The organism is Nitrospirillum pindoramense, from assembly GCF_007827955.1.
GTDB classification, from domain to species: Bacteria; Pseudomonadota; Alphaproteobacteria; order Azospirillales; family Azospirillaceae; genus Nitrospirillum; species Nitrospirillum amazonense_B.
Map to the genome: position 1 here is coordinate 1 of NZ_VITR01000018.1, position 55369 is coordinate 55369.

Below are 55369 nucleotides of genomic sequence, written 5' to 3' on the forward strand. Positions count from 1 at the left end.
GAATGTCTCCGCCACGCATCCCATCCTCCTCATCGTCATGAGGAAGCGAATCACGACAGGAACTCAGACGAAAGGGTTTTTCCGCATCCTGCTAATGCAGCGTGGGCGGCCGGCCGTGCAGATCCTCATGGCCGCTGGCGTCCTCGAACGCGGCGATGGAGGAGATGGGCGTGGCCTGGTGGTGGATCATGCGCCAGCCGCCCACCGACCGGGCGAACAGGTTGGTGACCACCAGGGCAGTGCTGGCCACGAACTCCTCGCACACCACCCAGCCGATGTCGCCGCGGACCATGGCCTGCGCGCCCTGGTGGCGCACGTCCGGGGACCGGGAGTTGCCCAGCAGGTCGCGCCAGCTGCGCATGACCTGTTCCCAGCCCGACAGCGCCGGCCAGCCGGGATGGACGCAACGCACGTCCCCGTCCTGGGCCCACAGCGCCTCCATCCCGGCCACGTCGCGCTCCGCGACGGCCTGGTAGAAGCGTCGGTTGGCGGCGAGCACCGCCTGGACATCCGCATCGCCCTGGGGATCGACGTCACCGTCCGCCGCGTCGGTTTGCGGCGCCTGGGATGACAGCGTTTGCGTTTTCACCATTCCCTCCCGTTCCCCGGCCTTCTGGCCGATCCTGTTTTGGCGACCCCCGTGGGCCGGCCCACCGATTGTTGAACCTGGGTTCAGGATAGCGCGCCTGGGCTGTCATGGGCGCGAATCGGCGGTTCGGTCACGGAATTGTGCCCGGCCGCCTCACTGGCTTTGAAAGGGAACGGGGCGGTGGGTTGCCCCACCGCCCCGTGCGCGACCGTCACGTGGTGACCTTAAGCTCACTCCGCCGGGGCGGTGGAGGCCTCGGCGCCGCCGCCCTTGGGCAGGGCGTTCAGGGTGCTGAGGAACAGGGCGGCGATGTAGGGGAAGGACTGGACCACCAGCATGGTTGCCCAGACATAGGCGTCGCGGTTGTCGCTGCCCTTCAGCAGGGCGATGGCGGCGGCGGCCAGCCACAGGCCCAGCATCAGCGCCACCTCTTCCCGCGCATGCAGGAAGCCCTGGATCAGGGCCGGCTGGTCCTCGCACTTCGGCGTGCGCACGAAGGGGCGGCCGCTGGTGAACAGGCCCACCCAGACGGCGCGGCCCACGGTGTGGGTCAGCGCCATGCCGGCGATGGCCGCCCCCAGCTTGTCGATGAAGCGGCACTTCACCCGCTCCCCATACAGCCACAGGCCGCACAGCACCTTGAAGAAGAAGACGCTGAGGGTGGGCAGGATGAAGACGGTGGGCGGAAACTCGATCCACTGCGGCAGCAGCAGCAGGCCCAGCGACCAGATGATGCCGCCGATGACGAAGCCCATGTGGGCGGCGTCGGCGAACCAGGGCAGCCAGCCGGTGATGAAGTGGTACTTCTGCCCGGCGGTCAGCTTGGTGCCGCCCGGCATCATCTCGCGCCAGTGGCGCTTCAGGATCTGCACGGCGCCGTAGGCCCAGCGGAAGCGCTGGGTCTTGTAGCCGGCGAAGCTGTCGGGGACCAGGCCCTGGCCGAAGCTGTCGGGCATGTAGACAGCCTCCAGCTTCTCCTCGAACAGGCGCAGGCCCAGCTCCGAATCCTCGCAGATGCACCATTCGGCCCAGCGGCCCACGCCGTCCAGGGCGCTCTTGCGCACCAGGGTCATGGTGCCGTGCTGGATGATGGCGTTGCGCTCATTCCGCTGGATCATGCCGATGTGGAAAAAGCCCTGGTATTCCCAATTGATCATCGACTTGAAGGCGTCGTCGGACCAGTCGCGGTAATCCTGCGGCGACTGGACGAAGCCCACTTCCGGCCGCTTGAAATAGGGGATGGTGGCCGACAGCCAGTCGGGCGTGACCTGGTAGTCGCTGTCGATGACGCCCACCACCTCCACATCCGGGGCGGTGACCGACAGGCCGAAGTTCAGGGCGCCGCCCTTGAAGCCCGGCCAGCGCGGCAGATGGAAGAAGCGGAAGCGCGGCCCCAGCTTGGCGCAGTATTCCTCCAGCGGACGCCACACCGCCTCGTCCTTGGTGTTGTTGTCGATCACCAGGACTTCGAAGTTGGGGTAGTCCATGGCCGCCAGCGCGTCCAGCGTCTCGATCACCATGTGCGCCGGCTCGTTGTAGCAGGGCACATGGATGGAAACCTTGGGCGTGTAGTCGCCCAGCGGCTCACGCACCGGCGTGTAGCGCCGCTTCCAGCGCTGGGTCCACACCACCTCTGTCAGTTCCAGGCCGTCGATCAACATGACGGCGAACAGGATCAACTGGGCGAAGATCAGTACCATGAAGGCGGTGAAGGACAGGGTGCCCATGCCCACGGTCAGGGCCTGGGTGCCTGTCCACACCAGGACGGAGGCCACCGTCTGGATCAGAAAGCCGTAGAACAGCTGGCCGCGCCATTTCAGGTCGTCGCGGGCCAGCACGAAGAAGAACATGGGGAAGAAGGCCAGGGCGGTGGCGATGGCGCACAGCACCCGCCACGACGGCACCTCCAGGATGCCGCCCACCATGGGGAACTTCTGGTGGCGATGGGCGTCCCAGATGCCCCAGGCCGTTTCCGCCGTGCCGCCCAGCGTGCGCTTCCACGGCTGGTCGAAGGCCTCCATGATGTAGAAGTCCAGGCGCTGCTGGCCGGCGATGTTCAGGAAGCTGCGGATGTACTTGGCCTCGTTCACCAGCCCGGCCTCGGCCGCCCCGCGATAGGCGCCGTCGGACGGCCAGCCGGTCTCGCCGATCAGGATGTGCTTGTTGGGGAAGCGCTCCTGCACCTGGCGGTAGGCCGCCATGGCGTCCTCCACCGCGCGGTCCACCGACACCTTGTTCCAGTAGGGCAACAGGTGGATGGTGATGAAGTCGCAGGCGTCGGCCAGTTCCGGATGGTCCAGCCAGACGTAGGACGGCTCCGCCGTGGACACCGGCACGTTCACCTGGCGCTTCACGCGCTGGATGTAGTCGATTAGCTGGGCGACGCTGAAATCGTCGCGGAACAGCACCTCGTTGCCGACCATGACCCGCTTCACGTTGGCGTTGGCGCGGGCGACGCGCACCAGACCGGCCAGTTCAGCCTCGTTGGCGGCCATGTCCTTGGACAGCCAGGCGCCCTGGGTGATGGTCAGATTGGGGTAGCGTTCCAGCGCGATGGGCGCCACCTGGTCGATGCCGTTGCCGACCTGATAGGTGCGGATGGACTGCACATGCGGCGCCACCACGTCCAGGTCGCGCTTGATGTCGTCGGCGGTGGGGCTGTCCCCGTTCTGCGGGCTTTGGTTGGCCTGGAAAGGCACGAAGGCCACGCCGGCGATGGTGCCGGCCCAGGGACGCTCGCTGGCCGGGCGGTTGACGATCGCCCACGCGCCGATGTTGCCCAGCACGAGAAGAAGCAGGACCGCCCAGGCGGATTTCTGCATCCTCAAAATCTTACGCATTGTGAACGACCCCTGCCCCTGGAACGGAATGATGATGAACGGGACGACGATGAAAAAGGAATAGGTACGCGCACGGCTGAGCGGGCGGCCCCGCAAACTAATGAATTATCGGGCGGGTTCCCAGCCCCAAGGCCCCACCATGGCGCCCCACCGTGACGCCCCCATCATGACGGAAGCGAAACCATCCAATGACACGACTATGGGGCAATTTTATGGAGGCCGGGCGCCCCCAGGCCATTTTCACCCCCATGGTCGTCCCTTCCGTGCCCTCATCCCCGTGACCCGCCCGCCCTTCCTGGGGTGAACCCCTTGGACGGACGGCATTGGACAGTAGTACATAGCCATCCCACCGAGGGCGTCCAGCGGTATTGCGGGCGCCGTCCGTCGCCGAATCCCGGCGCCAGCCTTGAAGGGATCGCCTGTGCCAATGACCAGCGCCGCCGACTTCGTCCTGCACCCCCGTCTGGCCGCCGACACCGTGGCCGTGGGCGACCTGCCGCTCAGCCGCGTGCTGCTGTCCCGCAACGCCTGCTGGCCCTGGTTGATCCTGGTTCCCCGCCGGGCCGGTGCCGTCGAGATCCATCGGCTGGAGACGGCCGACCAGGTCCAGCTTATGGCGGAGATCACCCTGGCATCGCGCGTCATGGAGGCGGCCTTCAGCCCGGATAAGCTGAACGTCGCCGCCATCGGCAACCTGGTGCCGCAACTGCATGTCCATGTGGTCGCCCGCACACGGGGGGACGCCGCCTGGCCGGGACCCGTCTGGGGCTCGGGGTTCGAGCAGGCCTATGGCCCCGATGGCGCCGAGGCGTTGGCCCTCAGGCTGGCGGCTGATCTGGGCCTCTGATCCGGCCGTATTCATCCCGTATGAAAAGCTGAAATTGTCGGAGAGTGCGCCATGATCATCGTCCATCACCTGAACCATTCCCGCTCGCAGCGCGTGCTGTGGGCGCTGGAGGAACTGGAACTGCCTTACCAGGTGGTGCGGTATGAGCGCGATCCGGCCACGCAATTGGCCCCCCCGGCCTTGAAGGTCATCCATCGCCTGGGCAAGTCGCCGGTGATCGAGGACGATGGCCTGGTGTTGGCCGAATCGGGCGCCATCATCGAGTATCTTGTGCGCACCCATGGCAATGGACGCCTGGCGCCGCCGGCGGAGGACCGGGCCGCCCAGGCGCGCTACAGCCACTGGATGCACTACGCCGAGGGCTCCGCCATGCTGCCCATCCTGTTGAAGCTCTACACCAGCCGCCTGGGCGACGGTGCCGCCCCCCTGCAGCCCCGCATCGCGTCAGAGATGGCCAACCACCTGGGTTACATGAACGCGGAACTGGCCCAGGCCCCCTGGTTCCTGGGGGAGACCTTCACCGCCGCCGACATCCAGATGAGCTTCCCCATCGAGACGGCCCTCACGGCGCCGGACGCGGCGGAGCGCTTCCCCCACCTGGCCGACTTCCTGGCCCGTGTCCAGTCCCGCCCGGCCTACCGCGCGGCGGTGGAGAAGGGCGGTCCCTACCGCTATGACCGCGGCGCCTGAAGACGCGCCCGCAGCCACTCGGCCAGCGGCGCCCACACCTGCGCCGGCGCGCCGGCGCTGACCACCATGCCGATGTGGCCCAATGGGGGCTCCAGCCGGTCGCCGCCGGGTATGGCGTCGATCAGGGCGCGGGCGGCGCCCGGCGGCACGATGCGGTCGCGCGCGGGGATGATGGCCAGCGTGGGCAGGCGGATGGCGCCCGGCGCCATGACTTGGCCCGCCATCCGCCAGTTGCCCTGGGCGGGGTCGTTACGGCCGTACCAGCCCCCCAGGCATTCCCGCGCGACGGCGGCGGCCAGGGGCACCCCGTCGTTCAGCCAGTCCTCCAGCGCCACGAAGTCCTGGGCGTCCTGGCTTTCCGGGGCCAGGGTGGCGTAGCGGCTGAACTTGCGCAGCGCCAGCAGCGGGTCCAGCCCGACGAACAGGAACTGGATCATGTCCACCGGCAGTTCGCCCAGCCAGGTCAGCGCCGGTTCGACCAGGGGCAGGACGGCGGCGGTGCGCAGCGCCGCGGCCGGATCGTCGGCATGGAAATCCCAGGGCGCCGCCAGCAGCACCAAGGCGGACAGCGCCTCGGGCCGCAGCACGGCGGCGGCGGCGGCCAGCGTGCCGCCCATGCAATATCCCACCAGGGCAGGCGCCTGGCCCATCAGGTCGCGCGTCGCGTCCACGGCGCGGGCCAGCCGGCCGGCGACATAGTCGCTGAGGCCGAACCCTCGCTCCGTGGCCCCCACCGAGCCCCAGTCCAGCAGCAGGGGGCGGAACCCTCCCTGCGCATCGCTCACTTGCGCCAGCCATCGCACCAGACTCTTGCGCGCCGACAGGTCCAGGATATAGCCGCGGTTGACCAGTGAAGGCACGAACAGCAGCACGGGCCCCTTCGCCCCGGGTCGGCTGTAATCCAGCAGGCGGCTGTTGCCTTCCGTCCATATCGGTGGCGGGTCGAGGACGTCGCGCTGGTAGGGGGCGCGGCGATAACGTTCCAGGCCGCTCAGGAACGTGTCGAGTCGGCGTCGGGTTTCGCGCTCAACCGCTGTTTTCAGCGCCTCCGGGTCGACGCCGGCGAGGTCGGCGCGCAGTTGGCGGCACCTCGGCTCCAGCTCCTTGCGCCAGATCGGCGAGCTGCCGTTCAAGAGCGGCAATCCGGCCTGCGAGTTCAGCAAGACGGCCATCGCCGCCGTCAGGTGCGCCGCCAGCGGCCGGGGACCCTGGCGGCGTTTCGGGGGCACCGTCGGTGCCGGGTCGTCCGACCGCTGGCCCGGGTCCGGTGTTGCTGTGCGTGCTGGCATATGGCCCCCAGGGGAAGGTGGCGGGGGTGAAGAAAGGCGCGCCCGACCAGGCGCCAGGCCCCGGATTCGCGCCACCGCCCGGCCAGGCGGCTTGGCCGAACGCGCGGACCAGGCGGGCGAACGCGTCTGTCATGTCTGGATCGGCGGACATAGCGGCCCATTGGTCCTGCCACAAGTCCAGGTAGCGGCGGGCCAGCGCGTCCAGGCTGGGCGGCTCCCCCTGGGGGGGGCCGGAGGCGGGGGCGCAGGGCGGGGGCGATGGGGCGTCAGGCTTGCGCGGCATGGGGGCAATCTACACCCGCGCCACCGGCTGGCAAAGCGGTGGCGGAAGGTCATACGCGCATTGTTCCTTAGTAGGATGCTTGCGTGTGCCGCACCGCATGGATTAGCTATGTGCAGTGCACCCGCGCAACGGGTGATAAACATCGCCGGGAAACGCCGCCTATGGTCGACAAAGAAGATCCCAAGCCCGCGCCGATCACGATCAAGAAGTACGCCAACCGGCGTCTTTACAACACCGCCACCAGTTCGTACGTGACCCTGGACCATCTATGCCAGATGGTGAAGGACGGGACCGACTTCGTTGTCTACGACGCCAAGTCGGGCGACGACATCACCCGGTCGGTGTTGACCCAGATCATCGTGGAAGAAGAGTCCAAGGGCGGACAGAACCTGCTGCCCATCGGCTTCCTGCGGCAGTTGATCAGCCTTTACGGCGACAACATGCAGTGGATGGTGCCGAAGTATCTCGAATACAGCATGCAGTCGTTCACCCGTAATCACGAAAAGATGCGGGATTACTTCCAGAACACCCTGGGTGGCATGTTCCCCTTCGGCTCGTTCGAGGAGGTGGGCAAGCAGAACATGGCCATGTTCGAGCGGGCGATGCGCATGTTCTCCCCCCTGGCCGGGGCCGACGCGGCCCGCCCTGAAATGGGCGAGGCGCCCAAGGCCAAGCCCGCCACCACCGGCGGGCAGTTCGATGAGCTGCAGAAGCGGCTGGACGAGCTGCAGCAGCAGCTGGTTTCCCTCACCGGCCTGACCCGCAAGCCGGACTGATCGGTCCCGCCTTCTGCCGATGTCGACAAAACCCCGGTCCCGCATCCTCGCGGCCGGGGTTTTTTGTGCTGAGCGCGCCCGGCGGACGCCGAGGTGAGGGGCTCAAAACACAGCCGGAAATTGCACCCGTCCGGTGTCCGGCGGTGGGGTGCGGGGTTGCGCCAACGGCATTTCACCGGGTGCCGGGCCGTGGGCTAAGGTTTGCGCCCTGGACGAAGGACCAAGGTGTCGGCGGCTGCTTGACGTGCACAGTCGTCTGAAAGCCCGGCCCCTGGTTCGTGGTGTGATCGTGCGGTTCCGGCTGGCCCGACCCGCATGGGCCACACCCTCACGCGAATGAATGGGGCTCACCCGCGGGGTGCCGCCCTTCTGAAGGAAGATGAGGAAAGACATGCCGCTGAACCGCAGGATTGTTCTGGCCTCGCGCCCCGAGGGGCTCCCGACGGAACAGAACTTCGGGATGGAACAAGCGTCCATCCCCGTGGCGGGCCCCGGCCAGATTCTGCTGAAGACGCGGTGGCTCTCTCTCGACCCCTACATGCGCGCCCGTATGAGCGCCGCCAAGTCCTATACCCCGCCCATCGAGGTCGGCGGCCTGATGGTGGGCGGCACCATCGGTGAGGTTGTGGAAAGCAACGTCCCCGGCTTCCAGGCCGGCGACCTCGTGCTGTCCAATTCCGGCTGGCAGGAATACGCCGTGGCCGGGCCGAAGTCGGTGCATAAGCTGGACACCGATGGCCTGCCGGTCACGACCGCCTTGGGTGTGCTGGGCATGCCGGGTCTGACCGCTTATGTCGGCCTGAACGACATCGGCCAGCCCAAGCCGGGTGAAACGGTGGTGGTGTCCGCCGCTGCCGGCGCCGTGGGCTCCGTCGTTGGCCAATTGGCCAAGTTGAAGGGCGCCCGCGCTGTCGGCATCGCCGGCGGGGCGGAGAAGTGCGCCTTCGTGGTGGATGAGCTGGGCTTCGACGCCTGCGTCGACTACAAGGCCGAGAACTTCAAGGAAGCGCTGGCCGCGGCGTGCGACAATGGCGTCGACGTCTATTTCGACAATGTTGGCGGCCGGGTGGCCGACGCGGTGTTCGACCTGCTGAACACCTTCGCCCGCGTGCCGCTGTGCGGCCGCATCGGCAACCTGAACGACACCGCGTTGCCGGCCGGCCCGGACCGGGTGCCGGCCCTGCTGTCGACCATCCTGACCCGCCGCCTGCACGTGCAGGGCTTCATTGTCTCCGATCACTGGCACCGCAACGACGCCTTCCTTGAAGAGGTCGGCGCCCTGGTGAAAAGCGGCCAGCTGCGCTATCGCGAGGACGTGACCGAGGGCTTGGAGAACGCCGTTCCCGCTTTCCTCGGCCTGCTGCAGGGCAAGAACCTGGGCAAGGCGCTGGTGAAGCTGTAAGCCGGCTCCGCCGCCGTCCTGAGAATCAAGCCCCCGCCCGGTGACCCCGACGCGGGGGCTTCGCCTTTCTTAAATCCTGATCTCCGCGCCCAGCACCTTCAGCAGCTGGGCCAGCCAGGCGGCATGGGCCGGCCAGGCGGGGGCGGTCACCAGCTTGCCGTCGGTGACGGCGCCGTCCACCGGGATGTCGGCGTACTCACCCCCGGCCAGGGTCACCTCCGGCCGGCAGGCGGGGTAGGCGGAGACCTTGCGGCCGGACAGCACGCCGGCGGCGGCCAGGATCTGCGGGCCGTGGCAGACGGCGGCGATGGCCTTGTCCTGCGCCGCGAACGCTTTCACCAGGGCGATCACCCGGCTGTCGAGGCGCAGGAATTCCGGCGCGCGGCCGCCGGGGATGACCAGGGCCACGTAGTCGTCGGCCTTCACGCTTTCAAAATCGGCGTTCAGCGTGAAGTCGTGGCCGCGCTTCTCGGTATAGGTCTGGTGACCCTCGAAATCATGGATGGCGGTGGCGATCTTGTCGCCCGGCCGCTTGCCCGGGGCCACGGCGTCGACCTGATAGCCCACCATGGACAGGGCCTGGAAGGGCACCATGGTCTCATAGTCCTCGGCGAAATCGCCGACGATCATCAGGATGCGTTTGGGGGCCATGGTGTTCCTCCATTCAGACCGTTCCAGGGATGCCCAGGATGCCGGTGGAGGGCGGAAACGCCTATGGGCCTTAAGGAGGTAGCGGCCGGCGTCGAAAGGTCAGGGGGTGGCGGTGCCCTCTCTCCCGGGGCGGGTATCCGGCAGATAGGGCGTGATTGCCCGGCTGGGGCAATAGTCCGGAACGTCGCTCCAATCCACGGGCGCGCCCAGAAGGTCTGCCAGCGTCGGCTCACCTGGTGTGGGGTTCCGGCTTGGGCTCTCAAGGTGGAGTATGCGTCCGTCAGCCATCTTGAGGGCGATGGCGATGTGGAAGGGGGCGCGACTGTTATTGTCGCAATGAGGAATGATAAGCCTCACCTGGTCCCTGGTGTAACGATGCGGGGCCGATAGATAGCTGGATTGGGCATAGATGCCGCCGTCGACCAGGCAGGTCCGTGTTCCGCTGAGGAAGAAGGCGACGGCGCCCAGGGGAAGCAGGCTCCACAGCACTTTACGGACCGTCTTGGAGCGAAGGACCTTTTCGTCCCGGTATTTGCGCGGGCGAGCCACGATCCACCCGGCCAGCCCAGCCATAAAGAACGCGACGGCCATATTCAGGAGAAAAAGTAGGCGCCCGATGAAGCTTGGGGCGGCGCAAAACCACGGGGAGTCCGGCGCCAGCGACATCTGCATCCATTCCCAGGCATAGCCCAAGCCAAGAAGACAGATGAGGAAGACAAGGATGCTGACAGCACCCCCCAGCAATTGCTGCCCAGTATCCTCGTTCAAGCGAACCTTTGAAGCCATTTATTCCACCGCCGCCGTCAGATCCGCCCATTCCTGGGCATGAAGGACATAAGGGGCGGCGCGGGGGAGTAAAGCGCTATCGGTCCGCCTGCCGGTTGACCACGGCGGTCACGGGCGCCAGGACGATGCCCCGGTCGCGCAGGCCAACGGCCCAGCGGGCGATGGCCTCCAGTGTCACGGGATAGGGCTGGGCGTAGCCGACGGCGACGCCGTTGAGCTTGGCCAGGCGCTCCAGTTCCGCCAACTGGGCGGCGACGCCGGCGTCGGATGGCGCCCGATCCACCTGCACGTCCGACACGGCGCGGGGCAGGCCCAACTCGGTGGCGATGCGGGTGGCCTGGCTGGCCGGGGTGGGCCAGCTATCGACATAGATCAGGCCCCGGCGTTGCACCTGGCGCAGCACGGTTTGCAGGCTGTCATGGCTGGCCAGGAACTTGGTTCCGGTCAGGTTGGTCAGGCCGACATAGCCGGTGACGCTGGCCATGGCCGTTTCCAGCCGGTCGACGTTCTTCTCATCCGGCAAGCTGGTCAGCAGGGTGCCGGGACCGGGATCGTTGCGGGGGAAGTCCTGCGGCTCCATGGGAACCTGCAGCAGCACCTCATGGCCATCGCCGCGCGCCTGATCCACCGCCTTCTGCAGGTTCGGCGCCCCGGCGGCGAAGGCCAGGGTGACAGCGGCGGGCATGCGGGCCAGCACCTTTTCCAGGGCGCTGGGCGACCAGCCCAGGTCGGCCATCACCAGCGCGATGCGCGGCCGCTTGTCATCCTGCGGGAAGGGGCGGCTGTAGGCCTGCCAGGGGGCGGGGCCCTTGGCAGGCATGCGTGGCAGATAGCCCGCCCGCGTCTTTTCCAGCAGGTCGTCGTTGTGGCTGGGCGCCAGCTTCACCGCCATGTCCATGGGGTCGGGTTCATGCGCGGCGGCGGCGGCTTTCGCGTCAGCCCCGTCCGCTGCCCCGCCCGTCGCCCCGGTGGCTGCCGGGGGTGCCGCCTCCACCGGGCGGGCGCCGCCCTCCGGCAGGGTGACGGCGATGTCGGGCAGGGTGGCTGCCTTGCGCCGGGCCGCGGCCGTCTCCTCACCGGTGGCGGCCAGCCAGGCCACCGTGCCGGCCACGACCAGTACGGTCAGGGCCACGGCCACGGCGAACACGTTCAGACGCCGCCGGGGTTTGTCGCCCTTGCCCCGCGCCATGACGCCCGCCTTGGCGGTTCCGGCACCGCGACCGGTGCGCTTGGGCACGCCCAGGCGCGCCGCCAGCACGTCGGCGGACGCATCCTCGTCCGCATCGGCCAGCAGCGCCTCGAAGGCGTCGTTGTCGTCGCCCTTCCCGCGTTTCGTCTTCTTTGCCGCCTTGGAAGGCTTGGCCTTGCGCGACACAAGGCTCTTCAGGCGGCTGGTTAGGGCGGCCAAGGGGTCCCCGTCGGTTGGCTAGGGCGTGTTGTGGTCAGTTCGTGGCCTTGGACTGTTGCAACAGCGACAGGCCGCGCAGCAGGTCCAGGGCGCGCGTCAGCTGATAATCCTGGGGCGTGGCGTCACCATTGGCGGCCGGCGGCACCGGGTTGCCCCCCGGCGCGTCCTGGCCCTTGGTGCCCGCCTTCGGGTCCTGCGTCTTGGAATCGACCTTGGCCTTGTCGGCGCCGGCACCCTTGTTGTCCAGGGCCTTCGCGTCGGGCGTCTTGCCATCCGGGGTCTTGCCGTCCGAGGTCTTGTCCTTGGCGTCATCGCCCGGCTTGGCCGGCTGCTTGGCGCCCGGGTCGGTGTTGCGCAGGGCGTGAGGCAGGTCGGCCTCGCGCCGGCGGATAAGACCGGCGGGTGCGCCCACCTCCTCCACCTTGGCCTGCTGCACCTCGATGTCCGGCGTGATGCCCAACTGCTGGATGGACCGGCCGGACGGCGTGTAATAGCGCGCCGTCGTCAGCTTCATGGCGTTGCCGCCGGGCATGGGCATGATGGTCTGGACCGAGCCCTTGCCGAAGCTCTGCGTGCCCATGAGGATGGCGCGCTTATGGTCCTGCAGCGCGCCGGCGACGATTTCCGAGGCGGAGGCGGAACCGCCGTTGATCAGCACCACCAGCGGCAGGCCGTGGATGGCGTCGCCGGGCTTGGCGTTGTAGCGCTCGCCCTGGTCGGGGCGGCGACCGCGGGTGGAGACGATCTCCCCCCGCTCCAGGAAGGTGTCGCTGACCGAGATGGCCTGGTCCAGCAGGCCGCCGGGGTTGTTGCGCAGGTCCAGCACATAGCCGATGACCTTGTCGCCCAGCTCCTTCTGGATGCCGGCCAGGGCTTTGTCCAGGCCGGACTGGGTCTGCTCGGTGAAGCCGGACAAGCGGATGTAGCCGACCTTGCCCTCCACCCGCCAGCGCACCGACTGCACCTTGATGACGGCGCGGGTCAGGGTGAAGTTCAGGGGCTGGGGCACGTTGTTGCGGTGGATGGTGACCTTGATGTCGGTGCCCGGGGCGCCGCGCATCTTCTCCACCGCCTCGTTCAGGCCCAGGCCCACGATGGCTTCGTCGTTCAGGTGGGTGATGTAGTCACCCGGCTGCACGCCGGCGCGGCTGGCCGGGGTGTCGTCGATGGGCGAGATCACCTTGACCACGCCGTTCTCTTCCGTGACCTCCAGGCCCAGACCACCGAACTCACCCTTGGTCTGGACCTGCATGTCCTCCCAATTCTTCTTGTTCATGAAGTTGGAGTGGGGGTCCAGCGAGGCCAGCATGCCGTTGATCGCGGCCTCGACCAGCTGATCGTCCGGCACTTCCTCGACATAGTCGGACTTCACCCGCTCGAACGCTTCGGTGAACAGTTCCAGCTGCTTGTAGGTTTCCGCCTTGATCGGCGGCTTCGCGTCCAGCGGCCGGGACAGGGGGCTTGCCAGATAGACCAGGGCCACGACAGCCACGGAGGTCAGCAGTTTCTTCATCTCACCCTTGTCCTTTACCCTCGGTGCCCGTAAAGCCGCGCAGGGGGTTGATCGGCTGACCACCCCGCCGCAACTCGAAGTACAATGTGGGGCTTCCGTCGCTGGCCATGGCGCCCATGGGCTCGCCGGTCAACACACGTTGTCCCACCCGCGTATCGATCCGACCCAATCCCGCGATCAGGCTATGATACCCATTGGGGTGCTCGACGATCAAGATAAGGCCATAGCCCTTGAACGGGCCGGCGAAAACCACCGAGCCTTCATACGGCGCCACGACGGGGGACCCGGCGCGGGCGCTGATGCGCACGCCGCGGCTGGTGGTCCCCACCGCATCCTGCTCGCCATAGCGTTGGGCCACCGGGCCGGCCACGGGCAGGGTCATGCCGCCCAGCGCCGTGCCGCCGGGCACGTCCTTGGGGGTGCGGCCCATGGCGGCCAGCCGCTCCTGCGCCTTTTTCTGCCGCGCCTCTTCCGCCTGCTGGCGCTTCTGCGCCTCCGCCTGGCGGGCCCGCTCGGCGGCGGCCTTGCGCTCCGCCTCCAGCTTTTCCATGAGGTCGCGCAGGTCGCCGGCTTGGGACGTCAACACGGCCATGTGGCCGGCCACATCCTGTAGTTCGGCGTCGTTGGCCTGCGACAGGGCTTCGCGGCGCGACACCAGGTCGCGCAGCTCGCCTTCGCGCTTTTCCAGCTCTTTTTTCGCCGTCAGCGCCTGGGCGCGCTTGTCCGCCAGTTTCTGGCGCAGGGCCGCCAGTTCCCGCAACTGCGCCGACAGCGCGTCCGCCCGCTTTTTCAGCTGGGGGATGGCTTCGCGCAGCAGCAGGGCGCTCTTAACCATCTCGCCCGGCGCCTCCGGCCGGGCCACCATGGCCTCCGGCGGCAGGCGGGACAGCCGTTGCAGGGCGCCCAGCAGGTCGGCCAGCGCCGCGCGGTCGGCGTCGATGCGGGCCATCTGTTCCTGCTCGTTGGCGGCTAGGCCCGCCAGCGATTGCTCCACGGCGCGCAGGGCGTCGTCCTGCCGGCGTTGGTCCTCCGCCACCGCCACCGACTTGGCGCGCAGGTCGGCCAGCCCCCGCTCCAGCGCGTCGTTCTTGGCGTCCAGCTCGGCCTTGCGCGCCTGGTCGGCCTTCAGATCCTTTTCCACCTTGTCCAGCTGGCGCTGGGCGTCCTGCGGCTTGGGTGGGCTTTGGGTCCCACTCGTCTGGGCGATCGGCGTCAGCACCACGGGTGGGGTGTGCTGGCCAGCCCCCGCCGCGCCCGGCGCCAGCAACGCCAGCGCCAGGGTCAGCAGGGGAAAGGGGGCCCTGGATGTGGTCACGGAGGGTGCGGTCACGGGCGGTGGTACCCGGTGGCCACGCTCACTCGGCCGCCGCGCGGGCGGCGTCACGTACCAGCAGGGACCGGCCGGTCATTTCCTCCGGCTGCGGCAGGTCCATCAGTTCCAGCAGGGTGGGGGCCACGTCGGCCAGCTTGCCCTGGTCCAGGCGCACCACATCGGCCGGCGCGTTCACCAGGATGGCGGGCACCAGGTCCAGGGTGTGGGCGGTGTGCGGGCCGCCCGTCTCCGGGTCCTTCATCAGCTCGCAATTGCCGTGGTCGGCGGTGATCAGCAGGGCGCCGCCCTGGCGCTTCACCGCTTCCTCCAGCCGGCCGATGCTGCGGTCCACCGCCTCCACCGCCTTCACCGCGGCGGCCAGGATGCCGGAATGGCCCACCATGTCGGGGTTGGCATAGTTCACCACCACCAGGTCGAAGGCGCCGCTGTCCACCGCCGCCACCAGCTTGTCCGTCAGCTCATCGGCCGACATCTCCGGCTGCAGGTCGTAGGTGGCGACCTTGGGCGAGGGGACCAGGATGCGCTCCTCCCCCTCGTAAACCTTCTCCTCGCCGCCGTTGAAGAAGAACGTGACGTGCGGATACTTTTCCGTCTCGGCGATGCGCAGCTGTTTCAGGCCCTTTTGCGAGACGATTTCGCCCAGGGTGTGGCGGATTTCCTTGGGCGGGAAGATGGCTGGCAGGACCTTGGCCAGCGCGGAGGAATATTCCACCATGCCCAGCTGCGCGGCGAACTTCACAGGCGTGCCGCGGTCGAAGCCGCTGAACTCCGGCTCCACCAGGGCGGACAGGATCTCGCGGGCGCGGTCGGCGCGGAAGTTGGCCATCAGCACGCCGTCGCCGTCCTTCATGCCAGCGTAATCGCCGATGATGGTGGGCAGGATGAACTCATCGTGCTTGCCGGTGTCATAGCTCTGCGTCACCGCCGCCTCGGCGCTGGCCGCCGTCTCGCCTTCAGCCGACACCAGGGCGCGGTAGGCCTTCTCCACCCGGTCCCAGCGCTTGTCGCGGTCCATGGCGTAATAGCGCCCGTCCACCGTGGCGATTTTGGCGCCGGGGGCACCTTTCAGGCCGGCCTCGATGGCGGCGAGTTGTTCCAGGGCGCTCTGCGGCGGCACGTCGCGGCCATCGGTGAAGGCGTGCAGGGCCACGGGAATGCCGGCCTGGGCCAGGGTCCGCGCCAGGGCGACCATGTGGTCCTGGTGGCTGTGCACGCCGCCGGGGGAGGCCAGGCCCAGGATATGGGCGGTGCCGCCGGACTTCTTCAGCGCGGCCTTGAACGCCGTCAGCGCCGCGTTGGTCTCGAACTCGCCCTGGGTGATGGCGCGGTCGATCATGGGCAAATCCTGGAACACGACGCGACCGGCGCCCAGGTTCATGTGCCCCACCTCGGAATTTCCCATCTGGCCGGCGGGCAGGCCCACATCCTCCTCGCTGGCGGACAGCAGGCCGTGCGGGCAGTCCTTCCACAGGCGGTCATAGTTGGGGGTGTTGCCCTGGGCGACGGCGTTGTCCGCCACCTCTTCCCGATAGCCCCAGCCGTCCATGATGCACAGCACCACGGGGCGGGGGGCTTTGCTGGTCTTGTCGGCGGCGGCCATGGCTGTCTGTTCCCTGATCCTGGTGGTGTGGGAGGTGCGAACCTATTGGGAAAATCGGAATTTCCGCGCCGGATGGCAAGCGGCGCGTCCGAAATTCCGACCCGATAAAGCGTTATAGGCCCCCCAGGGTTCTGCCGTCGCGCGTCTTACTTATGTCCGGCCTGCAAGGGGTGGGGACAGAAACGGTATGCCGGGCGCACCATCGCCCACCGCTTCTGTCGCCAGTCTCCAGAACTTCGGCCGTTTCGGCTGGCGCGTCCATGTCACCATCCAGGGTAACGAGACCGGGACAAGGTGGAGGACATCATGGATCAGCGGCTGAACGGCGACATGGGCGGGATCGCTTCCCCCGGAGCCATCGCCCTGGAAGACCGCTGGTGCGCCCACACCTACAAGCCGCTGCCCGTGGTCATCACCCGCGCCCAGGGCGCCTGGATTCACGATGATTCCGGTCGCCGCTACCTGGACATGATGAGCGCCTATTCCGCCGTTAATGTCGGCCATGGCCACCCCCGCATCCTCAAGGCGCTGACCGAGCAGGCGGCCAAGGTGGCCGTCGTGTCGCGCGCCTTCCACACCGACAGGCTGGGCCCCTTCCTGGAACGGCTGTGCGCGTTGACGGGGCTGGACGGCGCCTGCCCCATGAACAGCGGGGCGGAGGCGGTGGAGACGGCGGTGAAGGCCGCCCGACGCTGGGGCTATCGCCATCGCGCCATTCCCGCCAACCAGGCGGAGATCATCGTGGCCAGCGGCAATTTCCATGGCCGCACCACCACCATCATCAGCTTCTCCTCCGAGGAGGCTTATCGGGAGGGGTTCGGCCCCTACACGCCCGGCTTCCGCGTCGTGCCCTTCGGCGACCTGGACGCGCTGACGGCGGCCATCGGCCCCAATACGGCGGCCGTGCTGCTGGAACCCATCCAGGGGGAGGCCGGCATCGTCCTGCCGCCGGCCGGCTACCTCAAGGGCGTGCGCGCGGCCTGTGACCGCGCCGGCATCCTGATGATCCTGGATGAGATCCAGTCCGGCCTGGGTCGCACCGGCCGCTGGTTCGCCCACCACCATGAGGGCGTCGTTCCCGATGGCCTGTGCCTGGGCAAGGCGCTGGGCGGTGGCGTGCTGCCCGTTTCCGCCTTCGTCGCCCGCCGCGACGTCATCGACGTGTTCGACCCCGGCAGCCATGGCTCCACCTTCGGCGGCAACCCGCTGGCCGCCGCCGTGGGGCTGGAGGCCCTGGCGGTGATCGAGGAGGAAGGGCTGGTCCAGCGCAGCGCCGCGCTGGGCGCCCATCTCATGGACCGCCTGCGCGGCCTGAACAGCCCGCTCATCCGCGACATCCGCGGCCTTGGCCTGTGGGTGGGGCTGGAGATCGATCCCGCCCGCGCCACCGCCCGCCAGGTGGTGGAGGAGTGGATGCGCCGCGGCGTCCTGTCCAAGGAAACCCATGACACAGTGGTGCGCCTGGCACCGCCGCTGATGATCGCGCCGGAGGATCTGGACTGGGCGGTGGACCGCCTGGCCGAGACCCTTTCGACCTTCGCCTGACACCCAAACCACGAACAACATCTGGGGAACCCCACCCATGCCCGATACCAGCCTGACCGCCGCCGCTCGTGCCGGCGCCGCTACCGACGCCCTGCCCGGCGGCCGCATCCTGATGTGCGCCCCTGAGCATTTCGAGGTGAGCTACGCCATCAATCCCTGGATGCGGCCGGATCGCTGGCAGGAGGAGGGGGCGCTGCTGGGTGCCCGCTCATCCAGCGGCTGGGAACGGCTGGTGGACACCCTGCGCGGCCTGGGCGTGGAACTGGAATTCGCGGCACCTCAGCCCGGCCTGCCCGACATGGTGTTCACCGCCAACGCCGCCGTGGTGCTGGACGGCAAGGCCCTGGTCGCCACCTTCCGTCATCCCCAGCGCCAGGGCGAGACGCCGGTGTTCCGCCGCACCTTCGACGCGCTGAAGGACCGGGGCCTGCTGACCGAGGTGCATGACATGCCGGCGGGCGTGGTGCTGGAGGGGGCGGGTGACTGCGTGTGGGACCCCGTGCGCCGTACCTTCTGGCTGGGCTACGGCCAGCGCTCCGACAAGGCCGCCGCCCCGGTGGTGCGCGACCTGTTCGGTGTGGAGGTCGAGGCGCTGGAACTGGTGGACCCGCGTTTCTATCACATGGACACCTGCCTCTGCCCCCTGACGGGGGGTGAGGTGCTGTACTTCCCCGGCGCCTTCTCCGCCGAGGGCAACGCCCGCATCCTGGAGCGCTTCGGCGCCGAAAACCTGATCGTGGCGCCGGAGCCCGATGCCTGCACCCTGGCCGTCAACGCCGTGAACCTGGGCCGTGACATCGTGCTGGCCACTGCCAGCCCGGCCCTGCGCGGCATGCTGACGGAGCGTGGCTATCGCGTGCATGAGACGCCGGTCAGCGACTTCGGCCTGTCCGGCGGCTCGGCCTTCTGCCTGATCCTCAAACTCGACCGGGTGTCGAAGTAAGCCTTGGGGGGCGGGAGGTCTGGCGCTTAAGCTGATGCCCTATCTCCCGCCCTACCGGACCCCGCCTTGAAGCCGCGTAAGCTCGACGCCATCGACATCAAAATCCTGACGGAACTGCAGGCCGATGGCCGCATCACCAACCAGGCCCTGTCGGAACGGGTGGGCCTGTCCGCCCGCCCCTGCCTGGAACGGGTGCGCCGGCTGGAGCGTGAGGGCATCATCGTCCGCTATCAGGCCCAGGTGGACGTGCGCCGTATCCAGTCCTGCGTCTTCGTCCTGGCCCAGATCTCCCTGGAAAAACAAGGCCGCCAGCGCACCAGCGCCTTCGAGCGCCGCCTGCGCGAGGTGCCCGAGGTCATCGAGTGCTTCGAGGTCAGCGGCCCCTACGACTACATCGCCAAGCTGGTCTGCCGCGATTTGGAGACCTACCAGGAACTGACCGACAGCTGGATCGACGATGCCGAGATGGGGGTGGCACGCGTCGTCAGCAACGTCGTCCTGCGCCCCATCCGCGACTTCGGGACGTATCCGGTGTTCGAGGAAGAGGCTTGAGCGGTCTTGACCGGTAGGGCGTTGAGGCCCACATGATTACAACGTAATCACCTGTAATCGTCACGACTTTAGGGTGCCGACATGGCCAGCCAGAACTTCTCCATTCGGACCGAGCCCGCCATTCTGGCGGAGTTGGACAAGCTGGCCGCGGCGCAGAACCGGTCCCGCAATTTCGTGGTCAATGAGGCTATCGAGCGCTACCTCGCCGAAGAGCGTCAGTGGGCCACCCAAGTGCAGGCGGGACTGGCGGCGGCGGCGGTTGGCGACTTCGTCACGGATGCCGAGATGGATGCCTTGTTTGAAAAATTCGAGGCGGCGGCTGATCGATGAAGGTACGGTGGACTAGGCCGGCGACACGCAACCTGGTGGATATCCACGATTACCTGAGCCAGTTCAATTCGGCGGCCGCGCTCAAGCTGGTCAAGTTGCTCCGCGCGCAGGCGCAAGGGTTGGGTTCTCATCCTCAAAAAGGGCGCCCGGGCCGCATCAATGGTACGCGCGAGTTGGTCATTCCTGGCACGGATTTCATCATCGCTTACCAAATAGCGGAAACCTGCGTGGATATTCTGGCGGTTCGCCATACCGCCCGTGAATGGCCGGCCCGGTTGGATTGATAGCGGTCCCGGGCAGGGGCCGTTTCGCCATATGAGCCCATGAGGGAAACACCATGGAATATCGGCAACTTGGACGGTCGGGCCTGAAGGTTCCGGTCCTCAGTTTCGGCACCGGCACCTTCGGTGGGGCGGGTGAGTTCTTCAACCGCTGGGGCAGCACCGACGTGGCCGAGGCCACACGGCTGGTGGATTTGTGCCTGGAGGCGGGCGTCAATTTCTTCGACACCGCCGACGTCTATTCCCGGGGCGCGTCGGAGGAGATCCTGGGCCAAGCCGTCAAGGGCCGGCGGGATAAGGTGCTGATCTCCACCAAGGCCACCTTCACCATGGGGGATGGCCCCAACGACGTCGGCTCGTCGCGCTATCACCTGATCCGCGCCTGCGAGGCCAGCCTGAGGCGGCTGGGCACCGATCACATCGACCTTTATTTCATGCATGGCTTCGACGCCACCACCCCGGTGGATGAAACCCTGCGCGCCCTGGATGACCTGATTACCGCCGGCAAGATCGGCTACATCGGCGCCTCCAACTTCTCCGGCTGGCACCTGATGAAGGCGCTGGCGACGTCGGAGAAGTACGGCCTGGCCCGTTACGTCGCCTACCAGGGCTATTATTCCCTGGTGGGCCGCGACTATGAGTGGGAACTGATGCCCTTGGGCCTGGACCAGGGCGTGGGCTTGATGGTGTGGAGTCCCCTGGGCTGGGGCCGCCTGACCGGCAAGATCCGGCGCGGGCAGCCGGCGCAGGCCGGCCGCATCGCCAGCGGTGGCGCCGCCGGCGGGCCCAAGGTGGATGACGACTACCTCTACACCGTGGTCGAAGCCCTCGACGCGGTGGCGGCGGAGACAGGCAAGACAGTGCCGCAGGTGGCGCTGAACTGGCTGTTGGCCCGGCCCGGCGTGGCCAATCTGGTTATCGGTGCCCGCAACGAGGAACAGTTGAAGCAGAACCTGGGCGCCGTCGGCTGGTCGCTGACGCCGGACCAGGTGACGCGCCTGGAACAGGCCAGCCAGAAGGACCCGATCTACCCCTACTGGCACCAGAAGGACTTCAACCACCGCAATCCCAAGCCCACCACCTGGTAGGGCATACGATTTGGAGGGAAGGGGCCGCCTTCGGAGGCTGCCCCTTATTTCCAGCTTCTATTTCTGATCGACGCAGCTGGGATAGGGCGCCTGTTCTCCCGGGATGATCGGGCAGATCTTCACCGGGTTCAGGCGCGCGATCCGTTCTTTCCACTTGGCATCGTCGAAGGCCATCGGCTGGCTGGATGCCGCCTCCCGTTCCGCCCATTGAAGGGTGTAGTAGTCGTTGGCGCCTTTGATGCTGAAGATCACGGCTGACTCGCTGTGGTCGCCGCCGGGGGCGGTGCCGCAGCTGATCCAGGCGATAAAGGCCGGCTGGCCGCTGATGGTCAGGTTGGCCACTTCCTTGGCGGCGAATGTGGTGGGGCAGGCGTTCTTGAAGCGTCCGGCCAACATGGCGGCGAAGCCTTGGGGCGTGACGTTGGGATTGGCCCCCAGACCCTGGAAGCCGGTGATGGTGATCATCTGCGTCCACCGATCCAGGGTCTCGCCCTCCAGCACCATTTCCCTAATGTACTGATTGCCCTGGGTGTGTTCGCTGCCCAGCTGGAAACCGGCCGGGATGGAAAACATTACCAATTGGCTGAAGATGGGCGTGATGGACTTTACCGCGTGGCCCTGAGCGTTTGCCGTCTTTATCGCGTCTTGCAGGCTGTCCGCGGCATGGGCGGGGTCGAACAGGCAGGCGGCTAGGAAGCCGGCGGCGAGTATGGATTTTCTCATTATGCTCCCCCAGGGTGTTCTGCGTTCACGCGCTGGTAGCAGGCTATAGGCCTCTTGACGGGGCCGCAACCAGAGGCGGGTTCAGTCGGACGCCTTTGCCTCTCTGGTAGAGTTCTTACCACCCCACGGCCAGCGCCCCGGCGCCCAGGGCCAGGGCGCTGACCCCGCCGACCACCAGGCCCAGGCGGGCGCCCCCGACCCATGCCGCCATGGCGGCCTTGGTCACGGTGTTCACGGCGGTGACGATCAGCACGCCCTCCATGGCGACCTTCAGGGTCAGGCCGTGGCCGCCCAGATGGGCCATGGACAGGGTGACGGCGTCCACGTCGGCCACGCCCGACAGGGCGGCCATGACCAGCACGCCGGGGGCGCCCAAGGACTGCGCCAGCAACTGGCTGGCGAGGGCCACCGCCGCGATGAAAGCCGCCATCTTCAACGCCATGCCCACTTCCAGCGGGTTGGCGATGTTCAGCTTGGGCACATGGTAATGGCGGTTGCGGATGATCAGCACGGCGGCACCGCCCACCTGGCCCAGCGCGGCGCAGGCCAGCGGCGGCGCCAGCAGGCCCAGCAGGTCGGGGTTCAGCACCATGGCCAGCACCCCCACCCGGACCATCATGACGGCCCCGGCCAGCAGCACCCCCGCCCCCAGCAGGCGGGATGAGGTGGGATGCACCCGGCCCAGCCGCGCCAGCGTCAGCGTTGTGGCGGTTGAGGAGGCCAGGCCGCCGGCCAGCGCCGCCATCAATACCCCCAGCCGGTCACCCAGGGCGCGGACGGCGACATAGCCGCCGAAGGAGATGGCGGCGACCATGACTGCCAGCAGCCAGATGGAATGGGGGTTCAAGGCCCCCCACGGGTCCACCGGATGGTTGGGCAGGACGGGCAACAGCAGGAAGGACATGGCCAGCAAGGTCAGGATGGCCCGGACCTCATCACCACTCAGCGTCGCCACCCAGCGGTGCAGGGGATCGCGCAGCGCCAGCAGGCCGGTCATGGCCACGCCGGCGGCGATGGCGACACGCACGTCCGCCAGGATGGCCAGGGCGCCCAGCAGGAAGGTCACCAGCCCCGCCACCACCGAGGTGATGCTGAGATCGCGTTCCGGGTTGGGGTCGGTGTCGGCCCTGGCCTCCAGCCAGTGGAAGGCGGTGAAGGCGGCGGCATAGCCCAGGAACACCAGGCCCAGGATGTAGGGCTGCTGCGCTCCCGCCAGGGCGCCGGCGACGCCGCCCAGCAGGCCCGACAGGGCGAAGGTGCGCAGTCCCACCGCCCGCTGGTATTCCTGGCCGCTGCGGCTGTGCCACCCCCGTTCCAACCCCACCAGCAGGCCGATCGCCAAGGAAACCGCCAGGCGGCTGAGCAGGGTGGTGGGGTCCATCAAGGCGGTCCTGAGAGGGGTGGCGACCCGCCCAGTCGGCCCTAATCGTTCAGCCGGCGCATTGATCCACCGCAAGGGGTTGGGGTGCCGGCACCGGGGCCACCGGTACTGGGGCCATCGGTACTGGGGCGGGACTCACGGTCTGGGCGAAATGGGCCACCGTCTCGATGTAGGTGCCGCTCTTCATTTCGGCGGCGGTGATGGTCAGGCGCGCCTTGGGCGGCTTTCCCACCCAGGCCCCCAGCGCGTCCAGCGACTGCGGTCCGGCCGAACCGCCATGGGTCAGCAGCAGGGCGGTGTCCGGCAACTCCGCCCGTTCGCGCTGGACATAGGCGCGCAAGGGCGGGCAGGGCTGCCAGGCCCAGATCGGGCCGGCCAGGATCACCAGGTCATAGTCGCGTACGGCATGGACGGCGGGGGCGATCTCGACCAGCCGGCGCCGGCGGCTGTCCATCGCGGCGCGCCACCAGCCTAGGAAGCTGACGGTGTACCGGTCGCAGCGGATTTCCTCGATATCGGCACGCAGGTGCCGGGCCAATTCCTGCACCACGGCGCGCGTCGTGCCGGTCAGCGAATAACAGGCGATCAGCACGGCCATGCGTCCCCTCCCCCTCCGCGTGCCCTCATGGGCCCTGGGTGGGCGAAGACTGGCAGGATGCCCCGCCGCGGGCATTGACGCACCGCAAGCGTGTGGCCCTTACACCCGGTGGTAGGGATGTCCCGCCAGGATTTGCTGGGCGCGGTAAAGCTGTTCGGCCAGCATGCCGCGCACCATCATGTGCGGCCAGGTCATGGGGCCGAAGGCGATGAGCAGGGCGGCGCGGCGGCGCACTTCTTCAGCCAGGCCGTCGGCACCGCCGATGACGAAGGCGAGGTCGGCCACGCCGCCGTCGCGCCAGGTGCCGACCTGGCGGGCGAAGGCCTCGCTGGGCAGGGCCTTGCCGCGTTCGTCCAGGGCCACCAGGGTGGCGCCGGAAGGGATGGCTTCCAGCAGCAGCTGGGCCTCCAGCCGCTTCAGCTCATCCCCCTCCACCCGCTTGCGGCACTCAACCTCACGCAAGGCAAAGGGCCAGGTGATGCGGCCCTTGTACTCTTCGAACAGGTCGCGGGCGGGGCCCGGCCGGCTGCGGCCGACGGCGATCAGCCAAACGCGCATGGGCCCGATCCCGCTACCGTTCGATCACGATCAAACAGACAAAAAGTCGCCGGCCGGCGCACCGAACCCGGCGAAGTCGGGCGGCAGTTCCACGCCCCACATCTTTTCCAGATTGTAGAAGGCGCGGACCTCCGGACGGAACAGGTGGACCAGCACGTCGCCGGCGTCGATCAGCACCCAGTCGCACTGGGGCGTGCCTTCGGCGTCCAGGCCGACCAGCCCGACTTCCTTGAGCTTGGACAGCAGGTGGCCAGCCATCGCGTCCACCTGGCGGGCGGAGCGGCCGGAGGTGATGACGATGTAGTCGGCCAGGGTGGACTTGCCCTTGAGGTCGAGCACCACGGTGCCTTCGGCCTTGTCATCCTCCACACTGGCGACGATCAGGTCGCGCAGCTGCTCGGGGAAGTCGGGGGCCGCCATGTCCGGAAGCGGCTGGGGCGCCGTCCGCCCAGCGGTCGGCGTCGGGAAATGGGCGATGGTGGAAATGATCGTTACCTCTAAGCAAAAAAGGGCGCTCAGGACCGGAGGACCGGCCCGCACCCTGATGATAATCCGTTGATGTCCGTGGGCAAGCCGAACGGTGGCGTCTTGCCCACGGGGTTAGCCCCGGCGGTTGGTTTCCCGGTCATCGGCCGGCCCACCACCCCTTCCGCCGGATCTCGGTGGAGGAGGCGGGGTGCAGCGGCCCGTCCAGAAAGGTCCAGGCCGGCGCCGGCCGTGCCGGCAGCCCACCCGCGTCCCGTGGCGGAACCCTGCTCCGGGAATACCGCCGCGCGGCCTGGCCGACAAGCGCCTTTAGGGAATAGGGGCGGCGCGGAAACACGGCAACGGGCATGCGGCCCAGGATGCGCGTCCATCCCCGCCAGCGCGGAATCTGCAACAGGTTGTCGGCGCCCATGATCCAAACGAAGCGGGTGCGGGGATAGCGGCGGCGCAGGGCCTCCAGCGTGTCCACGGTGTAGCGGGTGCCCAGCTGCGTCTCCAGGTCCGTCACCAGGATGCGCGGATCGCGGGCGGCAGCGCGGGCGGCATCCAGCCGGGCATCCAGCGTGGCCATGCCGCGCGTCTGCTTCAACGGGTTCTGCGGGCTGACCAGCCACCACACCTGGTCCAGCTTCAGCCGGCGCAGCATCCATTGGCTGACATGGCGGTGGCCGGCATGGGCGGGGTTGAAGGACCCGCCCAGAATGCCGATGCGCCGGCCGGCCCAACTGGCACCGGTCAGCGGCCGCGGTCGAATCCAATAGCGGCCGTGGGGGGAGGTTGACATGAGGGGTAAGCCAGCCGGTCGCTTACGGGCGCGTCTGGCCGTCGCCGCGCACGACGTACTTGTAACTGGTCAGCTGCTCCGCGCCCACGGGGCCGCGGGCGTGCAGCTTGCCGGTGGAAATGCCGATTTCCGCGCCGAAGCCGAACTCCCCACCATCGGCGAACTGGGTGGAGGCGTTCCACAGCACGATGCCGCTGTCCACCCGCGCCAGGAAATACTCCGCCGTGGCCGCATCCTCCGTCACGATGCTGTCGGTATGGTGGCTGCCGTGGCGCTCGATATGCGCGATGGCGTCGTCCACGCCGTCCACCACCTTCACCGACAGGATGGCGTCCAGGTATTCGGTATCCCAGTCGGCGTCGTCGGCGGGCAGGACGCGGCCGTCCAGGGACTGGACCGTGGCGTCGCCCCGCACCTCGCAGCCGGCGGCGACCAGATCTTCGATCAGGGCGGGCAGCTGGGCCGCCGCCACGTCGCGGTGGACCAGCAGCGTCTCCATGGCGCCGCAGATGCCGGTGCGGCGCATCTTGGCGTTGAGCGCGATGGCGCGGCCCTTGGCCGGATCGGCCGCCCGGTCCAGGTAAACGTGGCAGATGCCGTCCAGGTGCTTGATGACCGGCACGCGCGATTCCGCCGCCACCCGTGCCGTCAGCGACTTGCCGCCCCGGGGAATGATGACGTCGACGAAATCGGTCATGGTCAGCAGGATGCCCACGGCGGCGCGGTTGGTGGTGGGCACCAGCTGCACGGCGTCGGCGGGCAGGCCGCCCTCCACCAGGCCCCGGCGCATGGCGTCCACGATGGTGCTGGAGGAATGCAGGCTTTCCGACCCGCCGCGCAGGATGGCGGCGTTGCCGGACTTCACGCACAGGCCACCGGCATCCGCCGTCACGTTGGGCCGGCTTTCATAGATGATGCCGATGACGCCCAGGGGCACCCGCACCCGCTGGATGCGCAGGCCGTTAGGCCGGGTCCAGTCCGCCATGACCGCACCCAGGGGATCGGGCAGGTCGGCAACGTCCTCCAGCCCCTTGGCGATGGCCTCCAGCCGGCCCTCGTCCAGGCGCAGGCGGTCCAGCAGGGCGGGGGTCAGGCCCTTGGCCTGGCCGGCCGCCATGTCGCGGGCGTTGGCGTCCAAGATGAGGACGGCGTCGGCGCGCAGGGCGACCGCGGCGGCGCGCAGCCCGGCGACGCGCTGCTCCGGCGTGGTCACGGCCAACTGGGCGCTGGCGGCGCGCGCCCGCTGCCCGATGTCCCGCATCACCGCCGTGAGGTCGACCGTCTGCCCGTCCATGATTCGCACGCCCTGATATCCGTTACGCCGTCACACCTTCACCCACTAGTTTTTAGCGGGAAACACCCGGGCGTGACGGAAGTCCACAGTACACCAGCTGCCGACGTCCAGCGCCAGATCGCTCAGCCGGTCGCGGGACAGCTGCGCTTCCAGCGCGCGGCCGGCCAGGTCCAGCTCCAGCCGGGCCACGGGGCCGGCGGCGTGCAGGCTGCTGACCCGCGCGCTCCACTTGCCCTCCGGCACGCCGTCGCCGGGCGCCACGTCCAGTTCCACCTGATGGGGCCGGACATAGATGACGGCCGGGCCGTTAGGGCCCACCTCGCCGTCGACCCTTACGGCCTTGCCGTCCAGCCGGGCGACGCCCCCCTCGATGACGCCGTTCAGTCGGTTCACCCCGCCCAGGAAGTCGAAGACGAAGCTGTCGGCCGGGGTGTCGTACACCTCCGCCGGGGTGCCCACCTGGATGATCTGGCCATGGTTCATGACGACCACGCGGTCCGCCAGTTCCAGCGCCTCCTCCTGGTCATGGGTCACGAAGATGGAGGTGATGTGCATGTCGTCGTGCAGGTGGCGCAGCCACTTGCGTAAATCCTTGCGCACCTTGGCGTCCAGCGCGCCGAAGGGCTCATCCAGCAGCAGCACCTTGGGCTCAATGGCCAGCGCGCGGGCCAGGGCCACGCGCTGACGCTGGCCGCCGGACAACTGGCTGGGATAACGGCTGGCCAGGTGCGACAACTGCACCATTTCCAGCAGCTGGCCCACCCGGCGGCGGATGTCCATTTCCGCCGGCCGTTCCGCCTTTTTCTTGACGCGCAGGCCGAAGGCCACGTTGTCGAAGACGGTCATGTGCCGGAACAGGGCGTAGTGCTGGAAGACGAAACCCACCTTGCGATCGCGCGCGGCGCGGTCGCGGGTGTCCTGCCCGTCGAAGCTCACCTCGCCGGCGTCGGCATGGTCCAGCCCGGCGATGATGCGCAGCAGGGTGGTCTTGCCCGAGCCGCTGGGCCCCAGCAGGGCCAGCAGCTCGCCCGAGCGCACGTCCAGGCTGACGCCGCCCAGGGCGGTGAAGGCGCCGAAAGTCTTTTCCACATTGCGGATTTCAATGGCCATGCGCGCCGCCCGTTTGCTTGATCGTCATTGTCGCCGCTTTCTTCACCCGTTTGGCCTCACCGCTTGGCGGCGGCGATCTGGTCGGCGAAGCGCCATTCCAGGATCGCCTTGGCCGCCAGGGTGACCAGCGCCAGCAGCGCCAGCAGCGAGGCCACCGCGAAGGCGGCCACGAAGTTGTATTCGTTGTACAGAATCTCGACATGCAGGGGCATGGTGTTGGTCTTGCCCCGGATGTGGCCGGAAACGACGGACACCGCCCCAAACTCCCCCATCGCGCGGGCGTTGCACAACAGCACGCCGTACAGCAGTCCCCAGCGGATGTTGGGCAGGGTCACCAGGCGGAAGGTCTGCCAGCCGCTGGCGCCCAGCACGATGGCCGCTTCCTCATCCTCCACCCCCTGTTCCTGCATCAGGGGGATCAGTTCGCGCGCCACGAAGGGGAAGGTGACGAAGACGGTGGCCATGACCACGCCGGGCACGGCGAAGATGATCTGCACCCCGTGGTCGCGCAGCCAGGGGCCGAAGCTGCCGTGCAGGCCGAACAGCAGCACGTAGACCAGGCCGGAAATGACGGGCGAGACGGAGAAGGGCAGGTCGATCAGGGCCAGCAGCAGGCTCTTGCCCCGGAAATTGAACTTGGCGATGGCCCAGCTGGCGGCCACGCCGAACACCAGGTTCAGCGGCACGGCGATGGCGGCCACCGTCAGGGTCAGCTGGATGGCGGACAGGGCGTCGGGGTCGGTCAGGCCCTTGAGGAAGGCGCCGAAGCCCTTGGCCAGGGCCTGGCTGAACACCGCCGCGAGCGGCAGGGCCAGGAAGGCCGCCAGGAACAGGATGGCCAGGCCGATGAGCGCCAAGCGCGTCACGGGCCCCTCGCCCACGGCGGGGCGGCGGGAATGCGGATCAGCGGGCATGGCGCGACCGGGTCCAGCGCTGCAGGAAATTGATGCCCAGCAGCATGAGGAAGGAAACCCCCATCATGGCCGTGGCGATGACGGTGGCGCCGGCATAATCGTACTGCTCCAGCCGGGCGACGATCAGCAGGGGCACGATCTCGGACACCGCCGGGATGTTGCCGGCGATGAAGATGACGGAGCCGTATTCGCCCACACCACGGGCGAAGGCCAGGGCCACGCCGGTGATCAGCGCCGGCAGGATGGCGGGCAGCAGCACCTTGATGAAGGTCTGCCAGCGCGTGGCGCCCAGGGAGGCGGCGGCCTCCTCCACCTCGGCATCCAGGTCCTGCAGCACCGGCTCCACCGTGCGGACGATGAAGGGCAGGCCGACGAACACCAGGGCGATGACGATGCCGATGGGGGTGAAGGCGATCTTGAAGCCGGCGGCCTTGGCCAGGGCGCCGATCCAGCCGTTGGGGGCATAGATGGCGGTCAGCGCGATGCCGGCGACGGAGGTCGGCAGGGCGAAGGGCAGGTCGACCATGGCGTCGATCAAGCGCCGGCCGGGGAAGCGGTAGCGCACCAGGACCCAGGCGACGACCAGGCCGAACACGGCGTTGATCAGCGCCGCCGCCAGGGCGCAGCCGAAGCTGACATAAAAGGCGTGCAGCACCCGCGGGGCCAGGGTGATGGCCCAGAACCGATCCCAGCCCACGTCCGCCGCCCGCAGCGCCATATGGCCCAGGGGGATCAGGACGATCAGGCATAGATAGGCCAGGGTGAAGCCGAAGGCCGTGCCGAAGCCGGGCAGGATGGTGGGCGCCAGGAAGGACCAGCCCCGCTTGGCCGGCCGGACGGTCGCGCCCGATGCCACGGCCGTCACGAGGCGTCCCCATCCAGAAGGGACCCGTCCGAAAGGGATAAGTCGACGTGAGACGAACCCGGTCGGGTCATGAGCGGCCTTTCCCCAAATTCGAGACGTGAGATTAATGCATAAGCCCCGGAGCGTGTACAACCTTCACGCTGGGGAGTGCAGGCGCCTCTTTCACAACGGTGCCATGCATCTCCGAATAAATCACCATCACAAAAGTGTGAAATATAAATCAATCGGATAATGCCGGGTCGTTGGCAAAATTCCCGCGCGGTAGCGGTCACATGACGTGTGACAGCGTTGTCCGCATTGGGTAAAAGTCCTTCAGGGAGGAAGGGCATGACAAAAACCAAGGCTGGCACCGTTTTCAGGCCGGGTCATCCGGCGGAATTGCGCATGCCGGCGCGCGCCCTGGCCTTGCCGTACAGCCGATACCGGATCTTGCCGCGGGATGAGCGTTCGCGGCGGGGGCTCCGTGGGGATGAGGCGCTACCAAGAAGCGGAGTGTAATGAGCATGATGAATCGTCGCGCCCTGTTGCAGGGCACGGCCGCCCTGGCCGGTATAGGCGCCCTGGGGGGAACGACCGCGGCCTGGCGGTCCGCGCTGGCGGCCATGCCGGCGGGCCAAGTCGTGTTTCCGAAGGATTTCCTGTGGGGGGCCGCCACCGCCGCCTATCAGGTCGAGGGCGGGTGGAACGCCGACGGCAAGGGGCCGTCTATCTGGGACACCTTCACCCACCAGCCGGGCCACATCAAGGAGAACGCGACCGGTGACGTGGCCTGCGACAGCTATCACAAGTACAAGGAGGACGCGGCCCTCATCCGGCAGATGAACCTGAAGAGCTACCGCTATTCCATCGCCTGGTCGCGGGTGCAGCCGCTGGGCAAGGGGGCGGTGAATCAGGCGGGCCTGGATTATTACAAGCGCCTGACCGACGCGGTGCTGGAGGCGGGCGCCCGCCCCCTGGTCACGCTGTACCATTGGGATCTGCCGCAGGCCCTGGACGACGCCGGCGGCTGGACCAACCGCGACACCGCCGACCGGCTGGCGGAGTATGCCGACATCGTCGGCCGCGCCCTGGGCGACCGCATCACCCACTGGGCCATCCTGAACGAGCCCAAGACCTTCACCCACCTGGGCTATTGGGAAGGCATCTTCGCCCCCGGCCACAAGGATCCGCTGCAGATGCTGAAGGCCACCCATGTGGTGAACCTCAGCCAGGGCAAGGCCTTCCGCGCCCTGAAGGCCATCAATCCCAAGTTCCAGGTCGGCAGCGTCTGCGACGTGGCCAACATGGTGCCGCGCACGGACAGCGAGGCCGACAAGGCCGCGGCCGAGCGCTATCACCGCTTCCTGAACCTGTGGTTCCTGCAGCCGGTGCTGGACGGCACCTACCCCGACGTGCTGCCGCCCGACCAGCGCGACGCGCTGCTGGGCTTCCAGCCGGGGGATGAGACGGTCATGCGCGCCGACTATGACATGGTCGGCCTGAACTACTACACCCGCTGGGTGGTGGCGGATAAGCCCGAGGGCAACGGCGTCCCCGGCCTGAACACCGCGCATGAGTGGGGCGTGGGGCCGCACGCCAAGACCGACATCGGCTGGGACATCGACCCGGACGGCTTCCACGACACGCTGGTGCGCATGGCCAAGGCCATCGGCAACCGCCCCATCGAGATCACGGAAAGCGGCGCCTCCTACAACACGCCGCTGGTCAACGGCCGGGTGAAGGACGTCCAGCGCATCGAGTACATGAAGGCCTATTTCGCCGCCCTGTCCCGCGCCATCCAGGACGGGGCGCCCGTTCGCGCCTACCACGCCTGGAGCCTCATGGACAACTTCGAGTGGGCCCAGGGTTATACCCAGCGCTTCGGCCTGGTCTATGTCGATTACAAGAACGATCAGAAGCGGACGATCAAGGACAGCGGCCTGTGGTACGCCAAGGTCGCCAAGAACAACGGTTTCTGATTTCTGGTTTGCTGAGGCGGGACCGCCCGTCCCGCCTCAGAATTGGGGCCGCAAATAAATGCCAGCCTCAATAAATAAAAAGCAATATTAACGCTGAATGAACGCCTGATCTGGATCAATCTTCTGATGAATTGATGGGTATTCCATTCCTTTAATAGATTATTAAGTGAGAGAGGACAGAGAATTCACCTGATCATCTGTGCGCCGGCCGCAGGTGTTACCTCAGGAGGGTTAGATGTCCTTAAAAAATATTCCGATCGTCTACAAGATATTGATAATCGTTGGGTTGTTGTCCTCCATCCTGATTTATGTGGGCTACACCGGATACCATAGCGCCGTCACCCTGGGCGCGGCCGGGCAGGATATTGACGACGCGGATGGCCAGGCGCTGCGCGCCGCCCGCATGAACCAGACCCTGATCGCGCTCAACCGCTCCCAATACCGCATGGGCATGGATGCGTCGCAGGAGTCGATGGCGACGGTGGAAAAGTCGGTGGCCGAGAACCGCGCGCTGTTCGAGCGCAGCCTGAATGACCTGCGGTCCGGTGCCGATCCCCAGGAACAGGAAATGCTGAGGACGGTGGCCGAGGGTTATGGCGCCTTGGTGGGCAACCTTGAGGCGACGATGGCGAAGGCGCGCACCCAGGGCGGCGTGGCCCCCACCGTGGACCAGATGGCCGTGATCGCGTCGGTCAAGGAAGGCCGGGTCCTGGTTGACCAATTGCAGCAGCGGGTCCGCGCGCTGGCGGACCATTACGACCAGGCGGGCACCGACATGGCGCGGCGGGGTCAGGTCATGGCCGATGATGCCAAGCGCATCATGCTGATCGGGACGATCGCTGGGACCCTGGTAGGGGTGGCCCTGGGCATGGGCATCGGCCATGTCGGTGTCGCTCGCCCCATCGGCGCCATGGTGGATTGCCTGCAGCGCCTGGCCGCCGGCGACGTGGGTTTCACCGTCTTCGGCTTGGGCCGCAAGGATGAGCTGGGGGCGGTGGCGGAGACCATGCAGGTCTTCAAGAGCAATATCCTGCGCAACCGCGAGATGGAGGCTGCCGCGAAGGAACAGGAACAGCACGCCGCGGCCGAAAAGAAGAAGGCCATGGATGAGTTGGCGGACCTGTTCGACGCCAAGGTGGCCGGCGTGGTCAAGGCGGTCTCCTCCGCGGCTGAGCAACTGTCGTCCACCGCCACGGCCATGTCCTCCATCGCCGAGGAAACCAACCGGCAGGCCACCACCGTGGCGGCGGCGGCCGACCAGACCACGGCCAATGTCCAGACCGTGTCCTCGGCGGCGGAGCAGCTCTCCTCCTCCATCGGGGAGATCAGCCAGCGCGTCGGCCATTCCAGCGAGGTGTCCAGCAGTGCCGTGGAGCGGGCGCGGTTGGCCAACGAGATGGTGCGCGGCCTGGCCTCCAACGCCGAGCGTATCGGCCGGGTCATCGAGCTGATCAGCAACATCGCCAGCCAGACCAACCTGCTGGCCCTCAACGCCACCATCGAGGCGGCGCGGGCGGGTGAGGCCGGCCGGGGCTTCGCCGTCGTGGCGGGGGAGGTCAAGACCCTGGCGACCCAGACCGCCAAGGCCACCGACGAGATCGTGGCCCAGATCGCGGAGGTCCAGGCCTCCACCCGGCAGGCCGTGGGCGCCATCGAGGGCATCGGCGCGGTGATCGATGAACTGAGCCAGATCTCCAGCGCCATCGCCTCGGCGGTCGAGGAACAGAGCGCCGCGACGCAGGAGATCGCCCGCAATGTCGACCAGGCGGCCCACGGCACGCAGGACGTGTCGCGCAGCATCGCCGGCGTCACCGTGGCATCGGCGGAGGCCGGACAGGCCGCCTCCCAGGTGCTGGCCGCGGCCAGCGGCCTGGGCCGCAGCTCCGACATCCTGCGGACGGAGGTGGGCAGCTTCATCAGCCGCGTGCGCGCCGCCTGACGGGGCGGGGCCGGCGGTGATGCCGCGGGCCCCGCCTTTTCCAATCAGAATACAGGCCGCTCAGAACACATGGAATTGGGGCAGGGCGTAGAGGCGCGTGGGGCTGCCATCCTCCGCCGTGGCGCCGAGTTGCAGGGTGGGGTTGCGCCGGTCCAGCTTTCGGCCGAATTCCAAAATGGGCCGTCCTTTGTCGTCGGTTTCCAACGCTTCCCCGGTGTCGAGGGTGGCATGGACGCGGCAGTGGGCGTCCGGCTCGCAACTGAAGTCCAGTTCGTCGATGCTGGGGACGAAGAAGCCCATGACCGGCCCCACGAATTCCTCGATGGCCTGGTCCAGCACCTTGGCGCCTTGGCGCAATTCGCTATAGGCGACGGGCTGCTTTCCGTCGGACAGCACCTCCAGCATCACCGTGGCGCGCAGCGACCCCTTGGCCTGATTGCTGACCAGTTTGGCGTCGGCGGCCTCCCAGTCGGCGCGGTAGGGAATGTAGAAATAGCCATCGGGCGTGGCTTCAATGGCCTCTTCCTTGCCGTTGTAGACGGCCCATAGCTGGATGGGCAGGGGGCCGGACTTGCCCTTGTCCAACTGCACCTTGAAGATCATGCGCAGGTGGTGGCCGCTGGAATTCTCCATACGGTCCAGCACCTTCAAGGCTTCCGCCAGCTTGGCGTAAGAGGTCTTGCCGAACTGCTCCCGCGAGGTCACCACCATTTCCGGCACGACCTCGTCCTGAGGGGCAGTTTGGGAAGGGGTGGCCTGGGGCGGGACCTGAGCCGTGGCGGCCGGGTCCGCCGTTGCTTGTTCCGTCGTTTGCGCGCCAGCCGCACCGGCGTAAACCGTGAGCAGGGCGGCCAGCGTCGCCCCCATCCACATCTGGGCTTGCACGATATTCCCATCCCGTCAGACGACGCCCCCATCGGCGCCCTCCTTACTAAGGGTTGTGACTGGGGCAAGTATAGGGCCACCTGACGGCCGATTTTTGGGCGTGCCCGGCCCAACGTTGCTGCCTTCCATCACAAAAAGCCCGAAGCATGGGCCCTTAGAACATGGGTAGAGCGTAAATGTGCCCAGGGGTGCCATCCTCCGCCGTGGCGGCGATGCGCACGACCGGGTTGCGCCGGTCCAGCTTGCGGCTGAATTTCAGGACTGGCCTGCCCCACTCGTTCCGGTTCAGCGCGTCGCCGCCGTCAATGCTGGCGCTGACTTGGCAATGCTCCAGCGGCCCGCACAGGAAATCCAATTCATCGATGTCCGGCGTCGAGAAGCCCTTGGCAGGCTGCACGAATTCCCTGATGGCTCGGCCCACCAGCTTGGCGCCCTCTCGCAACTCGGTATAGGGAATGGTCTGGCCAGGGTCGGTCGTCACCTCCAGCAAGAGGAGGGCCTCCAGGGTGCCCGAGTGCGGGCTGGTGACCAGCTTCGCGTCGGCCGCTTCCCAGTCGGCGCGGTAAGGAATGAGGAAAATGCCATCGGCGATGGATTCGATCTCGTCCTCCTTGCCATCATAGTCCGCCCACATCTGGACGGGTTCCGATTCGATGCTCCCCCCTTTGTACTGGATTTTGAAAGCCAGGTGCAGGTGGTGGCCTGAACTCCCCAGCTGATCCATTACCTTTAGAAAGTTGGATAGGCCCCGGTAGGTCGCCCGACCGAACTGCTCGCGCGAGGTCACCACCATCTCCGGCACCGGTTCAGCCTGCGCCTGCGCCGGTGGCGTCGTTTGTGGCGGCGTCTCCACCTCTTGCGCGCCCGCCGCGCCGGTGTGGATCAAGGCCAAGGCTACCGCGAGCGTCCGCCAGCGTGGCCCAGATAGACATATCTTGCCTTTCAACCTGCCCCCCTGCCGTACGACGCCGGAACATCCAGGCGTCCAGGGTTCAACTTACCAGGCGTTGAGGTTCTGGCGCATGAGGCACGGACTGCGACGTATCTTCGCGGTCTTACTGGGCCATCGGCTTAAAAACAGCTGGTAACCGGGCGCCAGCGTCGCCTTCTTTGGCTTCCCCTCATGGCTGATTTTTGCGAGCCGCCGGCTTGCCGCCGCCACATCCCGTGCGATTTCCTTGTCAGGCCAGGAAACACAGGCGCTATATCAAAAGAAATATAGCGCTGTGGCAGGGAAGGGATCGGTCATGCGGCAGGGACAGGGAATGGTGATAGGGATGATGGTGATGGCCCTGGCGGGTCCCGCCTGGGCCCAGGGTGCTGTCCAAAGGGCCGCCCAGGGGGGCAAGGCCGTGTCCAGCCCCGTCGACCCGTCATGCAAGGGCGTCGCGGTGGAATGGCCGACCGACCTCAAGGCCTGGGGCCTCACCGCCGTGCCGGTGACGGCCGCGACCGCGTCCGGCGGCGCCCCGGCCCTGACCCCCGGTGCGCCGGCGCGGGTAGCCCTGGCGCCCAAGGCGGGCGTCACCCTGGCCACCACGCCCCCCAAACCCGCAGGTGAGTCGACCTATGCCGGCATCGTGTCCTTCACCGTGCCCGCTTCCGGCCCCTATCGCATCGCGCTGGACGCGGGGGCCTGGGTCGACGTGGTGGCGAATGGAACGGCGGTGGAGTCCACCAGCCACAAGCACGGGCCCAACTGCTCCGGCATCCACAAGGTGGTGGATTTCGGCCTGGCCGCCGGCACCTACCGGCTGCAATTGTCCAACAGCCCGGTGCCCGCCGTCACCGTGCTGGTGGTGCCGCCGCAGGGCTGAGAACCGCCCCCTGTGCCAAGGCCGGCGGCGATGCTATATGTAAGCCATGACCAGCATCACCGCCCCCAATCCCTACGCCACCGTGGCCGCCGGCCTGCAAAGCAGCAGCGCCCGCGTGGATCGGGACGCCACGGCCATCGCGGCGTCCAAGGGCGGCGACATCAACCCCACCGATGTGGTCAGCCTCAGCAGCGACGCCCTGACCTTCAAGGCCCTGACCAAGGTCGCCCAGACGGTGGACGACAACAGCAAGCGCTTGCTGGACATCATGGCCTGACCGCCCCTTTCGGCGGTCCTCCCCCATTTGCCCCTATTAGCGGAAGCGGAACGGCACCGTGAAGCTGAACCGCCCGTCCGTCAGCAGTGGCTCTGGCGGTGCCGGCAGGGGGGCCGCTTGGCTGACGGCGCGCAATGCGATAGCGTCCAGCACGCCGCTGCCGCTGGATGTGAGGATCGCGGCGTCTCGCACCTGGCCGTCGGCGGCCACCGAAATGGACAGCACCACCGTGCCGGCCGCCGCGACATGGGCGGGCCGGTGGCGGGAGAGCGCCAGCCACACCGCGCGGGTGTAGGCCTCAAGCACATCCGGCGGGGGTGGGTCGGGCGGGCGTCGGATCACGGCGGCGGGCGGCGCATCGGCGGTCGCGGCCTCCGGGGGTGGTGCTGAGGGGGCGGGCAGGGGTGTCGCCACGACTGGCGGGGCAGGGGCCGGTTGGCTCATGACGGGTGCGGGGCTCCGCTGCCGGGGATGGGGCGGGGGCGGTTGGCGACGGGGCTGGGCCGGGGGGGACTGGACCAGGGCTGTTTCCACCACCCGCGGCGGTGGGGGCAGCAACCGGGCCACCACCACGGTTTCACCTTGTGCGCGGGCTGCGGCCGGCGGAGCCGACAGCCTGGCCATCCAGGTCACCAGGGCGGCCTGGATGGCAAGGGCGATAAGGGCGGCAAAGACCGCCCCGGCGCGCGGATGCACCGCCCGGCCATAGGCGGCCGGACGAAAGCCGGCCATGATGCCGGGCGACATTCGGGACGGGGCGGTCTTCTGCCTCATGTCAGGACCGTCGCCGTCAGAACTTGACGGTCAGGCCGGCATTGAACGACCGCCCGGGGCCAGGCACCGAACCCAGGGGCGTGGTGTAGTTGGCGGCCCGCCAGTCGCCATAGTCGATGCCGCCCAGCGGCAGGGCATAGGCCTTGTCCATCAGGTTCTCGATGGCGAAGTCCACCCGCACGTCCCCCCAGGTGTAACTACCGCGCAGGTTCACCAGAGTGTAGCCGGGCGTGGTGGGCTCCCGCAGCAGGCGGTCGACCTGCGTCTTGGCGTCGACCATCTGCACCTCCACCGTCCCGTGCCAGCCGCCCAGGGTGTGGTCCAGGGCGATGCGGCCGTTCAGGGGCATCATGTGGTAGAGGCCATCCTCGTCCGACACCGTCTGGCCCCGGACCCAGCCCAGCACGCCGCTGAGGCCGATGGCGCCATACCGGACGTCACGCCAGACGGTGGCCTGGCCCGACAGGTCCACGCCATAGGTGCGGGCGTCACGGTTGGCGAACATGACCTTGGCGAAGGGAACGCCGTTGGAGACCACCGGGGCCAGCAGGCGCTGGCTGATATAGTCCTCGATATAGCTGTAGTGGGGCGTCAGCCGGATTTCCCAGGCCGGGGGCGCCGCTGCGCCATCGGCGGCGGGGGCCGCATGCCAGCTGAAGGAGGCGCTGACGGTGTTGGCGACCTCGGGCTTCAGGTCCGGATTGCCGACGTAGTAGTTCCCGTCGCCATTCCAGGTGATCATGCTGCTGGCCATGTTGCCCGTGGACCAGGCATAGCGCTCATACAGGTTGGGGGAGCGGCTTTTGCGGGCATAGCCCAAATCGACCGTCGCCTGATCGTCGATGGCGTAGCGCAACTCCGCCGTGGCATCGACATTCGCGTCCGTGCGGGCGCGGTCGCGGGCGTTGAAGGCGGCGGCGTTGGCGGCGTAGCTGGCGTTGTATCCCGACACGGTGCCGGTGTTCGTCCACACCGTGTCATTACGCAGGCCGGCCAGGGTGCTCCAGCCGCCACCCCAGGTCCGCTCCCATTCCACGAAGGTGCCCAGGCGGTCGCGTGTGCCGCCGTTGATGGTGTGGAAGGTGTTGGGCCCCATCATCATGGCCATCATGCCCCCCACCGGCGGCCACCAGTCATCCAGGGCATAGTGGTGGAACTCGCTGCCCACCCTTAGCGTGTCGGTGGCGCCGAGCGGAATGTCGGCCTTCACGGTGTAGCCTTCGGCGTTGGACCGGGTGTTCATGGGCATGCCGCCGCCATCCGAACCGCCCTTGTCCTCCAGGAAGTTCATGGCGTGGCGCACACGCTGCCAATAGGCGGTGGCATCCAGGCTGCCCCAGGCGAAGCCGGCCTTGTAGTGCGCGTCGACCGAGGTGCCGCGGTTGTCGGTCATGTCCATGCGCTGGTTGGCGAAGCCCTCGTAAGGCGTGTACTGCACGCCGCCGCGGACCTCCAGCACGCCATCGTCGCCCACCCGGGCCGCCAGGCTGAGCGTGTGGCTTTGGGTTTCGAACAGGGTGGAGTTGACGTCCTTTCCGTCGCCGCCGCGGGCGTAGTCGCCGCCCCGGCTCCATGACCCGGCATAGCCCACGACATAGCGATCGGTCGCGGCGGACAGGTGGCCGCCCACGGTCGTGCCATTGTTCACGCTGCGAAAGGCCGTGGACACGTCGCCGTGCACGGCCATGCCTTGGCCCTCACCAGCGAACTGCGGCTCCGGCGTGGTGACGGCGATGGTACCGCCGATGTTGTCACCGCCCCGGCTGACGGGCGTCACCCCCGCCAGTACGTCGATGGCGCCCACATCGCCGGGGGCGATGTAGGACAGGGCCGGGTTCATATGGTTGGGGCAGGACGCGGCGACCGGCACGTTGTTGACCAGGGTCAGCACCCGGTCGTCCGCCAGGCCCCGGAGGACCGGGAGGCTGGAGATGCCGCCGGCCCCATAAAGGGAGACGCCGGGCAGGCCGGAGAGCAGGGCGGCGGTATCGGGGGTGGCGGTTCGGCGGTCGGCGATGGCCTGGCTGCTGAGGTGGCCATCGGCGGACGGGACGGACATGCCACCGGCCGCGAACTCCGTATCCACGTCGATGGCGGGCAGGGCGACGGCGGGGGTCTTTCCTTCGGCCGCCGCCTGCTGGGCCACCGCGGTGGCCGGCAGCCACGGCAGGGCACCGGCCATCAGGGCCAGGGCCGATACCCGGATCAAAGGGGCGGAGGCGCGGGGGCGACGCGACGGAGCAGGGCGCCCGGTGGGGGCGCTGGAAACGATGAATGACATTCGTGTAGCCAATCCGAAAAGGGCGGCGGACTCCGGGTGCCGGCGGCCGGCAAGGTTCCAGCGGCGCGCCCCGTCATGGGGCGCGTCCGGACATGCACCGCCGCGCGCGGGACCCGGCACGGGCCGCGACTGGGAAGGACCGCACCGGCCCATCCCTCGGTCGAGGGATGGTGGAAGCGGTATCGATGGGGGTGGGTCAGGCCCGGGCCGGTGGGCCCCGGGGATAGGCGGACTGGCGGTAGGGGGCGGCCCCCGCCAGGCTGACGGCCGCGGCCATATCCAACCGGCCCGCGAGCCGGGGCAGGGGCAGGAACACGGGGGGCGGCAGGGCCATGCCGCCGTGCAGGAAGGGCAGGCAGTAGGCGCAGAATGGCTGGGCATGGCCGCCGGCCCCATGACGGGACGCGTCACCGCCCTTATGCCCGCTAGCCTTTTGTTCATGGGCCGGTGATGCCGGGCCGCAGAGGATGTAGGCGGTGTCCGGATCGGCGGGCGACGCCCGCACGCGCAACGGCAGCACGCCCGCGGCCATCACGTCGATGGCCAGCAGCGCCAGCGTCAGCCAGGCGATCAGGCGCCGGCCGCTGTCGCGGCGCGCCCGGTCCAGCCGGTTATGTGCGGTGCGTCGTGTCATGCCCCCGATCCATCGGAGGACTTTCCAGGGCCATGGCCGTCAAGTCAACGCGGGGGTGATCACGGCAGCCACGCCGGCGCGTGGCGGCGTTGGTTGATCCATGTCGTTGACGGGGACGTTGACGGGGGAGCTTAGCGGGGCTCGCCTGGGGATGTCTTGGGCGCGGCTTGCTTCGCCGGCTTGGGCGGCTGCGTCACCAGGGCGATGCGGCTCTGGAATTTCTCCGCCTCGCCATCGGTCATCAGGCCAAAGTCGGCGACGATGGCGTCCAGAAAGGGAACCAGCCAGGTCTGATCGGCCTTGGCGAAATTGGACAGCACCCAGCCATGCACCAGGTTCTTGTCCCCCGGATGGCCGATGCCCAGGCGTATCCGCCAATAGTCCTTGCCGATATGGTCGTCGATGGAGCGCAGGCCGTTGTGGCCGCCGTGGCCGCCGCCCTTCTTGGCGCGCAGCTTGCCCGGCGGCAGGTCCAGTTCGTCATGCAGGACGATGACCTGATCAGGCGTCATCTTGTAGAACCGCATCGCCTCCCCGACCGATTGGCCGGACAGGTTCATGAAGGTCTGCGGTTTCAAAAGGTAAACTTTTTCGGGGCCGATCTGCCCCTCGGTGATCAGCCCCTGGAAGCGCTTCTTCCAGGGGCCGAACCGATGGCGGTGGGCGAGTTCGTCCACCGCCATGAAGCCGACGTTGTGCCGGTGGTGCGCATATTCCGGGCCAGGGTTGCCCAGACCGACCACCAGCCGCATCGTCTATCAGGCCTCGGCAGCCGCCGCCGCGTTCTCTTCGGACTTCAAGCCCGAGGGAGCGGCGATGGTGGCGACGGTGAAGTCGCGGTCGGTGACGACCAGGCTGGTGCCTTCCGGCAGCTTCACGGAGCTGATGTGGATGGAGTCACCCACGTCAAAGCCATCCAGGGCGACCGTCAGGTGCTCCGGAATGTCATTGGCGCGGACGTGCATCTCCACCTCGTGGCGGACGATGTTCAGCACGCCGCCACGCTTCAGGCCGGGGCTGGCGTCGTGGCCCGTGAACTCCACCGGGACCTTCACGATGATCTCGGTGGTGTCGCTGACGCGCAGGAAGTCGACGTGCAGGGGACGGTCGGTCACCGGGTCGAACTGGACGTCGCGCGGCAGGGTGCGGGTGGTCACGCCGTCGACGGTGATGTCGTACAGGTGCGTGAAGAAGCCCGGCTTGTGCAGCACGCGGGTGAAATGGACGGCCTCGAGCGAGATCGCCACAGGCTTTTCCTTGTTGCCGTAGATCACGGCAGGGATGCGGCCATCGCGGCGGGTCTGACGGGCGGTCCCCTTGCCTGCCCCGTTCCGCGCCTCGGCGGCGAACGCAATAATCTGGGTCATGGGTTAACTCCTTACATCAATGCGCCAGCCTCCAGGGGTGCTGAGCGCGGTCGGAATGCGCGGGTGTATGCGCGCGCCGGTCCGGAGTCAAGCCACTGAGTCAAGAAGGCGGCCATGAGGCCGCCTTCTTGCGTGCTTGGCACGGTCGCCGGCTACGGCGACGGTTCAGTCGAACAGCGAGGAAACCGACCGCTCGTTGCTGATGCGCTCGATGGCCTCGGCGATCAGGGGGGCGACGGTCAGGTGGCGGACATTGCGCGACACGCGCACGGCCTCGGTCGCCTGGATGCTGTCGGTGGTGATCAGCGCTTCCAGCGGGGACTGGGCCACGCGGGCCACGGCGCCGCCGGACAGCACGCCATGGGTGACGTAGGCGCGCACGGACTTGGCGCCCCGTTCCTTCAGGGCCACGGCGGCGTTGCACAGGGTGCCGGCGCTGTCGACGATGTCGTCGACCAGGATGCAGTCACGGCCGTTGACGTCACCGATGACGTTCATCACTTCCGACACGCCGGCGCGCTCACGCCGCTTGTCGATGATGGCCAGGTCGGCGTCCAGGCGGTTGGCGATGGCGCGGGCGCGCACCACACCACCGACGTCGGGCGAGACGATCATCAGGTTCTGGCGGCCCATGGTGGCTTCGATGTCCTGCACGAACACCGGGGCGGCCACCAGGTTGTCGGTGGGGATGTCGAAGAAGCCCTGGATCTGGCCGGCGTGCAAATCCATGGTCAGCACGCGGTTGGCACCGGCGGTGGTGATCAGGTTGGCGACCAGCTTGGCCGAGATCGGGGTGCGGGGACCGGTCTTGCGGTCCTGGCGGGCGTAGCCGTAGTAGGGCAGCACCGCCGTGATGCGCCGGGCCGAACCACGACGCAGCGCGTCGATGGTGACCAGCAGCTCCATCAGGTTGTCGTTGGCGGGGTAGGAGGTGGACTGGATGACAAAGACGTCCTCGCCGCGGACGTTCTCCAGGATTTCCACGAAGACTTCCATGTCGCTGAAGCGCCGGATGCTGGCCTTCGTCAGCGGAACATTCAGGCAGGCCGAGATGGCCTCGGCAAGCGGATGATTGCTATTGCCGGCGATGAGCTTCATGGGGGCGCTCGTTTAAGTGGGACGTGGGTGACGGCGGGGCGTCTTCATACCTTCATAAAGGCGCGCGGACCATATCAAGCAAGGCTTGGGCTGTAAACCGCCGCCCCCCGCAGTCAGGGCACGGGGGGCATGCGCCCATACGGGGGTGTTTTCGTCTTGCCGCAGGTGGGGTCAGGGGGTGGGGGACAGGGCTATCATGCTGATATGGCGGCCATAATCACCTTCCCGTCGCAACGTGCACCGACGGTAGCTGAAAAACAGGCCCTCTTCCGCGACCGTGTCGTGACCGGTGTGGGAGACGCGGGCCAGGCCACAGCCCGCCAGCCGATGGCCGACATAGCCGCCGATGTCGAACAGGGGATGATCGGCTCTCGGCCCGGGACGGAAGAAGCGCTGGTTGGCGCCGTCGGCCTCCAGGAAGCGCGCCTCGAACTCCGGCCCCACCTCATAAGAGTCGGCGCCGATATGCGGGCCGACGCCGGCAACGATACGGGCCGGATCGGCGCCCAAGGCGGCCATGGCCTGGACGGTCGCCTCCAGCACGCCGGTGAACGCCCCCTTCCAGCCGGCATGGGCGGCACCCACCACCCCGGCTGTCGAGTCGGCGAACAGCACGGGCACGCAATCAGCGGTCAGGATGCCCAGCGCGATGCCGCGCTGGCGCGTGACCAATGCGTCGGCCTGGGGCGCGTCCTCCCGCGCCCACGGCTGCTCCACCGTCACCACGGTAGGGCTATGCACCTGATAGACGGTGACCAAGCTTTCCGGCCCCAGGCCCAGGTCGCCGGCGCAGCGCGCCCGATTTTCCGCCACGGCAGCGGCATCGTCGTTCGATCCGAAACCGACGTTGCGTCCGGCGTAAAGCCCGGTGGACACCCCGTCGCGCCGGGTGAAATAGCCGTGGCGGACGCCGGGCAGGTCCAGCGCGTCCAGGGTCAGGTAGGGGCGGTCGGCGGGGATGGGGGCGGTCATGATCAGCCTTCGCTGGGTTCGAAGCCGGCGGGTGGGGGCGCGCCCGGACTGGTCAGGGCCAGGGCCTTGAACAGCCGGCCCATCTGGTCGGGATGCGTCAGCCGGTCCAGCGCCAGGTCGATGGCGTGGGCCTGCGGGGACGTGGCGCCCCGCTTCAAGGCGCCGGCGCGCTGCTGGATGCCCAAACGGTGCAGCAGGGCGCCCTGCTCGACAATGCCATGGGACTGGGCGCCGACCGCCACCGCCGTGGCGGCCAGGGTGCGGAAATCGACATGGGCCGTCAGGTCGGCCTGGCCGGGGTCCTCCAGGACGGCGGCGTAGGCGTGCCCCCGCACCGCCTGCAGCGTGTCGCCCTGCGGCGGGGCGTCATAACCATAGTCCACCACCAGGGCGGCGCCGGGATGGGCCGCCAGGCGGCGCCCGATCTCACCCACCACCGTCAGGGCGGCCGGGCAGATCTCTACCACGCTGCCGGGGGCCGCGGCGCGCAGGTCGGGCGGCACCAGCAGCTCCGCGCCGCCGGTGGCGTCCAGCGCCCAGGCGAAGCGGACGGCGTCCGCGTCCCAGGTGACGCACCGCTCCGCCCAGCCGCGCTCCGTCTTCTGCAACTGGCGGATGGGCAGGGCGTCGAAGAACTCGTTGGCCAGCAGCAGCAGTGGTCCCTCGGGCACCGACTCCAGGCTGTCGGCCCAGGCGATGGGATGGGGCGGCCGGGCGGTGACGGGCAAGGCCGACAGGGCGACCCGCTGCCGTTCCCGCAGCGCCGGGCTGGTTTCCACCATGTGCACCCGCAGTGCCGCGGTCAGCCCGGGGACGCGGGCCATGGCGCGCAGCGCGTCGGCCATCAGGGTGCCGCGCCCGGGCCCCAGTTCCACCAGGTGAACCGCCCCGGGCGAACCCAGGGTCAGCCAAGCCTGGGCGCACCACAGGCCCAGCAGTTCCCCGAACATCTGGCTGATTTCCGGTGCGGTGGTGAAATCGCCGCCGGCGCCCAGCGGGTCGCGGGTGGTGTAATAGCCCAGGGTGGGATGGCCCAGCGCCTCGGCCATGAAGGTGGAGAGGCGCAAGGGCCCCTCGCGTCCGATGCGGTGGATGAGATGATCGGTCAGCGTGGCCGGGGTCTCGCCGGCTAGGGGGCTGGCGCCGGGCATCAGGCCGCCGCCGGCACGCGGCGGCGGGCCAGGGCCACCAGGGCGATGCCGATCAGCGCCATGGGCACGGACAGGATCTGGCCCATGGTGACGCCGCCGCCCAGCAGGAACCCGACCTGCACGTCGGGTTCGCGGAAGAACTCGGCGGTGATGCGGCACAGGGCGTAGCCGATGAGGAAGGCGCCGCTCAGCGTGCCCGTCCGGTCCCGCACCGAGGGCACGCGCGACAGCAGGAACAGCACGGTGAACAGCACGATGCCCTCCAGCCCGGCCTCATACAGCTGGCTGGGGTGGCGGGGCAGGTCGTCGGCATGGGGGAAGACCATGCCCCAGGGCACATCGGTGGGACGGCCCCACAGCTCTCCGTTCACGAAATTGGCCAGGCGGCCCAGGAACAGGCCGATGGGGGCGGCCACGGCGGCCAGGTCGCCCAGGGCCAGCGGGTTGAAGCCGCGCCGCCGGGCGAAGAGCAGGATGGCCAGGGCCACGCCGGTCATGCCGCCATGGAACGACATGCCGCCGTTCCAGACCTTCAGCATGTCCAGCGGGTGCTGCAGGTAGAAATCCAGGTTGTAGAACAGGATGAAGCCGAGCCGGCCGCCCGCCAGCACCCCCACCACCGCCCAGACCAGGAAATCGTCCAGCTCCAGCGGGGTGGGGCGGCTGTTCATGCGCCGCGCCATGCCCAGCGCCAGGCGATAGCCCAGCGTCACGCCCACGATGTAGGCCAGCGCGTACCAGCGCAGGGCGAAGGGGCCGATCTCCACGATCGTGGGGCTGATGTTGGGAAAGGCGAGGGCCATGATGCTGCGGATATCCCCGTGGACGGTCTCTTCCGGCTCTGGGCCATGGTGGGTGGGCGGCGGCTCTTGTGCCGGACGATCCCCGTTCCCACATGGCCAGGACCGTTGGGAAGTTGTGGGCCTGACTGTCGGCTTTATAGGGGGACCGCGCCGGGGTCGCAACCGGCCCCCGTAGGATGGCCCCTCCAAGGTGCTGTTGCGCCTGCGAACGTGGACGGCGATAATGGCGTCTTGATGGCCGCGCGCCAGCCTGTCCCGCCCCTCCATCGGGTCCCCGCCGCATCGGGTTCCCATGGGGTGGGAATGAGGGGGCGGGAATGGACGCGCCGGCGATATTGCTTAAGGATTGAGGCGATGCAGGTGGACAACAAGGTGCTGGACGATTTGGCCCGCGTGGCCGGTGGTGCCGTCGGTGCCGTGGCCGGGCTGAAGAATGAGGTCGAGGGCCATGTGCGCCAGCGCCTGGAGCGCATGCTCAGCGGCCTGGACATGGTCCGTCGCGATGAGTTCGAGGCCGTGAAGGAAATGGCCGCCCGCGCCCGCGCGCAGGAGGATGAGATCAACCGCCTGCTGGCCCTGCAGCAGGCGCTGCTGGATCGCGTGACCCACCTTGAGTCGGTGGTGGCCAAGGCCGCGGCCAAGGCGGACGACGCCGGTGCCGCCAACGCGGACAGCCCCGCCTAACCGGCCGATAGTGATCGGAAGGGGTGCCCCACGGCCCCCCGCCCCGGTTCCCAGCCGTCCATCGGCCTCGGGGCCAAGCCGGCGGAAAGGAGGCCGTGGTGGGCGGTAGAAGACGGTTGCGGGGGCGGTTGTCCTCTGGCACCGTACCCCTGGTAGCTCCCACGCCCGGCAGCACCAGATTTTGTTTTACAGGGGGTCCGGAAAAGCCGGGTTCCCGCGCCGGGTGGGATGGGTCGTCCCTTGCCATCGCGCGCGACAGGAGGGCGTATCATGTCGGCACTCGCCGTCGAGACTAGCAGCACCACCCATAATCCCCTCGATATCGTCGAGGAGATCGTCACGGCCAACGAATGGCCATTCGAGCGCGCCAGCGAAGACGAGATGATCGTCGAGATCAACGGCCGGTGGTGCGACTACCGGCTGTTTTTCGTTTGGCAGAACGAAGTCAGCGCCATGCAGTTCTCCTGCCAGTTCGACATGAAGGTGCCGCCGGCCCGCAAGCTGGCCGTCACCGAGCTGCTGGCCGAGGTGAACGGCAAGATGTGGCTGGGTCATTTCGACGTGTGCAGCGAAGAGCATACGCCCATGTTCCGCCAGACATTGCTGCTGCGCGGGACCCGCGCGGCCAGCGTGGAACAGGTCGAGGATCTGGTCGAGATCGCGGTGGCGGAGTGCGAGCGCTACTACCCCGCGTTCCAGTTCGTCATCTGGGGCGGTAAAAGTGCCGCGGACGCCGTGTCCGCCGCCATTCTGGACACGCTCGGCGAAGCTTGATACAGCCCACACCCCGTGACCTTGGTTTGCCAGTGACTTTTGACCTCGGTTTGACTGCATTGAGGACGATGGGGCGGGGATGACGGCGGTTGATCTATTGTTGGTGGGCTGCGGCAAGATGGGCGGCGCCATGCTTGCCGGATGGCGGGCCGCCGGGACCGTCCGCCGCGTTGTCATCGTCGATCCGGCCGCGGAGGCCGCGCCGGAAGGGGCCATGCTCGTCGCCGACCCGGCCCAGATTCCCGCCGACTTCGCCCCGGATGCCGTCGTGCTGGCGGTGAAACCCCAAATGATGGACCAGGCCCTGCCGGCCTATGTGCCGTATGCCGGCCGTGCCGTGTTCCTGTCCATCGCCGCCGGCAAGACCATCGCCTATTTCCAGAAGGTGCTGGGGCAGGGAACGGCCCTGGTGCGGGCCATGCCCAACACGCCGGCGGCCGTGGGACGCGGCATTTCCGGCGCTTACGCCACGCCCGCCGTTTCGCCGGCCCAGCGCGACCTGTGCCAAAGCCTGCTGAGCGCGGTGGGCGAGGTGGTCTGGGTCGCGGAGGAAGGTCTGATCGATGCCGTGACCGCGGTGTCCGGCAGCGGCCCCGCCTATGTTTTCCATCTGGTGGAGGCCCTGGCCGCCGCCGGGGCGGCGGCGGGACTGCCGCCCGACCTGGCCCTGCGTCTGGCGCGCGCCACCGTCACCGGTGCCGGCGAGCTGCTGCACCGGAACCCCGGCACCACCGCCACCCAGCTGCGCATCAACGTCACCAGCCCCAAGGGCACGACCCAGGCGGCGCTGGATGTTCTGATGGACGAGGCGCAGGGGCTGACGCCGCTGATGGTCCGCACCGTCGCCGCGGCGGACCGGCGGTCGCGGGAACTGGCGGGCTGACACCATGGCCGGCCCTCTCAGCCCCAGTGCGCAAAAGATCCAGAACCTGCTGAACGACCTCGGCCAGCCCATCCATGTGGTGGAATTCGCCGCCACCACCCGGACGGCGGCCGAGGCGGCAGCGGTAATCGGTTGCGATGCAGCACAAATCGCCAAGTCAATTGTTTTTCGCACCCGCGAAAAGAACGCGTCCGTCCTGGTGGTCGCATCGGGTGCCACGCGCATCAACGAAGCCTTGGTGGCCAAGGCCTTGGCCGACATCCTCAACGGCGATCGGCTCATGCGGGCGGACCCGGAATATGTGCGATTGACCACCGGTTTCCCTATCGGCGGCGTTCCGCCGCTGGGGCACGCGGTGGCGCCTGTCACATTATTCGATCGGCGTTTGCTGTCATTTCCCACGGTTTGGGCGGCGGCCGGCACCCCCAACGCGGTGTTCGCCATCGCCCCCGACGTCCTGGCCCGGCTCGCCGGCGCCCGGATCGTGGACGTCGCCTAGGCGGAAGGGCCGGCCCTTTTCCCTGGTCTAGCCGGTTCGACCTATGGCGGTGCTTGGCCGTCCCCTACTAACCAAAAGAGTTTATTGTGCGCTGCACAAAAACGATTGACCGGCTGCTCGGCCCAAAGCATTATCCCCCCGGAATTGCCGCACCGCAGCGGCGCAAGCCGTATAGGGATCTGACACTATGGCGACCAATCCGTTCCTCGACTTCGACATGACCAAGTTCTTCGACCCGTCCAAGTTCGCCGAGTTCACGAAGGTGGACTTCAGCAAGACGCTGGCCGACTACAAGGTGCCGGGCATCGACGTCGACGCCTTCGTCTCCGCCCAGCGCAAGAACATCGAGGCCGTGACGGCCGCGAACCAGCTGGCCGTGGAAGGCATCCAGGCCGTCCTGCGCCGCCAGGCCGAAATCCTGCGCCAGAGCCTGGAAGAGACCTCTTCCGTCGTTTCCGACTTCCTGTCGACCGGCACCCCGGAAGACAAGGTCGCCAAGCAGGCCGAGCTGGTGAAGACCGCCTTCGAAAAGGCCCTGGCCAACGTCAAGGAACTGGCCGAGCTGATCGCCAAGTCCAACAGCGAGGCCGCCGACGTGCTGTCCAACCGCGTGCGGGAAAGCATTGAGGAAGTGAAGGCCGCCATCGCCAAGGCCCAGGCCAAGCACTAAGCTTGGTTCCAGCCTCGCGCTGACCGATAGACGGGCGGTCCCTCCGGGGGCCGCCCGTTTTCATTTCGGCGGACCAGCCAGGCGAGGGCAGTGCCAAACCGGGGGAAACGTCAAACCGGCAACCGGATCGCCGCACGCAGGCCGCCCTTGGGGCTATCCTCCAGCAACACGTCGCCCCCGTGGCGGTTGGCGATGTCGCGGGCGATGCCCAGGCCCAGGCCGACGCCGCCGGTGGCCTGGTTGCGTGACCCGTCCAGGCGGTGGAAGGGTCGGAAGACTTCTTCCCGCATCTCTTCGGGGATGCCCGGGCCGTCATCATCGATCAGGACGTAGAGATGGCCGCCCTGGCGTTGCAGGGTCACCCAGGCGCGCCCGGCGTACCGCACGGCATTGCCCACCAAGTTGGCGACGCAGCGGCGGAAGTCGTTGGCGCGCAACGGCACGGTGATGGCGATGTCCGGTAGGCTCAATTCCACCAGCCGGCCCTCGCGCCGGGCGTTGGCAACCACGTCGGCCAGCAGGGCGCCCACATCGGTGGGGGTGGCCGGTTCGGCACCCTCGCCCCGGGCGAAGGCCAGGTAGGCCTCGATCATGCCCTCCATCTCGGCCACGTCCGCCTTCAACTCCTCCACCTCCTGGGCGTCGGGCAGCATGGCCAGTTGCAGCCGCATGCGGGTGAGCGGGGTGCGCAGGTCATGGCTGACCCCGGCCAGCATTTCCGTACGCTGGCTGATCTGCCGCTGGATGCGCTCACGCATCTGCAGGAAGGCGGTCGCGGCCTGCCGCACCTCCGACGCGCCTTCCGGCTTGAAGGCCGGGGTGTCACGCCCCTTGCCGAAAGCCTCCGCCGCGATGGCCAGGCGGCGGATGGGCCGTATCTGGTTGCGCATGAACATGATGGCGACGGTGAACAGCAGCAGCGAGCTGCCGGCCATCCACAGGATGAACACCCAGCTGGTGAAACTGAACAGCCGCCGCTCCGGCGACAGGACGTGCAGCACACCGTCGGGCAGCTGCACGTTGATGCCATACCATTCGTGGGCCACATGGGTGTCGATGGTCCAGGGCCGGCCCACCTTCTCGTCCAGCGCGCGGCCCAGGGTATGTTCCAGGATGCCGAACAGATGCTGACGGTGCCAGTTGGGCAGTCGCTCGCCGGGTTGGAAGGTCACCATCAGGTCGGTGGTCCGGGTCACCATGTCCAGGGTCACGTCCCTGTCCTCCGGCGTCTGGTCCCGGCCCAGCTGTTCGATGACCATGGCGACCTCGCCCGCCACGCCAAAGGCCTGGTTGTTGGTCACCCGCTCCCAATGCTGGTCATAGAAATAGAAGGTGGCGATGGCCTGGGCCAGGATCACCGGCGTGGTGATGATCAGCAGCGAGCGCCCGAACAGGGTGCGGGGCAGCATGCGCTTCACCACCCCCGCCGGGTTGATCACCGGGGGGGCTCCCAGCCCTTGCCTTTGCGGGGTTCGCCGCCGGGGCGCCTGCTCGCGCATCATGCTCATGGGGCGTCCTTCACCAAGTCGGGGTCGGCCTCAATCGGGGCGCAGCACATAGCCTTCTCCCCGCACGGTCTGCAGATACCGCGGCTGGCGGGGGTCGATCTCGATCTTGCGGCGCAGGCGGGTGACCTGCACATCGATGGCGCGGGCGTTGCTGTCGATGCCGGCGCGCCCCAAATCCTCCCGCGTGAAGACGACGCCCGGCTGGGCGGCCAGGGTGCGCAGCAGGCTGGCTTCGCCGCTGGTCAGGCGCACGGTTTCCTCGCCGGAGCGCAGTTCCTCCCGCTCGGCATCGAAGACCCAGCGTCCCAGCCGCACCTCCGCCGCCGCCACGGCCGGCTTGGGCAGGCGGCGCAGGATGGAGGAGATGCGCAGCACCAGCTCGCGCGGCTCGAAGGGCTTGGGCAGGTAGTCGTCGGCTCCCGCCTCCAGGCCGGCGATGCGGTCGTCGGGCTGGCCGTTGGCGGTCAGCAGCAGGATGGGAAGGCCGCCGTCACCATTGCCGCCGTCGCCCCTCAGGGATCGGGTCAGCTCCAATCCCGATTCGCCGGGCATGCGGACATCCAGCACCATGAGGTCGAAGTTCAAGGAGGCCAGCATGCGCCGCGCCGCCGCCGCATCCGCCGCCGCCGACACGATGAATCCGTTTTGCGACAGATAGCGGCGCAACGCCTCGCGCAGGCGGTCGTCGTCATCGACCACCAGGATGTGGGGCTGTTCTTCGGGCAGGGCTTGCTGCTGCGTCGTGGTCATGGCCGGAGGCGATCCCTAACGGTCGGGGGGGCAGCATAGCACAGGGGCGTTCCGCGGCGCTGATCGCTTAGCGCTTGGCCAGCGCCGCCAGCGGCGCCCGGGGCTGGGCGAACTTGTCCCGGTCGGCGTCGTCCATGATGCCGACCATCACCTTGCGGAAGCCCTCCACCGCCTCCGCCCCCGCCCGGCGATAGGCGCGGGCGATCAGCTGCCGCTGCGGTTCGGACAGCTGGCGCTCCAGCTCCTGGCCCTTGGGCGTCAGGTCCAGCAACCGCTGGCGCCGGTCGCGGGTGCCCTGCCGTTGCACGATGTACTCCTCGCGCACCAGATCCTGCAGGACGCGCGACAGGCTTTGCTTGGTGATGCGCAGGATGCCCAGCAAGTCGGTCACCGTGATGTTGGGGTGGCGGCCCACGAAATAGATGACACGATGGTGCGCCCGGCCCAGCCCGATCTTCTCCAGCATGGTGTCGGGTTCGGCGGTGAAGTCGCGGTAGGCGTAGAACAGCATCTCCATCGCCTGCCGCAACTCCTCCTCCCTGAGGAAGAGAGGGTTCACACCGGTCTTCATGTCGGTCATGCGGTACAGGCTTTCGGTACTGTCACAGGCAAGGGCCGCATTATGCCAGTTACGCCTGTGAAGGGGAGGGGATTCACGCCGTGCTTCCAGGGCGTGCGCCTCTGGCTTTCGGTGGACTGGCTTCGGCGGGGATTGCGCGGCGGGTGCCACCTTTGGCAAAAGGGGCGCTCAATCGGGGCATCGCCGATGTCGAGGCGTGACTCGGGCGGGGGCGTGACTCAAGGGAATGCAGGAGCCAAGGGATGAAGATGAAGCTGTCGGTCGCGGGGCTGATGCTGCTGGCGTTGGCGGGTTGCGCCGCCAAGCCCGATGACAAGCCCGCGGCGCCGCCCGCGCCGCCCCCCGTCGAGGCGCCCAAGCCGCCGCCCACGGACATCACGCTGGAGCCCAGCGACCTGACGGCGCTGCAGACGGCGCTGAAGGAGGCGACGGGCAAGCCCATCCAGGAAACCATCACCTGGACGAATCCGGAGACGGGACGTCAGGGCACGGTGAAAATGCTGCGCGACGGTTTCGATGCCAAGAACCGCCCGTGCCGGGAGTTCCACTCCGTGGTGTTCCAGGGCCAGCTGTTCCGCCACCAGACCGGCTTCATCTGCCGGCAGCCGGATGGCAGCTGGGAGGTGGTCGACGGTGTCGACTATCCGGTCCGCGAACGCAAGTAAGGCGGCCTCCGCCGACTCTCGCTGCCTTGGCCGTGCCATAGTCGCGGCCAAGGCTCATGCCTGAGTTCGTGTCGGGGCGCACCCCGGGGCGGACCCATCCGCCTCCGGGAGCGTTGCTTACCAATGTCCCAGTCACCGAAATCGGGGCCCCGTCCATCCGGCTCCGCCAAATCCAAACCCACCTCTTCCGGGCCGGCGGGCTTGGGCCGGGCGGCGCTGCTGCTCGTTCCGGTCGCGGCCCTGGCCATCGGGGGCGGCCTGTTGCTGGCCCATTGGGGCAAGCATGGCGACTCGTCGGCTCCACCCCCGTCCCCGCCGCCCCCGGTGGCGGCCGAACCGCCGGCGCCTCGGGGCCCGGTGACGGTCGAGGTGGCTGGGGGGGATGGTCCCATCCTCACGGTGGCTTCACCCGACGACCGCCAGATTTCGGATGAGGGACTGAAGGCCCTCCATGCGTTCGAATCCACCACCGGCACCACCGCGCTGCTGGTCTGGTATCGCGGCGCCCTGCAAGTGGAGGATTACGGCCCCGGTATCCGGCCAGCCGACCTGATGGAGGGCGCCGGCTTGCAAGCCGGCGTGTTGACCTTCCTCACCGGCAAGGCCATCCAGGATGGCTTCCTCACCTCCGCCGACCAGCCGCTGGGCCAGATCTTTCCCGACTGGAAGGACGACCCCCGGGGCCGCATCACCGTGCGCGACCTGCTGGTGGGCAGCAGCGGCCTGGGTTTCCCGGCCGGTACCGCCGATGCGCCGGCGGGGAAGGCCGATGCCGGCGCCTGGCTGAAGGGCCTGGTGCTGGAGGCTGAACCCGGCACGCGCTACAAGCCCGCCGAGGAGGAGTTGCAGGTCCTGGCCCTCGTGCTGGAGCGGGCGACCAAGCAGCCGCTGGCGGCTTATATGTCGCAGGCGCTGTGGGGCCCCCTGGGCGCCCGCCCGGCGGAGATGCTGCTCGACGACAGCGGCCGCGCCACGCTGGTTGGGTGTTGCGTCAAGGCGACCGCGCGGGATTGGCTGCGCCTCGGCCTGTTGCTGAAGGATGGCGGCCAGGTGGAAAACCGTCCCGTCATCCCGATGCCCTGGGTCGAGGAGATGCAGCGTCCGACGCTGTTCGCCCGCAACGAGGGCATGCGCATCCGCATAGCCTGGCCACGGGAAAAGGGCGGCCCGATCAAGGCGGCGGAGGCCTTCGCCGAACCCGACACGGTGTTCATGGCGGGGGCCGGCGGCCAGCGGCTGTATGTGTCGAAGGCGGCCGATCTGGTCATCTTGCGTCTGGGCCGCGTGGTGCAGCCTTGGGACGATGCCGCCCTGGTGAATCTGGTTGCGCGCCATTTGGAACGCCCGCCGGAACCAAAACGGACGCCCTATTCCGCCATCGCCGTTCAGCCCCAGGGGCTGGCCATGCCGCCCATCGTCACGCCGCGCAAGCCGCCCGTGGTGGTGACGGTCCCGCTGGATGCGCCGCATCCGCCCGCAGCCCAGGGGCAAGGTGCTGCCCCCGGTGCCAAGCCGGAGATGCCGAAGGCTGCGCCGGTGCCCGGTGCCGGGCCGTCGGACAAAACGCCGCATCGTCCATGAGGCCGCCGTCGAAGCCCGACCCTGCGGTGCGCGTCGGCGACTGTTGGAATTGGTTAACGTGACGGTGGCCCCGCCAAGGGTGCCGGGGCCACCGCCCAGCCATTACTTGGACTTGAACGCCTTCAACTGTTTGTTGAAGTCGCCGGCGAGTTTTTGCATCTGATCGACGGCGTCGTTGTACTTCTTCTGCCAGGTGCCGTTGCCGTTTTTCCCTTCAAACTCCAGGCAACTCATATAGTCCTGGGTTTCGGCCATGAACTTTTTGACCGCGGCCTGGGCGGCTTGCATCTCGGCTTCCGCGGCCTTGCTGCCGTCCGGCACGGACGGGGGCGACCCTAGCGTGCACTCAGCCCGCGCCACACCCGCAACCCCCATTCCAGCCATCAGAACGATGACTGCCACCCGCTTCATCATCTGCACCGACCTCCCAGAGTCTCGTAGTCAACGGTCAAAAGAGAATACCAATCAAAGGTTTAAAGATTGGTTTAAGCATCGTTACCGTCGTGCTGGGCCTAGGCCACGGCCAGCACTTTCCCAGCCAGGCGTGCCATGTCCGGGCACGCCAAAGCCGTTTGGTTATATTTCGGTGACGGCTCCGATGCCCCTGTTCGAATTTTTATTACTTAAAATGTTAAAAGAAACTGCGAGGCATGGCCCTTTTCCCCGTGTTTCGTCTGCCCACACCCGCTACGGCATTGGATTCCGCCGTTTTAACCAAAACCCATCGGTAATGGATCCAGCCTGAAATCCTTTACGGCTTGCGGAAGATGAATTTCAGTCGTTGTCAGCCTTTGCGATGTTAACTGTAGTTGACGTTATAAGTCAGTTTACAGGTCTGCGAAAGCGTGTCTAGGTATTAGCCGAGGCCCCGGTGCTGAGCCATCACCGCGCTGTGAGGTGGGTTCGACGGTGCACATGGGGTTCGGATGGGTGGTCGCGGTCTCGGCGGCGGCAGTGCTGCGGGGCAATGAACAAAGCAGGGGTAGTTGATAATGTCGTATGAGGCGGATGGGATTTTGGGGCGTGTCAGTGGCCTGGTGAAAAAGCCGGAAAATGCCAAGAGCTGGTTCACCATTGGACGCAAGATCGCCCCCGCCGTGGCCATTCCCACGATTATCGGTTTGGGTGCCGTTATTTGGTTAAGCTCCGCCAAGATGCATGAGGCCATGCTGGCCCAGTCCGTGGCGTCCGAGCGGCAGGAAACGGAAATGCTGGCGCAGCAGATGAGCGCCGCCGTCCGCTTCAAGCAGCAGGAATCCATTGCCGACGCCTACACCGAACTGAGCACCCGCGCTGGTGGCAGCCTGGCCGGGGTACGCGTCAACGATACCGACGGCGAATCCCTGGACAGCTTCGACAG

The 55369-nt window shown here is 67.8% G+C and carries 56 protein-coding genes (1 of these 56 cut by a window edge); 22 read left to right on the forward strand and 34 right to left on the reverse strand.

Annotation, left to right across the window (positions count from 1 at the left end):
- Positions 1-91: 91 nt before the first annotated feature.
- A complete protein-coding gene (locus FBZ90_RS23800; RefSeq protein ID WP_145735537.1) occupies positions 92-592 on the reverse strand; it encodes a nuclear transport factor 2 family protein in 501 nt (166 codons plus the stop codon).
- A gap of 227 nt (positions 593-819) precedes the next feature.
- Entirely contained in the window at positions 820-3411 is a 2592-nt protein-coding gene (locus tag FBZ90_RS23805; RefSeq protein ID WP_246130801.1) for a glycosyltransferase, read from the reverse strand.
- A 445-nt stretch (positions 3412-3856) separates the two neighbouring features.
- On the opposite strand from FBZ90_RS23805, the gene FBZ90_RS23810 reads away from it, so the two are divergent.
- On the forward strand, positions 3857-4276 hold the full coding sequence (locus FBZ90_RS23810) for an HIT domain-containing protein (protein WP_145735540.1): 420 nt from the start codon (positions 3857-3859) through the stop codon (positions 4274-4276).
- A 51-nt stretch (positions 4277-4327) separates the two neighbouring features.
- Complete coding sequence (locus FBZ90_RS23815; RefSeq protein ID WP_145735543.1) at positions 4328-4966, forward strand: glutathione S-transferase family protein; 639 nt, start codon at positions 4328-4330, stop codon at positions 4964-4966.
- On the opposite strand, the gene FBZ90_RS23820 is transcribed toward FBZ90_RS23815, so the two are convergent.
- Positions 4948-6255 (reverse strand): alpha/beta fold hydrolase, encoded by a 1308-nt coding sequence (locus tag FBZ90_RS23820; protein ID WP_246130803.1) that lies wholly within the window; start codon positions 6253-6255, stop codon positions 4948-4950. The two genes, FBZ90_RS23815 and FBZ90_RS23820, sit on opposite strands and share 19 nt — an antisense overlap.
- A gap of 444 nt (positions 6256-6699) precedes the next feature.
- Here FBZ90_RS23820 and phaR point away from each other — a divergent pair, with 444 nt between their 5' ends.
- A complete protein-coding gene (gene phaR / locus FBZ90_RS23825) occupies positions 6700-7314 on the forward strand; it encodes a polyhydroxyalkanoate synthesis repressor PhaR (RefSeq protein ID WP_145735545.1) in 615 nt (204 codons plus the stop codon).
- 391 nt (positions 7315-7705) lie between these two features.
- The gene (locus tag FBZ90_RS23830) at positions 7706-8716 is read left to right on the forward strand and encodes an NADP-dependent oxidoreductase (RefSeq protein WP_145735546.1); all 1011 of its coding nucleotides are present in this window, start codon (positions 7706-7708) and stop codon (positions 8714-8716) included.
- A 69-nt stretch (positions 8717-8785) separates the two neighbouring features.
- Here FBZ90_RS23830 and FBZ90_RS23835 read toward each other — a convergent pair whose 3' ends face one another.
- The 6 genes from FBZ90_RS23835 to gpmI form a co-directional block, all read right to left on the reverse strand.
- Complete coding sequence (locus tag FBZ90_RS23835) at positions 8786-9367, reverse strand: DJ-1/PfpI family protein (RefSeq protein ID WP_145735548.1); 582 nt, start codon at positions 9365-9367, stop codon at positions 8786-8788.
- A 99-nt stretch (positions 9368-9466) separates the two neighbouring features.
- Positions 9467-10135, reverse strand: coding sequence for a hypothetical protein (locus FBZ90_RS23840; RefSeq protein WP_145735550.1), 669 nt, complete (start codon positions 10133-10135; stop codon positions 9467-9469).
- A 94-nt stretch (positions 10136-10229) separates the two neighbouring features.
- A complete protein-coding gene (locus tag FBZ90_RS23845) occupies positions 10230-11561 on the reverse strand; it encodes a divergent polysaccharide deacetylase family protein (RefSeq protein ID WP_145735552.1) in 1332 nt (443 codons plus the stop codon).
- A 34-nt stretch (positions 11562-11595) separates the two neighbouring features.
- Complete coding sequence (locus tag FBZ90_RS23850; RefSeq protein WP_145735554.1) at positions 11596-13074, reverse strand: S41 family peptidase; 1479 nt, start codon at positions 13072-13074, stop codon at positions 11596-11598.
- 1 nt (position 13075) lies between these two features.
- Positions 13076-14389: a murein hydrolase activator EnvC family protein gene (locus FBZ90_RS23855; protein ID WP_246130809.1), complete on the reverse strand. Its 1314-nt coding sequence runs from the start codon at positions 14387-14389 to the stop codon at positions 13076-13078.
- Positions 14390-14429: 40 nt separating this feature from the next.
- Entirely contained in the window at positions 14430-16007 is a 1578-nt protein-coding gene (gene gpmI / locus FBZ90_RS23860; protein ID WP_145735556.1) for a 2,3-bisphosphoglycerate-independent phosphoglycerate mutase, read from the reverse strand.
- Positions 16008-16313: 306 nt separating this feature from the next.
- Between gpmI and rocD the strand changes: the two genes are divergently transcribed.
- From rocD to FBZ90_RS23890, 6 genes are all read left to right on the forward strand, one after another.
- Positions 16314-17552 carry an ornithine--oxo-acid transaminase gene (rocD, locus tag FBZ90_RS23865; RefSeq protein WP_276509114.1) on the forward strand — a complete coding sequence of 413 codons (1239 nt, stop codon included), beginning with the start codon at positions 16314-16316 and terminating at the stop codon, positions 17550-17552.
- A 37-nt stretch (positions 17553-17589) separates the two neighbouring features.
- Complete coding sequence (locus FBZ90_RS23870) at positions 17590-18495, forward strand: dimethylarginine dimethylaminohydrolase family protein (RefSeq protein WP_211102282.1); 906 nt, start codon at positions 17590-17592, stop codon at positions 18493-18495.
- A gap of 66 nt (positions 18496-18561) precedes the next feature.
- Complete coding sequence (locus tag FBZ90_RS23875) at positions 18562-19047, forward strand: Lrp/AsnC family transcriptional regulator (protein WP_145735558.1); 486 nt, start codon at positions 18562-18564, stop codon at positions 19045-19047.
- Positions 19048-19128: 81 nt separating this feature from the next.
- The gene (locus FBZ90_RS23880) at positions 19129-19377 is read left to right on the forward strand and encodes a CopG family ribbon-helix-helix protein (RefSeq protein ID WP_145735560.1); all 249 of its coding nucleotides are present in this window, start codon (positions 19129-19131) and stop codon (positions 19375-19377) included.
- On the forward strand, positions 19374-19661 hold the full coding sequence (locus FBZ90_RS23885; protein ID WP_145735562.1) for a type II toxin-antitoxin system RelE/ParE family toxin: 288 nt from the start codon (positions 19374-19376) through the stop codon (positions 19659-19661). The genes FBZ90_RS23880 and FBZ90_RS23885 overlap by 4 nt, the downstream gene beginning before the upstream one ends.
- Before the next feature lie 53 nt (positions 19662-19714).
- On the forward strand, positions 19715-20746 hold the full coding sequence (locus tag FBZ90_RS23890) for an aldo/keto reductase (RefSeq protein WP_145735564.1): 1032 nt from the start codon (positions 19715-19717) through the stop codon (positions 20744-20746).
- 57 nt (positions 20747-20803) lie between these two features.
- On the opposite strand, the gene FBZ90_RS23895 is transcribed toward FBZ90_RS23890, so the two are convergent.
- From FBZ90_RS23895 to cysT, 10 genes are all read right to left on the reverse strand, one after another.
- Entirely contained in the window at positions 20804-21469 is a 666-nt protein-coding gene (locus FBZ90_RS23895; RefSeq protein ID WP_145735566.1) for a hypothetical protein, read from the reverse strand.
- A 115-nt stretch (positions 21470-21584) separates the two neighbouring features.
- Positions 21585-22850 (reverse strand): MgtC/SapB family protein, encoded by a 1266-nt coding sequence (locus FBZ90_RS23900; RefSeq protein ID WP_145735569.1) that lies wholly within the window; start codon positions 22848-22850, stop codon positions 21585-21587.
- Positions 22851-22899: 49 nt separating this feature from the next.
- Positions 22900-23448: a flavodoxin family protein gene (locus tag FBZ90_RS23905; protein WP_145735571.1), complete on the reverse strand. Its 549-nt coding sequence runs from the start codon at positions 23446-23448 to the stop codon at positions 22900-22902.
- A 99-nt stretch (positions 23449-23547) separates the two neighbouring features.
- Positions 23548-24006: a 23S rRNA (pseudouridine(1915)-N(3))-methyltransferase RlmH gene (gene rlmH / locus FBZ90_RS23910; RefSeq protein WP_145735573.1), complete on the reverse strand. Its 459-nt coding sequence runs from the start codon at positions 24004-24006 to the stop codon at positions 23548-23550.
- A gap of 30 nt (positions 24007-24036) precedes the next feature.
- Positions 24037-24426, reverse strand: coding sequence for a ribosome silencing factor (rsfS, locus tag FBZ90_RS23915; RefSeq protein WP_145613308.1), 390 nt, complete (start codon positions 24424-24426; stop codon positions 24037-24039).
- A 205-nt stretch (positions 24427-24631) separates the two neighbouring features.
- A complete protein-coding gene (locus tag FBZ90_RS23920; protein WP_145735575.1) occupies positions 24632-25276 on the reverse strand; it encodes a nicotinate-nucleotide adenylyltransferase in 645 nt (214 codons plus the stop codon).
- A gap of 22 nt (positions 25277-25298) precedes the next feature.
- Positions 25299-26570, reverse strand: coding sequence for a glutamate-5-semialdehyde dehydrogenase (locus FBZ90_RS23925; RefSeq protein WP_145735577.1), 1272 nt, complete (start codon positions 26568-26570; stop codon positions 25299-25301).
- 45 nt (positions 26571-26615) lie between these two features.
- Positions 26616-27680 carry a sulfate/molybdate ABC transporter ATP-binding protein gene (locus tag FBZ90_RS23930; RefSeq protein ID WP_145735579.1) on the reverse strand — a complete coding sequence of 355 codons (1065 nt, stop codon included), beginning with the start codon at positions 27678-27680 and terminating at the stop codon, positions 26616-26618.
- A 56-nt stretch (positions 27681-27736) separates the two neighbouring features.
- On the reverse strand, positions 27737-28594 hold the full coding sequence (gene cysW, locus FBZ90_RS23935; RefSeq protein WP_145735581.1) for a sulfate ABC transporter permease subunit CysW: 858 nt from the start codon (positions 28592-28594) through the stop codon (positions 27737-27739).
- Entirely contained in the window at positions 28584-29450 is an 867-nt protein-coding gene (cysT, locus tag FBZ90_RS23940) for a sulfate ABC transporter permease subunit CysT (protein ID WP_186456020.1), read from the reverse strand. The genes cysW and cysT overlap by 11 nt, the downstream gene beginning before the upstream one ends.
- Before the next feature lie 512 nt (positions 29451-29962).
- On the opposite strand from cysT, the gene FBZ90_RS23945 reads away from it, so the two are divergent.
- Positions 29963-31417: a GH1 family beta-glucosidase gene (locus tag FBZ90_RS23945; RefSeq protein WP_246130817.1), complete on the forward strand. Its 1455-nt coding sequence runs from the start codon at positions 29963-29965 to the stop codon at positions 31415-31417.
- A gap of 235 nt (positions 31418-31652) precedes the next feature.
- Positions 31653-33356, forward strand: a complete 1704-nt coding sequence (locus FBZ90_RS23950) for a methyl-accepting chemotaxis protein (protein WP_246130824.1) — start codon at positions 31653-31655, stop codon at positions 33354-33356.
- 60 nt (positions 33357-33416) lie between these two features.
- Here FBZ90_RS23950 and FBZ90_RS23955 read toward each other — a convergent pair whose 3' ends face one another.
- A complete protein-coding gene (locus tag FBZ90_RS23955) occupies positions 33417-34241 on the reverse strand; it encodes a DUF2987 domain-containing protein (protein ID WP_145735583.1) in 825 nt (274 codons plus the stop codon).
- Between the two features lie 154 nt (positions 34242-34395).
- Positions 34396-35127, reverse strand: a complete 732-nt coding sequence (locus FBZ90_RS23960) for a hypothetical protein (protein ID WP_145735585.1) — start codon at positions 35125-35127, stop codon at positions 34396-34398.
- A 391-nt stretch (positions 35128-35518) separates the two neighbouring features.
- Between FBZ90_RS23960 and FBZ90_RS23965 the strand changes: the two genes are divergently transcribed.
- Positions 35519-36058 carry a hypothetical protein gene (locus FBZ90_RS23965; RefSeq protein WP_145735587.1) on the forward strand — a complete coding sequence of 180 codons (540 nt, stop codon included), beginning with the start codon at positions 35519-35521 and terminating at the stop codon, positions 36056-36058.
- A 46-nt stretch (positions 36059-36104) separates the two neighbouring features.
- A complete protein-coding gene (locus tag FBZ90_RS23970) occupies positions 36105-36335 on the forward strand; it encodes a hypothetical protein (RefSeq protein WP_145735589.1) in 231 nt (76 codons plus the stop codon).
- Between the two features lie 36 nt (positions 36336-36371).
- On the opposite strand, the gene FBZ90_RS28720 is transcribed toward FBZ90_RS23970, so the two are convergent.
- The 9 genes from FBZ90_RS28720 to lgt form a co-directional block, all read right to left on the reverse strand.
- Positions 36372-37109, reverse strand: coding sequence for a TonB family protein (locus tag FBZ90_RS28720; protein WP_145735591.1), 738 nt, complete (start codon positions 37107-37109; stop codon positions 36372-36374).
- A 16-nt stretch (positions 37110-37125) separates the two neighbouring features.
- The gene (locus FBZ90_RS23980; RefSeq protein ID WP_186456016.1) at positions 37126-39390 is read right to left on the reverse strand and encodes a TonB-dependent receptor; all 2265 of its coding nucleotides are present in this window, start codon (positions 39388-39390) and stop codon (positions 37126-37128) included.
- A gap of 196 nt (positions 39391-39586) precedes the next feature.
- The gene (locus FBZ90_RS23985) at positions 39587-40024 is read right to left on the reverse strand and encodes a DUF2946 family protein (RefSeq protein ID WP_145735595.1); all 438 of its coding nucleotides are present in this window, start codon (positions 40022-40024) and stop codon (positions 39587-39589) included.
- A 131-nt stretch (positions 40025-40155) separates the two neighbouring features.
- On the reverse strand, positions 40156-40776 hold the full coding sequence (pth, locus tag FBZ90_RS23990; RefSeq protein WP_145735597.1) for an aminoacyl-tRNA hydrolase: 621 nt from the start codon (positions 40774-40776) through the stop codon (positions 40156-40158).
- A 6-nt stretch (positions 40777-40782) separates the two neighbouring features.
- Positions 40783-41391 (reverse strand): 50S ribosomal protein L25/general stress protein Ctc, encoded by a 609-nt coding sequence (locus tag FBZ90_RS23995; RefSeq protein ID WP_145735599.1) that lies wholly within the window; start codon positions 41389-41391, stop codon positions 40783-40785.
- A gap of 165 nt (positions 41392-41556) precedes the next feature.
- A complete protein-coding gene (locus FBZ90_RS24000) occupies positions 41557-42489 on the reverse strand; it encodes a ribose-phosphate pyrophosphokinase (protein ID WP_145735601.1) in 933 nt (310 codons plus the stop codon).
- Between the two features lie 171 nt (positions 42490-42660).
- Positions 42661-43461: a peptidoglycan editing factor PgeF gene (pgeF, locus tag FBZ90_RS24005; protein WP_145735603.1), complete on the reverse strand. Its 801-nt coding sequence runs from the start codon at positions 43459-43461 to the stop codon at positions 42661-42663.
- 2 nt (positions 43462-43463) lie between these two features.
- On the reverse strand, positions 43464-44612 hold the full coding sequence (locus FBZ90_RS24010; RefSeq protein ID WP_145735605.1) for a class I SAM-dependent methyltransferase: 1149 nt from the start codon (positions 44610-44612) through the stop codon (positions 43464-43466).
- A complete protein-coding gene (lgt, locus tag FBZ90_RS24015) occupies positions 44612-45415 on the reverse strand; it encodes a prolipoprotein diacylglyceryl transferase (RefSeq protein ID WP_211102286.1) in 804 nt (267 codons plus the stop codon). The genes FBZ90_RS24010 and lgt overlap by 1 nt, the downstream gene beginning before the upstream one ends.
- 354 nt (positions 45416-45769) lie before the next feature.
- Here lgt and FBZ90_RS24020 point away from each other — a divergent pair, with 354 nt between their 5' ends.
- The 5 genes from FBZ90_RS24020 (at position 45770) to FBZ90_RS24040 (ending at position 48925) form a co-directional block, all read left to right on the forward strand.
- The gene (locus FBZ90_RS24020; RefSeq protein WP_145735606.1) at positions 45770-46099 is read left to right on the forward strand and encodes an accessory factor UbiK family protein; all 330 of its coding nucleotides are present in this window, start codon (positions 45770-45772) and stop codon (positions 46097-46099) included.
- 270 nt (positions 46100-46369) lie between these two features.
- The gene (locus FBZ90_RS24025) at positions 46370-46873 is read left to right on the forward strand and encodes a type III secretion system chaperone family protein (protein ID WP_145735608.1); all 504 of its coding nucleotides are present in this window, start codon (positions 46370-46372) and stop codon (positions 46871-46873) included.
- Between the two features lie 79 nt (positions 46874-46952).
- A complete protein-coding gene (gene proC / locus FBZ90_RS24030; RefSeq protein WP_145735610.1) occupies positions 46953-47756 on the forward strand; it encodes a pyrroline-5-carboxylate reductase in 804 nt (267 codons plus the stop codon).
- 4 nt (positions 47757-47760) lie between these two features.
- Complete coding sequence (locus FBZ90_RS24035; protein ID WP_145735612.1) at positions 47761-48255, forward strand: YbaK/EbsC family protein; 495 nt, start codon at positions 47761-47763, stop codon at positions 48253-48255.
- Positions 48256-48442: 187 nt separating this feature from the next.
- A complete protein-coding gene (locus tag FBZ90_RS24040; protein WP_145735614.1) occupies positions 48443-48925 on the forward strand; it encodes a phasin family protein in 483 nt (160 codons plus the stop codon).
- Between the two features lie 110 nt (positions 48926-49035).
- Here the strand turns inward: FBZ90_RS24040 and FBZ90_RS24045 are convergent, their stop codons facing one another.
- The 3 genes from FBZ90_RS24045 to FBZ90_RS24055 form a co-directional block, all read right to left on the reverse strand.
- Positions 49036-50433, reverse strand: a complete 1398-nt coding sequence (locus FBZ90_RS24045; protein ID WP_145735616.1) for an ATP-binding protein — start codon at positions 50431-50433, stop codon at positions 49036-49038.
- A gap of 30 nt (positions 50434-50463) precedes the next feature.
- Positions 50464-51183, reverse strand: a complete 720-nt coding sequence (locus FBZ90_RS24050) for a response regulator (protein WP_145735618.1) — start codon at positions 51181-51183, stop codon at positions 50464-50466.
- A gap of 67 nt (positions 51184-51250) precedes the next feature.
- Positions 51251-51763, reverse strand: a complete 513-nt coding sequence (locus FBZ90_RS24055) for a MarR family winged helix-turn-helix transcriptional regulator (protein ID WP_145735620.1) — start codon at positions 51761-51763, stop codon at positions 51251-51253.
- Between the two features lie 242 nt (positions 51764-52005).
- On the opposite strand from FBZ90_RS24055, the gene FBZ90_RS24060 reads away from it, so the two are divergent.
- Both FBZ90_RS24060 and FBZ90_RS24065 read left to right on the forward strand, forming a co-directional pair.
- Positions 52006-52428, forward strand: a complete 423-nt coding sequence (locus FBZ90_RS24060) for an RT0821/Lpp0805 family surface protein (RefSeq protein WP_145735622.1) — start codon at positions 52006-52008, stop codon at positions 52426-52428.
- 123 nt (positions 52429-52551) lie between these two features.
- Entirely contained in the window at positions 52552-54009 is a 1458-nt protein-coding gene (locus tag FBZ90_RS24065) for a serine hydrolase domain-containing protein (protein ID WP_145735624.1), read from the forward strand.
- Between the two features lie 102 nt (positions 54010-54111).
- Here the strand turns inward: FBZ90_RS24065 and FBZ90_RS24070 are convergent, their stop codons facing one another.
- A complete protein-coding gene (locus tag FBZ90_RS24070) occupies positions 54112-54423 on the reverse strand; it encodes a hypothetical protein (protein WP_145735626.1) in 312 nt (103 codons plus the stop codon).
- A gap of 578 nt (positions 54424-55001) precedes the next feature.
- Here FBZ90_RS24070 and FBZ90_RS24075 point away from each other — a divergent pair.
- Positions 55002-55369, forward strand: partial view of a methyl-accepting chemotaxis protein gene (locus FBZ90_RS24075; RefSeq protein ID WP_145735628.1) — the start only. The gene runs 1321 nt beyond the window's last position; only the first 368 of its 1689 coding nucleotides appear in the window; it begins with the start codon at positions 55002-55004; its stop codon lies off the right edge, out of view.

What these genes read in the sequence shown, in the direction of transcription:
- FBZ90_RS23880 (WP_145735560.1), top strand. Translation starts at nt 19,129, where the DNA reads ATGGCCAGCCAGAACTTCTCCATTCGGACCGAGCCCGCCATTCTGGCG.
- FBZ90_RS23920 (WP_145735575.1), bottom strand. Translation starts at nt 25,276, where the DNA reads ATGTCAACCTCCCCCCACGGCCGCTATTGGATTCGACCGCGGCCGCTG.
- FBZ90_RS23995 (WP_145735599.1), bottom strand. Translation starts at nt 41,391, where the DNA reads ATGACCCAGATTATTGCGTTCGCCGCCGAGGCGCGGAACGGGGCAGGC.
- FBZ90_RS23980 (WP_186456016.1), bottom strand. Translation starts at nt 39,390, where the DNA reads ATGTCATTCATCGTTTCCAGCGCCCCCACCGGGCGCCCTGCTCCGTCG.
- FBZ90_RS23815 (WP_145735543.1), top strand. Translation starts at nt 4,328, where the DNA reads ATGATCATCGTCCATCACCTGAACCATTCCCGCTCGCAGCGCGTGCTG.
- FBZ90_RS23895 (WP_145735566.1), bottom strand. Translation starts at nt 21,469, where the DNA reads ATGAGAAAATCCATACTCGCCGCCGGCTTCCTAGCCGCCTGCCTGTTC.
- FBZ90_RS23805 (WP_246130801.1), bottom strand. Translation starts at nt 3,411, where the DNA reads ATGCAGAAATCCGCCTGGGCGGTCCTGCTTCTTCTCGTGCTGGGCAAC.
- FBZ90_RS24000 (WP_145735601.1), bottom strand. Translation starts at nt 42,489, where the DNA reads ATGAAGCTCATCGCCGGCAATAGCAATCATCCGCTTGCCGAGGCCATC.
- FBZ90_RS23925 (WP_145735577.1), bottom strand. Translation starts at nt 26,570, where the DNA reads ATGGACGGGCAGACGGTCGACCTCACGGCGGTGATGCGGGACATCGGG.
- FBZ90_RS23950 (WP_246130824.1), top strand. Translation starts at nt 31,653, where the DNA reads ATGTCCTTAAAAAATATTCCGATCGTCTACAAGATATTGATAATCGTT.
- FBZ90_RS24010 (WP_145735605.1), bottom strand. Translation starts at nt 44,612, where the DNA reads ATGCCCGGCGCCAGCCCCCTAGCCGGCGAGACCCCGGCCACGCTGACC.
- proC (WP_145735610.1), top strand. Translation starts at nt 46,953, where the DNA reads ATGACGGCGGTTGATCTATTGTTGGTGGGCTGCGGCAAGATGGGCGGC.
- FBZ90_RS24050 (WP_145735618.1), bottom strand. Translation starts at nt 51,183, where the DNA reads ATGACCACGACGCAGCAGCAAGCCCTGCCCGAAGAACAGCCCCACATC.
- FBZ90_RS23870 (WP_211102282.1), top strand. Translation starts at nt 17,590, where the DNA reads ATGCCCGATACCAGCCTGACCGCCGCCGCTCGTGCCGGCGCCGCTACC.
- FBZ90_RS23900 (WP_145735569.1), bottom strand. Translation starts at nt 22,850, where the DNA reads ATGGACCCCACCACCCTGCTCAGCCGCCTGGCGGTTTCCTTGGCGATC.
- rocD (WP_276509114.1), top strand. Translation starts at nt 16,314, where the DNA reads ATGGATCAGCGGCTGAACGGCGACATGGGCGGGATCGCTTCCCCCGGA.
- FBZ90_RS24070 (WP_145735626.1), bottom strand. Translation starts at nt 54,423, where the DNA reads ATGATGAAGCGGGTGGCAGTCATCGTTCTGATGGCTGGAATGGGGGTT.
- FBZ90_RS23810 (WP_145735540.1), top strand. Translation starts at nt 3,857, where the DNA reads ATGACCAGCGCCGCCGACTTCGTCCTGCACCCCCGTCTGGCCGCCGAC.
- FBZ90_RS23905 (WP_145735571.1), bottom strand. Translation starts at nt 23,448, where the DNA reads ATGGCCGTGCTGATCGCCTGTTATTCGCTGACCGGCACGACGCGCGCC.
- FBZ90_RS24060 (WP_145735622.1), top strand. Translation starts at nt 52,006, where the DNA reads ATGAAGATGAAGCTGTCGGTCGCGGGGCTGATGCTGCTGGCGTTGGCG.
- FBZ90_RS23970 (WP_145735589.1), top strand. Translation starts at nt 36,105, where the DNA reads ATGACCAGCATCACCGCCCCCAATCCCTACGCCACCGTGGCCGCCGGC.
- gpmI (WP_145735556.1), bottom strand. Translation starts at nt 16,007, where the DNA reads ATGGCCGCCGCCGACAAGACCAGCAAAGCCCCCCGCCCCGTGGTGCTG.
- FBZ90_RS24045 (WP_145735616.1), bottom strand. Translation starts at nt 50,433, where the DNA reads ATGAGCATGATGCGCGAGCAGGCGCCCCGGCGGCGAACCCCGCAAAGG.
- FBZ90_RS24020 (WP_145735606.1), top strand. Translation starts at nt 45,770, where the DNA reads ATGCAGGTGGACAACAAGGTGCTGGACGATTTGGCCCGCGTGGCCGGT.
- phaR (WP_145735545.1), top strand. Translation starts at nt 6,700, where the DNA reads ATGGTCGACAAAGAAGATCCCAAGCCCGCGCCGATCACGATCAAGAAG.
- FBZ90_RS23890 (WP_145735564.1), top strand. Translation starts at nt 19,715, where the DNA reads ATGGAATATCGGCAACTTGGACGGTCGGGCCTGAAGGTTCCGGTCCTC.
- FBZ90_RS23830 (WP_145735546.1), top strand. Translation starts at nt 7,706, where the DNA reads ATGCCGCTGAACCGCAGGATTGTTCTGGCCTCGCGCCCCGAGGGGCTC.
- FBZ90_RS23885 (WP_145735562.1), top strand. Translation starts at nt 19,374, where the DNA reads ATGAAGGTACGGTGGACTAGGCCGGCGACACGCAACCTGGTGGATATC.
- pgeF (WP_145735603.1), bottom strand. Translation starts at nt 43,461, where the DNA reads ATGACCGCCCCCATCCCCGCCGACCGCCCCTACCTGACCCTGGACGCG.
- FBZ90_RS24035 (WP_145735612.1), top strand. Translation starts at nt 47,761, where the DNA reads ATGGCCGGCCCTCTCAGCCCCAGTGCGCAAAAGATCCAGAACCTGCTG.
- FBZ90_RS23965 (WP_145735587.1), top strand. Translation starts at nt 35,519, where the DNA reads ATGATGGTGATGGCCCTGGCGGGTCCCGCCTGGGCCCAGGGTGCTGTC.
- cysW (WP_145735581.1), bottom strand. Translation starts at nt 28,594, where the DNA reads ATGCCCGCTGATCCGCATTCCCGCCGCCCCGCCGTGGGCGAGGGGCCC.
- FBZ90_RS24055 (WP_145735620.1), bottom strand. Translation starts at nt 51,763, where the DNA reads ATGACCGACATGAAGACCGGTGTGAACCCTCTCTTCCTCAGGGAGGAG.
- FBZ90_RS23835 (WP_145735548.1), bottom strand. Translation starts at nt 9,367, where the DNA reads ATGGCCCCCAAACGCATCCTGATGATCGTCGGCGATTTCGCCGAGGAC.
- rlmH (WP_145735573.1), bottom strand. Translation starts at nt 24,006, where the DNA reads ATGCGCGTTTGGCTGATCGCCGTCGGCCGCAGCCGGCCGGGCCCCGCC.
- FBZ90_RS23820 (WP_246130803.1), bottom strand. Translation starts at nt 6,255, where the DNA reads ATGCCAGCACGCACAGCAACACCGGACCCGGGCCAGCGGTCGGACGAC.
- FBZ90_RS28720 (WP_145735591.1), bottom strand. Translation starts at nt 37,109, where the DNA reads ATGAGGCAGAAGACCGCCCCGTCCCGAATGTCGCCCGGCATCATGGCC.
- FBZ90_RS23945 (WP_246130817.1), top strand. Translation starts at nt 29,963, where the DNA reads ATGATGAATCGTCGCGCCCTGTTGCAGGGCACGGCCGCCCTGGCCGGT.
- lgt (WP_211102286.1), bottom strand. Translation starts at nt 45,415, where the DNA reads ATGGCCCTCGCCTTTCCCAACATCAGCCCCACGATCGTGGAGATCGGC.
- FBZ90_RS23850 (WP_145735554.1), bottom strand. Translation starts at nt 13,074, where the DNA reads ATGAAGAAACTGCTGACCTCCGTGGCTGTCGTGGCCCTGGTCTATCTG.
- FBZ90_RS23930 (WP_145735579.1), bottom strand. Translation starts at nt 27,680, where the DNA reads ATGGCCATTGAAATCCGCAATGTGGAAAAGACTTTCGGCGCCTTCACC.
- FBZ90_RS24065 (WP_145735624.1), top strand. Translation starts at nt 52,552, where the DNA reads ATGTCCCAGTCACCGAAATCGGGGCCCCGTCCATCCGGCTCCGCCAAA.
- FBZ90_RS24025 (WP_145735608.1), top strand. Translation starts at nt 46,370, where the DNA reads ATGTCGGCACTCGCCGTCGAGACTAGCAGCACCACCCATAATCCCCTC.
- FBZ90_RS24040 (WP_145735614.1), top strand. Translation starts at nt 48,443, where the DNA reads ATGGCGACCAATCCGTTCCTCGACTTCGACATGACCAAGTTCTTCGAC.
- FBZ90_RS23800 (WP_145735537.1), bottom strand. Translation starts at nt 592, where the DNA reads ATGGTGAAAACGCAAACGCTGTCATCCCAGGCGCCGCAAACCGACGCG.
- FBZ90_RS23985 (WP_145735595.1), bottom strand. Translation starts at nt 40,024, where the DNA reads ATGACACGACGCACCGCACATAACCGGCTGGACCGGGCGCGCCGCGAC.
- rsfS (WP_145613308.1), bottom strand. Translation starts at nt 24,426, where the DNA reads ATGGCGGCCCCCGACTTCCCCGAGCAGCTGCGCGACCTGATCGTCGCC.
- pth (WP_145735597.1), bottom strand. Translation starts at nt 40,776, where the DNA reads ATGCGGCTGGTGGTCGGTCTGGGCAACCCTGGCCCGGAATATGCGCAC.